Source organism: Cohnella sp. GCM10012308 (assembly GCF_042649185.1).
Taxonomy (GTDB): Bacteria; Bacillota; Bacilli; order Paenibacillales; family Paenibacillaceae; genus Cohnella.
Map to the genome: position 1 here is coordinate 57,672 of NZ_JBHRYU010000033.1, position 47,762 is coordinate 105,433.

General features: G+C 61.6%; 40 protein-coding genes (1 of these 40 only partly in view). 9 read left to right on the forward strand and 31 right to left on the reverse strand.

The features are described from left to right. The 9 genes from ACFOTD_RS27365 to ACFOTD_RS27405 form a co-directional block, all read right to left on the reverse strand. Window positions 1-206 carry the beginning of a carbohydrate ABC transporter permease gene (locus ACFOTD_RS27365; RefSeq protein WP_378123128.1) on the reverse strand. The gene continues 751 nt to the left of window position 1, outside the view, so 206 of the gene's 957 nt are visible here — the first part of the coding sequence; it begins with the start codon at window positions 204-206; the stop codon falls past the left edge of the window. After that, on the reverse strand, window positions 200-1,093 hold the full coding sequence (locus ACFOTD_RS27370) for an ABC transporter permease (RefSeq protein WP_378123129.1): 894 nt from the start codon (window positions 1,091-1,093) through the stop codon (window positions 200-202). The genes ACFOTD_RS27365 and ACFOTD_RS27370 overlap by 7 nt, the downstream gene beginning before the upstream one ends. 159 nt (window positions 1,094-1,252) lie before the next feature. Further along, a complete protein-coding gene (gene bglB, locus ACFOTD_RS27375; RefSeq protein WP_378123130.1) occupies window positions 1,253-2,344 on the reverse strand; it encodes a beta-galactosidase BglB in 1,092 nt (363 codons plus the stop codon). A gap of 51 nt (window positions 2,345-2,395) precedes the next feature. Then, window positions 2,396-3,565 (reverse strand): trans-sulfuration enzyme family protein, encoded by a 1,170-nt coding sequence (locus ACFOTD_RS27380; RefSeq protein ID WP_378123131.1) that lies wholly within the window; start codon window positions 3,563-3,565, stop codon window positions 2,396-2,398. Between the two features lie 1,427 nt (window positions 3,566-4,992). After that, window positions 4,993-6,885 carry a heparinase II/III domain-containing protein gene (locus ACFOTD_RS27385; protein WP_378123132.1) on the reverse strand — a complete coding sequence of 631 codons (1,893 nt, stop codon included), beginning with the start codon at window positions 6,883-6,885 and terminating at the stop codon, window positions 4,993-4,995. A gap of 277 nt (window positions 6,886-7,162) precedes the next feature. Further along, entirely contained in the window at window positions 7,163-8,941 is a 1,779-nt protein-coding gene (locus ACFOTD_RS27390; protein ID WP_378123133.1) for a cache domain-containing sensor histidine kinase, read from the reverse strand. Window positions 8,942-8,962: 21 nt separating this feature from the next. After that, window positions 8,963-10,045: a glycoside hydrolase family 88/105 protein gene (locus ACFOTD_RS27395; protein ID WP_378123134.1), complete on the reverse strand. Its 1,083-nt coding sequence runs from the start codon at window positions 10,043-10,045 to the stop codon at window positions 8,963-8,965. Window positions 10,046-10,081: 36 nt separating this feature from the next. Then, window positions 10,082-11,722, reverse strand: a complete 1,641-nt coding sequence (locus ACFOTD_RS27400) for a response regulator transcription factor (RefSeq protein ID WP_378123135.1) — start codon at window positions 11,720-11,722, stop codon at window positions 10,082-10,084. A gap of 63 nt (window positions 11,723-11,785) precedes the next feature. After that, on the reverse strand, window positions 11,786-12,652 hold the full coding sequence (locus ACFOTD_RS27405; RefSeq protein WP_378123136.1) for a helix-turn-helix transcriptional regulator: 867 nt from the start codon (window positions 12,650-12,652) through the stop codon (window positions 11,786-11,788). 204 nt (window positions 12,653-12,856) lie between these two features. On the opposite strand from ACFOTD_RS27405, the gene ACFOTD_RS27410 reads away from it, so the two are divergent. Beyond that, window positions 12,857-13,687, forward strand: coding sequence for a phytanoyl-CoA dioxygenase family protein (locus ACFOTD_RS27410; RefSeq protein WP_378123137.1), 831 nt, complete (start codon window positions 12,857-12,859; stop codon window positions 13,685-13,687). Here ACFOTD_RS27410 and ACFOTD_RS27415 read toward each other — a convergent pair. Both ACFOTD_RS27415 and ACFOTD_RS27420 read right to left on the reverse strand, forming a co-directional pair. After that, window positions 13,656-14,585, reverse strand: coding sequence for a hypothetical protein (locus ACFOTD_RS27415; RefSeq protein ID WP_378123138.1), 930 nt, complete (start codon window positions 14,583-14,585; stop codon window positions 13,656-13,658). The genes ACFOTD_RS27410 and ACFOTD_RS27415 overlap by 32 nt on opposite strands. 172 nt (window positions 14,586-14,757) lie before the next feature. Then, on the reverse strand, window positions 14,758-16,065 hold the full coding sequence (locus ACFOTD_RS27420) for an HNH endonuclease (RefSeq protein WP_378123139.1): 1,308 nt from the start codon (window positions 16,063-16,065) through the stop codon (window positions 14,758-14,760). 280 nt (window positions 16,066-16,345) lie between these two features. On the opposite strand from ACFOTD_RS27420, the gene ACFOTD_RS27425 reads away from it, so the two are divergent. Further along, on the forward strand, window positions 16,346-16,981 hold the full coding sequence (locus tag ACFOTD_RS27425; RefSeq protein ID WP_378123140.1) for a hypothetical protein: 636 nt from the start codon (window positions 16,346-16,348) through the stop codon (window positions 16,979-16,981). A gap of 51 nt (window positions 16,982-17,032) precedes the next feature. On the opposite strand, the gene ACFOTD_RS27430 is transcribed toward ACFOTD_RS27425, so the two are convergent. From ACFOTD_RS27430 to ACFOTD_RS27455, 6 genes are all read right to left on the reverse strand, one after another. Continuing rightward, entirely contained in the window at window positions 17,033-19,498 is a 2,466-nt protein-coding gene (locus ACFOTD_RS27430; RefSeq protein WP_378123141.1) for an ATP-dependent DNA helicase, read from the reverse strand. Between the two features lie 160 nt (window positions 19,499-19,658). Continuing rightward, window positions 19,659-19,943: an alpha/beta-type small acid-soluble spore protein gene (locus ACFOTD_RS27435; protein WP_378123142.1), complete on the reverse strand. Its 285-nt coding sequence runs from the start codon at window positions 19,941-19,943 to the stop codon at window positions 19,659-19,661. 122 nt (window positions 19,944-20,065) lie between these two features. Then, window positions 20,066-20,980 (reverse strand): ABC transporter substrate-binding protein, encoded by a 915-nt coding sequence (locus tag ACFOTD_RS27440; RefSeq protein WP_378123143.1) that lies wholly within the window; start codon window positions 20,978-20,980, stop codon window positions 20,066-20,068. Window positions 20,981-21,393: 413 nt separating this feature from the next. Then, complete coding sequence (locus tag ACFOTD_RS27445) at window positions 21,394-22,575, reverse strand: NAD(P)/FAD-dependent oxidoreductase (RefSeq protein ID WP_378123144.1); 1,182 nt, start codon at window positions 22,573-22,575, stop codon at window positions 21,394-21,396. A 36-nt stretch (window positions 22,576-22,611) separates the two neighbouring features. Beyond that, window positions 22,612-23,043: a DUF1641 domain-containing protein gene (locus ACFOTD_RS27450; RefSeq protein WP_277568086.1), complete on the reverse strand. Its 432-nt coding sequence runs from the start codon at window positions 23,041-23,043 to the stop codon at window positions 22,612-22,614. A 234-nt stretch (window positions 23,044-23,277) separates the two neighbouring features. Beyond that, window positions 23,278-24,624, reverse strand: coding sequence for a CynX/NimT family MFS transporter (locus tag ACFOTD_RS27455; RefSeq protein ID WP_378123145.1), 1,347 nt, complete (start codon window positions 24,622-24,624; stop codon window positions 23,278-23,280). Window positions 24,625-24,872: 248 nt separating this feature from the next. On the opposite strand from ACFOTD_RS27455, the gene ACFOTD_RS27460 reads away from it, so the two are divergent. Together ACFOTD_RS27460 and ACFOTD_RS27465 are read left to right on the forward strand one after the other, a co-directional pair. Continuing rightward, window positions 24,873-25,028 (forward strand): hypothetical protein, encoded by a 156-nt coding sequence (locus ACFOTD_RS27460; RefSeq protein ID WP_378123146.1) that lies wholly within the window; start codon window positions 24,873-24,875, stop codon window positions 25,026-25,028. A 54-nt stretch (window positions 25,029-25,082) separates the two neighbouring features. Next, window positions 25,083-25,214 carry a DUF4023 family protein gene (locus ACFOTD_RS27465; protein WP_378123147.1) on the forward strand — a complete coding sequence of 44 codons (132 nt, stop codon included), beginning with the start codon at window positions 25,083-25,085 and terminating at the stop codon, window positions 25,212-25,214. Window positions 25,215-25,273: 59 nt separating this feature from the next. On the opposite strand, the gene ACFOTD_RS27470 is transcribed toward ACFOTD_RS27465, so the two are convergent. The 4 genes from ACFOTD_RS27470 to ACFOTD_RS27485 form a co-directional block, all read right to left on the reverse strand. After that, window positions 25,274-26,191, reverse strand: a complete 918-nt coding sequence (locus ACFOTD_RS27470; protein WP_378123148.1) for a polysaccharide deacetylase family protein — start codon at window positions 26,189-26,191, stop codon at window positions 25,274-25,276. Further along, window positions 26,191-27,498 carry an MFS transporter gene (locus ACFOTD_RS27475; protein ID WP_378123149.1) on the reverse strand — a complete coding sequence of 436 codons (1,308 nt, stop codon included), beginning with the start codon at window positions 27,496-27,498 and terminating at the stop codon, window positions 26,191-26,193. Before ACFOTD_RS27475 ends, ACFOTD_RS27470 begins: the two co-directional genes overlap by 1 nt. A 181-nt stretch (window positions 27,499-27,679) precedes the next feature. Continuing rightward, entirely contained in the window at window positions 27,680-28,147 is a 468-nt protein-coding gene (locus tag ACFOTD_RS27480) for a MarR family winged helix-turn-helix transcriptional regulator (protein WP_378123150.1), read from the reverse strand. Between the two features lie 822 nt (window positions 28,148-28,969). Then, complete coding sequence (locus tag ACFOTD_RS27485) at window positions 28,970-29,503, reverse strand: ester cyclase (protein WP_378123152.1); 534 nt, start codon at window positions 29,501-29,503, stop codon at window positions 28,970-28,972. Window positions 29,504-29,687: 184 nt separating this feature from the next. Between ACFOTD_RS27485 and ACFOTD_RS27490 the strand changes: the two genes are divergently transcribed. Next, on the forward strand, window positions 29,688-30,113 hold the full coding sequence (locus ACFOTD_RS27490) for a DUF1284 domain-containing protein (protein WP_378123153.1): 426 nt from the start codon (window positions 29,688-29,690) through the stop codon (window positions 30,111-30,113). Window positions 30,114-30,118: 5 nt separating this feature from the next. Here the strand turns inward: ACFOTD_RS27490 and ACFOTD_RS27495 are convergent, their stop codons facing one another. Genes ACFOTD_RS27495 through ACFOTD_RS27505 form a run of 3 tightly spaced genes read right to left on the reverse strand, consistent with a single transcriptional unit; the run spans window position 30,119 to window position 32,078 of the window. Then, window positions 30,119-30,817, reverse strand: coding sequence for a hypothetical protein (locus tag ACFOTD_RS27495; RefSeq protein ID WP_378123154.1), 699 nt, complete (start codon window positions 30,815-30,817; stop codon window positions 30,119-30,121). Next, window positions 30,814-31,710 (reverse strand): ABC transporter ATP-binding protein, encoded by an 897-nt coding sequence (locus tag ACFOTD_RS27500; protein ID WP_378123155.1) that lies wholly within the window; start codon window positions 31,708-31,710, stop codon window positions 30,814-30,816. Before ACFOTD_RS27500 ends, ACFOTD_RS27495 begins: the two co-directional genes overlap by 4 nt. Continuing rightward, window positions 31,707-32,078, reverse strand: coding sequence for a GntR family transcriptional regulator (locus tag ACFOTD_RS27505; RefSeq protein WP_378123156.1), 372 nt, complete (start codon window positions 32,076-32,078; stop codon window positions 31,707-31,709). Before ACFOTD_RS27505 ends, ACFOTD_RS27500 begins: the two co-directional genes overlap by 4 nt. 229 nt (window positions 32,079-32,307) lie before the next feature. On the opposite strand from ACFOTD_RS27505, the gene ACFOTD_RS27510 reads away from it, so the two are divergent. Further along, complete coding sequence (locus tag ACFOTD_RS27510) at window positions 32,308-32,724, forward strand: VOC family protein (RefSeq protein WP_378123157.1); 417 nt, start codon at window positions 32,308-32,310, stop codon at window positions 32,722-32,724. Between the two features lie 94 nt (window positions 32,725-32,818). Here the strand turns inward: ACFOTD_RS27510 and ACFOTD_RS27515 are convergent, their stop codons facing one another. After that, entirely contained in the window at window positions 32,819-34,312 is a 1,494-nt protein-coding gene (locus tag ACFOTD_RS27515) for an HD-GYP domain-containing protein (protein WP_378123158.1), read from the reverse strand. Between the two features lie 304 nt (window positions 34,313-34,616). On the opposite strand from ACFOTD_RS27515, the gene pepT reads away from it, so the two are divergent. Both pepT and ACFOTD_RS34585 read left to right on the forward strand, forming a co-directional pair. Continuing rightward, window positions 34,617-35,855, forward strand: a complete 1,239-nt coding sequence (gene pepT / locus ACFOTD_RS27520) for a peptidase T (RefSeq protein ID WP_378123159.1) — start codon at window positions 34,617-34,619, stop codon at window positions 35,853-35,855. Then, entirely contained in the window at window positions 35,848-37,068 is a 1,221-nt protein-coding gene (locus tag ACFOTD_RS34585) for a lipoate--protein ligase family protein (protein ID WP_483862639.1), read from the forward strand. Before pepT ends, ACFOTD_RS34585 begins: the two co-directional genes overlap by 8 nt. Before the next feature lie 874 nt (window positions 37,069-37,942). Here the strand turns inward: ACFOTD_RS34585 and ACFOTD_RS27530 are convergent. Beyond that, complete coding sequence (locus tag ACFOTD_RS27530; RefSeq protein WP_378123160.1) at window positions 37,943-38,845, reverse strand: NAD(P)/FAD-dependent oxidoreductase; 903 nt, start codon at window positions 38,843-38,845, stop codon at window positions 37,943-37,945. 250 nt (window positions 38,846-39,095) lie between these two features. Then, entirely contained in the window at window positions 39,096-40,136 is a 1,041-nt protein-coding gene (locus tag ACFOTD_RS27535; RefSeq protein ID WP_378123161.1) for an HD domain-containing phosphohydrolase, read from the reverse strand. Window positions 40,137-40,372: 236 nt separating this feature from the next. On the opposite strand from ACFOTD_RS27535, the gene ACFOTD_RS27540 reads away from it, so the two are divergent. Continuing rightward, window positions 40,373-41,062: a class I SAM-dependent methyltransferase gene (locus ACFOTD_RS27540; protein ID WP_378123162.1), complete on the forward strand. Its 690-nt coding sequence runs from the start codon at window positions 40,373-40,375 to the stop codon at window positions 41,060-41,062. A gap of 12 nt (window positions 41,063-41,074) precedes the next feature. On the opposite strand, the gene ACFOTD_RS27545 is transcribed toward ACFOTD_RS27540, so the two are convergent. From ACFOTD_RS27545 to ACFOTD_RS27560, 4 genes are all read right to left on the reverse strand, one after another. Continuing rightward, window positions 41,075-41,494, reverse strand: coding sequence for a GNAT family N-acetyltransferase (locus ACFOTD_RS27545; RefSeq protein WP_378123163.1), 420 nt, complete (start codon window positions 41,492-41,494; stop codon window positions 41,075-41,077). Then, the gene (locus tag ACFOTD_RS27550) at window positions 41,491-41,976 is read right to left on the reverse strand and encodes a 2-thiouracil desulfurase family protein (RefSeq protein WP_378123164.1); all 486 of its coding nucleotides are present in this window, start codon (window positions 41,974-41,976) and stop codon (window positions 41,491-41,493) included. The genes ACFOTD_RS27545 and ACFOTD_RS27550 overlap by 4 nt, the downstream gene beginning before the upstream one ends. Window positions 41,977-41,980: 4 nt before the next feature. Next, window positions 41,981-42,304, reverse strand: coding sequence for an MGMT family protein (locus tag ACFOTD_RS27555; protein WP_378123165.1), 324 nt, complete (start codon window positions 42,302-42,304; stop codon window positions 41,981-41,983). Window positions 42,305-42,481: 177 nt separating this feature from the next. Further along, complete coding sequence (locus tag ACFOTD_RS27560; RefSeq protein ID WP_378123166.1) at window positions 42,482-47,311, reverse strand: bifunctional 2',3'-cyclic-nucleotide 2'-phosphodiesterase/3'-nucleotidase; 4,830 nt, start codon at window positions 47,309-47,311, stop codon at window positions 42,482-42,484. Window positions 47,312-47,762: the final 451 nt, after the last annotated feature.

Below are 47,762 nucleotides of genomic sequence, written 5' to 3' on the forward strand. Positions count from 1 at the left end.
GCGGTGCTGCTGCTGAAGGCGTTTGCAAGCGTATTCAGAAAGGGAAACAGGCAGATGAACGTGAACAAGATGAGCGCGCTGTATACGAAGATGTCGAAAACGAGCTCGCCCGGCGTGCGCTTCGCCTTCCTCGGACGCGTGGACGGCGTTGACCGCGCTAGCTCGCCCGCCGGCTGCGCCTCGCTGCTTGCCGAGCCGCTTACCATAGTCCCTCGCCTCCCGCCCTTTTCGCAAAATGATTGGCCGCGACGACGAGACACAGATTGATGACCGACTGCACCATGCCGACCGCGGTCGTCAGTCCGAATTCGCCCTGCTTGATGCCGACACGATACACGTACGTGCTAATGACCTCGGATACGTTGCTGACGACCGAATTGGCCAGCGCGAGCGGCTGCTCGATGCCGATCGACACCATGTTGCCGACGGCAAGGATGAACAGAATGACGATCGTCGGCATGATGCTCGGCAGCGTGACGCTGGCGATCTTGCGGATGCGTCCCGCGCCGTCGATGGACGCCGCTTCGTACAGCGCCGGATCGATCGCCGTGATCGCCGCCAGGTAGATGATCGTCCCCCAACCCGCGCTCTGCCAGACGGCCGACAGCGTGTAGGTGATGATCCACCACGTCTGATCCGCCATGAAGTAGATCTCTTTCATGCCCAGCCAGCGCAAGATCTGGTTGATGACGCCGTATTTCGGCGACAGCACCGCGTATACGATGCCGCCGAGCACGATCCAGGACATGAAGTGGGGCAGGTAGAGCATCGACTGCGATATTTTCTTGAACGAGCGGGACCGCACCTCGTTCAGCATGAGCGCGAGCAGGATCGGCGCCGGGAAGCAGACGAGCAGCCCGAGCAGATTCAGCAGCAGCGTATTGCGCGTGATCCGGAAAAACTCGGGAATCGAGAACATCTCCCGAAAATTGGCGAGTCCGGACCAATCGCTGCCCCACAGGCCCCGGAACAGGTTGTAGTCCTTGAAGGCGATAACCAGCCCGCCCATCGGGACGTAGGCGAAAACGATGAAAAAGACGGCGGCCGGCACGAGGAGCAAATATAGATCATAGTTTTTTTTCCATTCCTTCACGGTCCGCTCCCTCCCTGCGAAATGCCGAAGCGTTCGGCGGCTTGAGATGTTGGCTGTCGATGAGGCTGAACCTATTGATGATGATGATCTTGTCGATGATGCTGATTTTAGTGTAGAGGGGATTGTAAGCGTTTTAAATGCGGAAAATTGGACGTTTTATTAGATTTCTTGCACCGGTTGGGCCGTATGCTTGAGACTCTCGGCCAGCATCAGCAGCGCCATCGATTGGCCGTACGGCATCGGACAACGGGGAATTTGCCTGTAAAAGTCCAGCGTGCGCCCCATCCGCGTGCCGTACGATACGTCCTGTACGGCGCCGTCGGCATCGATCCGTCCGACGACGGCTTGAAGCGCGCGCAGGCCCGGCTCTCTGTAACGCGTATCCAGATACCCTTTGCGCACCGCCTTGAGCAGCCCGTAGGCGAAGCCCGCCGTGGCCGACGTCTCCTCGTACGAGGACGGATCGTCGAGCAGCGTGCGCCACATGCCGGACGGCTCCTGCAGCTCGGCCAGCTTGGCCGCCTGCCGCTCGAGCGACGACAGGAGGAAGCGCCGCACGCCCGGCGATACGTCCACGATGTCCAGGTAATCGACCAGGCCGGCCGTGTACCAGGCGTTGCCGCGCCCCCACCGCGCCCGGGCGAAGTTATGATTCTCTTTAAACGTCCATCCGTGGAAAAACAGGCCGGTCTCCGTATCCGTCAAATATTTCAGATGCACGAGAAACTGCCGCACGCTCTCCTCCACGTAGTCCTCGCGGTTCAGCAGGACGCCCATGCGCCCGAGGAACAGCACCGTCATGTACAGCGTGTCGTCCCACAGCTCGCCCTCGTTCGGGCTGTCCACCGCCGTATGGGCGATGCCGGACTCCGGCGTGCGGGGCATCCGGACGGCCGCATAGTCGGCCCATTCCTCGCAGACTTTTAAATAATCCGGCTTGCCGGTCTCCTCGTACAAGTAGCTCAGCGTCAGCAGCGGGCACATCGTATTGACGTTTTTGCCGGGCAGCCCGCGTTCGAGATGGCGGTCGAACCAGGACGTCAGATAATCGAGCAGGCCGGGATCGCCGGTTTCCTTGTAATACAGGTAGAGGGAAAACAAACCCACGCCCTGCGACCAGTCCCACACGTCCATCGAGATGATGCTGTCGGCCGTATCCTCCCGAATCGCCACCTTCAGTCCTCGCATGCCCGCGATGACCCGCTCGATCAGCGCTTGCGCCTCTTGCCTGTCCAGCTGCCGTGCAATCATGGCTTCCACTCCCGTTTTGTATGTTTGTAGGTCTGTATGTTGAATGAAGCCTTAGGCCAGCCCGCGGCGCATGCCTGCCAGCGCTTGATCGATATCGGCCGTCAAGGCGTCCGCATCCTCCAGCCCGATCGAGAGGCGGACGAGCCGCTGCGGCATTCCCGTCCGCAGCGAGGTCTCCTCGTCGATGCCGAGTCCCGGCGTGTTGACGAGGCTCTCGAAGCCGCCCCAGCTCGGCCCCTCCTCGAACAGCGCCAGCCCTTTGGCGAAGCCGACGATCTGCTCCCGCGTGCCCCGCGGCACGAAGCTAAGCAGTCCGGTGCAGCCGCTCATCTGGCTGCGGGCCAGCTCATGCTGTGGATGGCTCGGCAGGCCCGGATAGAGCACGCGCTCCACGAGCGGATGCGCCTCGAGATACGCGGCGATTCGCATCGCGCTCTCCTGATGCTGCTTCATCCGCAGCGGCAGCGTGCGCAGCCCGCGGATGAGGAGCCACGCCTGGTGCGGATCCATCGCCGCGCCGAACAAGCCGCGCTCCTCGTGCGTCACGCGCTCCATACGCGCCAGGCTGCCGACCATGACGCCCGCGAGAATGTCGCTGTGCCCGCCCATATACTTGGTCGCGGAGTGCACGACGATATCGATCCCGCAGGCGATCGGATTCTGATAGAGCGGCGTCGCCCACGTGTTGTCCGCGATCGTCGTCGCGCCGTGCGCCTTCGCCAGCGCCGCGATCGCGCGCAGGTCCTGAAGCGTGAACACGTTCGACAGCGGCGTCTCCAGATAGATCGCCCGCGTATTCGGGCGGAGCGCAGCCTCGATCTCCCCGACGTCCGTTCCCGATACGAACGTCGCCTCCACGCCGAACCGCCGCATATAGACGTCCAGGAAGCCCTTGACCGGCGGATACACGTTCAGCGGGCAGACGATGTGGCAGTCCTTCTCCATGATGCTCATGAGCGCGGCGGAGATCGCCGCCATGCCGGAAGAGAAGCAGCGAGCCGCCTCCGCTCCCTCCAGCGCCGCGATCTTGCGCTCCGCGATCTCGGTCGTCGGATTGGCGACGCGGGTGTAGGTGTAGCCATGGTTCGTCGTCTTGCGGGTAAACAGCGTATTCTGAAAAATCGGCGGCACGATCGCACCGAGATGGCGGTCATAGTCGTCGCCGAGATGCAGGCAAATGTCCTGCTTGTCTCCCCATTTGCCTCCAGTACCTTCGTCCATTTTCTTCGCCTCCTGTCGAGGTCTTTGAGTAATCATATTTTAAATGGCCGCGTCCGACGTACCGCACACCTTGCCGTCAACCTTGCCGCAGAGCATGCTGCTTGCCGTTTTAACGTTATCCCCTTCGCACAGGAAGGCTGCCGGCTAGCTCGAGTTGGGGTGTAACCGCGCAAATCTCGCTTGCAGCAGGCTTTTCTCCCCTGCCCCGGGCTGCAGCCGCGCAAACCTCGCTTACAGCCTCACACTCGCGCTGCAACCGCGCAAATCTCGCTTGCAGCGGGCTTTTCTCCCCCGCCCCGGGCTGCAGCCGCGCAAACCTCGCTTACAGCCTCACGCCTCCGTTGTAACTGCACAAATCTCGCTTGCAGCGGGCTTTTTTCCCCGTTTCAGGCTGCAGCCGCGCAAACCTCGCTTACAGCCTCACGCTTCCGTTGTAACCGCACAAATCTCGCTTGCAGCGGGCTTTTCTCCCCCGCCCCACGCTGCAGCCACGCAAACCTCGCTTACAGCCTCACGCTCCCGTTGCAACCGCACAAATCTCGCTTGCAGCGGGCTTTTTTCTCCCGCTCCGGGCTGCAGCCGTGCAAACATCGCTTACAATCTTGCGCTCAGTAATGAGTAGTGTAGAAGTAAAATGCTATATTGCAGCTACAGCGGCACTACGACGGGTGATGCGGACTGTAGCAGCAGATTTTGCGGTTACAGCGGCGCAGCGACGGTTGATGTGAACTGTAGCGGCAGAATTTGCGGTTACAGCGATGCTACGACGGCTAATGCGGACTACAGCAGCAGATTTTGCGGTTACAGCGGCGCAGCGACGGCTGATGCAGACTGTAGCAGCAGATTTTGCGGTTACAGCGGCGCAGCGACGATTGATGTGAACTGTAGCAGCAGATTTTGCGGCTACAGCGATGCTGCGACGGCTGATGCGGGCTGTAGCGGCAGATTTTGCGGCTACAGCGGCGTTGCGCTGGTTGATGCGAGCTGTAGCAGCAGATTTTGCGGTTACAGCGACGCTGCGATGGCTGATGTGAACTGTAGCAGCAGATTTTGCGGTTACAGCTGCGCCACGATGGCTGATACGAACTGCAGAAGCAAATTTTGCGGCTACAGTGGCGCTACGGCGGTTGATCCGGACTGTAGCAGCAGATTTTGCGGCTACAGTGGCGCTACGGCGGTTGATGCGGACTGTAGAAGCAGATTTTGCGGCTACAGTGGCGCTACGGCGGTTGGTCCGGACTGTAGCAGCAATTCTTGCTCCTTCAGCTTTGCAACGACAGCAACATGCCGCTTGTTGCTTTAACTTCTGCTGCCATGGCACTTCTAGCCCGTTCGCCGCCTCGGTTCCTGACTGAAGGGGATACTGTTCGAACGCCGCGGAACCCGCCTTATCCATGGGTCCCAGCAGTCGTGTCGTCAGCTAGTCTTCAGTCCTCCGTCTGCCAGCTATAGGTCGCCTGAAACTTCGCTTCCCGGCCCGCCCGTCGGACGAGCACGCCCCAGCGCAGCTTGTCGAGCCGGTGCTCGTAGCCCTTGAATAAATAGACGGAGGTGCCGGCCGCGCCCGCCATCCGCAGCGTGACCCGCTTGTCGGCGAGCGTCCAGACCGCTTCCCAGTCGCCGTCGATGTCGCAGCGCGCCGTCTCCAGCATGAGCGCGTAGCCGTCCTCGACGCCCGGCGGCTCGCAGGACGCAAATGCAAGCGAAGAGCTGAACTCGCCCGCGCAGTGGAAAAGCCAGTCGAATTCATGCACGCCTTCATGCCCGGCAGCGGGCCTGACCTCGAATTCGTCATGCAGTCGGTCCGCCTCCAGCCGCAGCGTACGCGCAAATCCGATGCCCGGATACACCTCGTCCGCGGACACCGCGCACAGGTTGCGCTGGGCGTCGAACCGGTCCATGCGGCCGTTCGGGCGGTTCGGTTGGTTGCGCCGGTCGACCATCAGCGAGTTGTGCGCGATCGTTTTGCGCTGCCACTCCCTGAAGAGTACCGATCCGTACCCGCTGTTGGACACGTCCCGCGACACGATCTCGTCTTTCACAAACAGCTCGAAGTTCATGATATCCGCGTGCGCATGCCCCTCGATGACATAGCCGTACTTGAGAAAAACCGACGCCTCCCCGGCGTGCAGCTGAGCAAAGTAAATATCCTTGTCGTAGCGGGACAGTCCGTCCGGCAGACCGCTCCCGGCAGGCAGGCCGTCGAAGCGCTCGTTTTCCCAGTCCCGACCGAACAGCAGCCGCGCGAGGCCGCCGATATTGGCGCCGGGATGCGCCTTGTTCGGCTCGTCGTAGCTGCGCGACAGCGCGTAGCGGAACGGCACTTCATCCTGTACGGCACGGATCCATTCGTACTGGTGGGCGTAGTTGCCGAATCGCAGCAGCGGCCAGCCGTCGTTCGGATTCGGAAACTCGCCGCTCGCGAAGGCATACTTGACCGGATACCGGTACATCCGCAGCAGCGCGTCCTCGAGGATGGGGAAGTCGTAGCCGTACAATTTGCAAAACGCCAGGTAATAGGTCATCCCTTCGGCACAGTAGAAGTGGTAGTGGAAGGAAGCCTCGTACCAGAAGCCCTCGGGCAGCAGGCCCTCCTCCAGCTTGTGCTTGATGCCGTACTCGCCTTCGGCGGCCCGTTCGCACCAGATCGTTTCGCCGAAAAACAAGCCGATCATGCCCGCCGCCGCTTTCATCCAGCAGATGACGTTGGGCGTCACCCCCACCTTCTCGATGAGGAAGGCCGCCTCGGGAATGAAAAAGGTGTGCTTGTAAAGCTCCATCTCCTCGTCCGTGAACGCTTCCTTGACCAGTTCCATGCCGTTAAGCAGCCAGATGACGGCCACGCCGTCCGTCAGGTCGCAGCCGGTGAACTTGCCCTCCTGCCCCGGGGGCGTGCGCACCTCGAAGCTGCCATAGTTGTCGCACAGGAAGCCGAGCACCTTGCGGATAAACGCAAGGTAGGCCGGGTCGCCGTACAGGTTGTAAAGCACGGCCGCGTGAAAGACTTGCGTGCAAGCCGAGGTTCGGTATATATAGCACCAGGCGTCGTCCGCTTCCTGGGCGACCCGGAGCTCGCCGCAGCCGCTGCAGCGGTGCTCGCCGGGCTTGCCGGGATCGAATATAAGCGCCGCGAAGCATTTGTCGCAAAAATAATGGTGTCCCCAGCCCGCGACTCGCGAGACGTCGTCGGCATAATTTGCGACCCACCAGTCCGTATCCGGCTTGAAGCCGTCTACGATTCCCCTGGCCCAATCGAAGTTCGCGATCTTGTCCCTTACCGCCTGCCAGTCCTCCACCATCTTCTTCGTGCGGTTCGTCATCGGTTGCACTCCTTCGGCTAGCCTTGCGCCCTGCAAGGCCGATATCGACGGCGCGGCCCCGGGCCGCTCCGCGGCGGTCGGCGGGGCGGGCTCGGAGCCGCGTCTGCGCAAGCTTATTTTCGCAATTGGAGGAAGCGCTTACTATGGGGTGATTTTGCGATTATATTAGCTATTTTGACTTTGTGGCGAGGGAGCGGGGGCAATTGATTCATTTGGTGAAAGGAGGGGGGCGGGAGCGGGGGCGGTTAGTGCCCAAATGGGCTTATCTGCTGGCCATCTACTCATCCCGCCGCACGGCCGGCAGCCTGACGGTCACGGTCGTCCCTTCGCCGGGGCGGCTCGCGATGGAGAGTCCGTAGGATTCGCCATGCAGGATGCGGACGCGCTTGTGCACGCTGATGACGCCGACGTTGGTATGCTTGCCGGAGCCTTCGCCCGCTTCGCCGTACAGCTCGGGCCGGAGCAGCCGCTCCACCTTTTCCCGCTCCATGCCCACGCCGTTGTCGGACACTTCAAGCACGAGATCCCCATGCTCCGCCCGGCAGGCGATGCGAATCAGCGCCTTGCCCGGCTTTTCCTCGATGCCGTGCACGATCGCGTTCTCGGCGAGCGGCTGAAGGATGAACTTCGGGACGCGGCACTCGGCCAGCGCCGGGTCGTCGTCGATCCGCACCTCGATCCGGTCCCCGTAGATGATCTGGTGAATGGCGAGGTACCTGCCGACGAATTCGAGCTCCTCGCCGAGCGTGATATCGTCGCCCTTTTTGCCGAGACTCTCGCGCAGCAGCCTCCCGAGCAGGTAAATCAGCTCGCCGATCTCCTCCTCGCCCTTGAGCTTGGCCATGCTGTAGATCGTCTCGAGCGTGTTGTACAGGAAGTGAGGGTTCATCTGCGCCTGCAGCGCTTTGTAATCGAGCTGCAGCGAGCGGTATTCGGCCTGCTGCACGAGCATCTTCTCGCGGTAGACCGAATGGAACAGATCGTCGATCTTCTCGGCCATCGAGTTGAACCTGGCGGCCAGCATGCCCACCTCGTCGCGGCTGCGGGGAACGATGATCTCGTGCTTGGAGTCGAGCGTGAACTTGGACATGCTCTGGAGCAGCAGCCGGATGTTCGCGGTAATGCTCTTGGAGATCCGGGCGGCCATGAGAAAGGCGAGCAGCAGCGCGGCAAGCAGCGTGCCGATCGTCCAGTACTTGAGACTTTCGGTTCCCCGCGTAAGGCGGCCCACGTCGATGATCTGCACGATTTTCCACTTATCGTAATCCGTGGACAGCACGCTCGATATATAATGCTTGCCGCCGTATTCGAAGTCGCTTTTCGCCTTGCCGGACAAGTACAGGTTCTGGTCCAGATAATATTCGGCGGCCCCGCTGAGCGCGCCCGAGACAAACAGCTGGTTGAATTCATTGAGGATGAGGACGTCCCCGTCCATCAGGTTCTGCACTTCCGCCAGAATCTCGCCGACGTAGTCGCTCTCCAGGCCGATCGCGATGACCCCAACGTAGCTCGACGTCTCGATGTCGTAGAGCGCCTTCGCCATGTAGAGCGTATCGCCTCCGTCCGTGAACCAGAGCGCCCTCCCGCGCATCTCCTGGATCTGCGCCAGATCGATCCGCTCCATCGGATCCTCGACAGGTTGAGCCGCCTTCCGCGTGGTGACGTACGACCGGCCCGCTGCGTCCAGGATGGAGACGGATTTGTAGTAGTCCTCGATAAACAGGAGATCGCTCAGAAAATCGCTGACGTATCTTTTTCGCGCGTACACCTCCGCTTCGCTGTCCGGCTCCCGGCTGAGCGTCTGGCTGAGCGAGGAGTTGCGGAACTGCTGGAAAGCCGCCTGCTCAACGTCCGTCGTCAGCTTGTCGACGTTGATTCCGATCTGGCCGATCAGGTACTGCGAGAACTCGCCCGAATTGCGCTTGATGACGCCGAGCGATACGAAATAGTTGATGCCGCTGATGAGCGATACCGTGATCATGACGATAACCGTAAACGCGAGCAGGAACTTCGTCCTGAGCTTCGCGTCCGCATATAGGCGTCTTAGGCTGCGCAAAGCGATCACCGTCCCCGGTCGTTATTGCGGATCGTCGACATGGTGAAGTCCCTCCACCAGCATGAGCAGCGCCATCGACTGGCCGTAGGGCATCGGACAACGGGGCACGGTCCGGTAAAAGGACTTGGTCATCCCGAGCCGCGTGCCGTAAGACACACCCTGCACCCGCCCATCTTCGTCGATCCGCCGGATGACGGCCCGCATCGCGGACATGCCGGCGGCGCGGTATTCTTCGCTGATATAGCCTTTGCGCACCGCCTTTAGAATGCCGTAGGCAAAGCCGGCCGTCGCGGACGTCTCTTCGTAGCTGTCCGGATCGTCGAGCAGCGTGCGCCACATGCCGCCGCCGGTCTGCCATTCCGCGAGCCGGCGGACCTGCTGTTCCATCGACGCGATCAGATACATCTCGATGCCGAGCGGGAGCTCGACGATATCGAGATAATCGACCAGGCCCGCCATGTACCAGGCGTTACCCCTTCCCCAGAGCGCGCCTGCGTAATGGTCCCGGCGGTCGAACGACCAGCCGTGATAGAACAACCCCGTCTCCCTGTCTGTCAAATATTTCAGATGCACGAGAAACTGGCGCACGCTCTCCTGCACGTAGTGCTCCCGCTTCATCGCCATCCCCATCCGTCCGAGGAACAGCACGGTCATGTACAAGGTTTCGCTTCGCAGCTCCTCGGCGTTCAGCCCGTCCAGCGTCGAGTGCGCGATGCCGAACTCCCGCGTGCGCGGCATCTCTTCGGCCGCATAGCTGGCCCATTCCTCGCAGACGGCCAGATATTCGGGATTGCGCGTCTCCTCGTACAGGTAGCTAAGCGTCAGCAGCGGACACATCGTATTGACGTTTTTGGGCGGCAGCCCTTCCCGGATGCGGTCGTCGAACCACTTGGTCAGGTAGGCGAGCATCCTGTCGTCGCCGGTGTTTTTGTAATACAAATAGAGCGAGAACAAGCCCACCCCCTGCGACCAATCCCATTCCTCCATCGAAATGATGCTGACCGGCGTATCCTCCTCGATCGCGATCTCCAGCCGCTGCATGCCCCCGACGACCTTTACGATCAGGTCCTCGATCTCCGCTCTCTCCGGTTGCACGGACGCCATCGCATTTCCTCCCCCGACTTTGCGGCATTTAACGAATTATTCGCTTCGGTTCTTGTACTCCTTGGGCGACACGCCTTCGACCTTCTTGAACACTTGGTAAAAGTAGGCGTACTCCTTATACCCGACCATTTCTCCGACCTCGTTCACCTTCAGCCTGGGATCGCGCAGGAGGCGCTTGGCCGCCTCGATCCTCGCCTTCACGACCAGATCGACGAAGTTGATGCCGGTCTCCGCCCGCAGCAGGCGGCTGAGATAACCCGAGCTGAGCCCGAAGTGGTCGGCGAGCGAGGTCAAGCTAATCGTCTCGGCAAAATGCGCGTTGATGTAGTCGATCGATTTTTTGACGACGAGGCTGTAGTCCTTGTCCCCGCCGTCCAGCTTGTCCTTGACCGTCCGGATCAGGGCTGCCACGTATTCGGAGGCCTCCTTCATGTCCGCCAGCCGGTACACGTCCTCCAGCATCTCGTCGATGCTCTTGCCGAATCCGAGCTCGTCCCCCGTCGTCCGGTAGTAATAACGAGCGGCGGCCAGACAGATTTCGGACAGCAAGCCCTTCGCGACCCGGATATTGCCCTCGCTGTACAGCTGGACGCGCTCTAAAAACCGTTCCAGGTGGCCGCCCATCTCCTCGGCCGTCGACTGCTCCAGCATCCGGTTAAACGTCTCCAGGTCCCGGACGATCGCGAACCGTCCGCTCTCCATCCCCGACTCGTCGGGCGCCGGCAGCAGGACGGGCTCCTCGGTGCGAAAGAAGCTCGTCTCCATCAGCGCCGAGGCTTCGGCGAACGCCTCGCCGAGCTCCTCCAGCCGCTTGTACGCCTGGCTGACCGCCATGCAGCACGACAACCCGCGGCGCTCCCTGGCCAGCTCGATCAGGTCGTGGCAAAAGCTCTGCAGCTTCATCCGCAGCTCCCGCGGCGTGAGCGGCTTAGGGAACAAGCAGGCCAGCGCGAGATCGTCGCGCACCCCGCCGTCGATCGTCTCGAAGTCGCGCCTGTCGGCGGCCGCTCGGGCCAGCGCGGCTATCTCGTCCCGCAAGCGCGGATCGATGCGCTGACTGCCGTCGCCTCGCGCGGCGTCGGATGAGCGCTTCGATCGGACGATGACGACGGCGCAGCGGCTCCAGATCACGCCGAGCTCCGCCGCCGTCTTCGCGAGCTCGTCCCGGTCCGGTCCGGCGCCGCCGATGAGCTCGGAGATCAGCTTGCTGCGCAGCGTCGGCAGCGAGCTTCGGTGCCGCTCCGACAGCCGGCTGTACGCCTCTTCCCGCTCGGCGCGCCGGGACAGCTCTTCCCTTTCCCCGACAATCTCGTCCACCGCTTGGGCGATGACGCGCTCCAGCTCGTCGTTGCGGATCGGCTTCACGACGATCTCCTTGACGCCGAGACTGAGCGCCCGCTTGGCGAACTCGAAGTCCTGATAGCCGGTAATGAGGATTGTCTTGGAGAGCGGCAGCTCCGCATGCATATGCGCGGCAAGCTCCAGTCCGCTGACGCCCGGAATCTTGATGTCCGTAATCAACAGATCCGGACGGCACTCGTCTATGACCTGCCTGCCTTCGACGCCGTCCATCGCCTGCCCGACGACGGTGCAGCCCAGGCGCTCCCAGTCCACGGTACACACGATCGATTGCAGGATCAGCGGCTTGTCGTCGATGACCACCACCGTCATTTTCATCGCCTATCCCTCCTTGCGGCTATTCTCTTGCGCTGCAACCGCTTGCAAAAATGACGGTCATCGCTATTCCAACGGCGTAGCCGCCGGCGAGCGCTTGCGGTATCCGCTCGGCGACGTCCCGCTGTAAGCCTTGAACAGCTTGCTGAATGAATACAAATCGGCATAGCCCAGCGTTTCGGCGATCTGCGTGACCGGCATGTCGGACTCCGCCAACAGCAGCCGGGCCCGCTCCATTCGCAGTCCGGCCGCATAGGACTTCAGCGTCCGGCCGGTATGGCGCTTGAACAGTTGGCTCAAATATCGCTGCGAGACGCCCGCCTCCGCAGCTACCGCCTCCAGGTCGGCCTCCGCCCAGGCGCCTTGCCGGAGCGAATCGCTGGTTCTCCGCACCAGCTCCCGGTGACGCACGGACGCCCTGCCGGCGGGCCGCGTCTCCCGCTCGCTCCGGTACAGCTCCAGCAGAAGCAGCTTGATCGTGTAGTCGAACTCGACCTCCGCCCAGAGCGGCGGCATATCCTGCAGCTCCAGCAGCCTGCCCATCAGCGCCTCGAAGCGCGCGCCGTCGTGTACCTCCACCCGCCTGCGCGGGGGCGAAAAGCTGCCGGCCTTCTCGTCGTCGCCAGTTGTGCGGAAGTGGCAGTAAATGACCGTCAGCCGGTCGTCCGGATGCTGCTCCACGTCGATCCGGTCGCCGGGGCGCAGCGTGAAGCAGCATCCGGGGGCAATCGGATACCGGCTGCCGTTGACGGTCATGCTGCCGGTTCCCGCGAGCACATGCCAAAAATCGTAATCCGGCATCTCCTGCACATGCCAGCTCCACCCCGGCTCGCAGCGTGCTTTTCCCATGATGCGGCCCGGTCCGAACGCGACGCCCGACAGCGGACTGACGTCACGTACGACAGTCTTTTCCTCGTTTGTCCCCGATTCCATACCGCCGCTCCCTTCCGGCGCCGCCGCAGGGCGCACGAGGTTCGTCCTTTGCCTAACATTATACATAAGCCCGGAGAATCGGGAAGGCTTTCCGCGGATTAATTTCATGCGTTGCGTTTTCATACAAATCGGCTCCTCTCGCTCCATTCCGGCGTTTCCGGCGAGCCGCTATACTGGCTGCAAAGACCAAAAGGAGTGATCACGATGAGCCTCAAGCCGCTCGATCCGCAGGAAATCAACGAAAAGCTATACAAGCACCGCGGGATTCATGCCGCGCTGCCGGGAATCGATAGCCTTCGCGACGAAGATTATGCGCATTACCGCACGCAAGGCTTCATCGCCGTATCCGACATTCTGAGCGCCGCCGAGGTATCGGAATCGTCGGATGCGATCGTGCGCATTATTTTTGATCCGGACACGCAGGCAAAGGTCCAATTCACGAAGCCGCAGCGCGAGCTGAAGGATGACGCGGAGCGGGAGCTCGCCGTCCGGAAGGTGTACGAGTTCGTCGGGCACGACGAACAGCTGCGCGCCATGGCTTATCACCCCAACATCCTGAACGTCGTAGAGAAGCTGCTCGGCGGCAAAGCGAAGCTCGTGCAGGACATGGCGCTGCTCAAGCCGCCCACGGGCGGCGGAGAAAAGCCGTGGCACCAAGACATGGCTTACGGTCCGCTGGCATTTCACCAGGCGGTCGTCGGCGTCTGGATCGCGCTGGATGCGGCCGGCTTGGACAATGGTTGCATGCACGTCATCCCCCGCTCGCAGATGTCCGGCGCCGTGCCGCACTACGCCGTGCGCGACTGGCAGCTGTGCGACGAGGCGGTGCCCGTCGAGCGCGACATCGCCGTGCCCCTCGCGCCGGGCGGCGCTCTCTTTTTCCACGGCCTGCTCTTCCACGGCACGCCCAACAACACGTCCGACAAGCGCAGGCGCGCCCTCCAGTTCCACTACGCCCTGGAGACGTCCGACAAGATGTCGCCGCAGGAGTACAAGCGCGTGTTCACCAACGAGCTGACGGGGGCGGAGTGTTGATCGTGAAGGATCGTTGAAACAAAAAATAACAGCCGTGCGCCGGACGCGCCTCTTGGGGCTCGGAAACCGTCGCGCGGCTGTTTATATTGCAAGGAGCTGTCTTGCTATAGCGATAGGAGGCGCAGTTCGGCAATGTGGCGCTGTACAGCGCTACTGGGAGCTGGTTGGTGGCTCGAACCGGCAATGTGGCGCTGTACAGCGCTACTGGGAGCTGGCTGGTGGCTCGAACCGGCAATGTAGCGTTGTACAGCGTTACTTTGGGCTGACGGGTGGCGCGGTTCGGCAATATAGCGTTGTACAGCGTTACTCTGGGCTGACGGGTGGCGCGGTCCGGCAATGTAGCGCTGTACAGCGCTTCTTTGGGCTGACGGGTGGCGCGGTTCGGCAATGTAGCGTTGTACAGCGTTACTTTGGGCTGACGGGTGGCTCGAACCGGCAATGTAGCGTTGTACAGCGTTACTTTTGGCTGACGGGTGGCGCGGTTCGGCAATGTAGCGTTGTACAGCGCTTCTTTGGGCTGGCGGGTGGCGCGGTCCGGCAATGTAGCGTTGTACAGCGTTACTTGGAGCTGACGGGTGGCGCGGTTCGGCAATGTAGCGTTGTACAGCGTTACTTTGGGCTGACGGGTGGCGCGGTTTGGCAATGTAGCGTTGTACAGCGTTACTTTGGGCTGACGGGTGGCGCGGTTTGGCAATGTAGCGTTGTACAGCGTTACTTTGGGCTGACGGGAGGCGCGATCCGGCAATGTAGCGTTGTACAGCGTTACTTTGGGCTGACGGGTGGCGCGGTCCGGCAATGTAGCGTTGTACAGCGCTACTTGGGGCTGACTGGTGGCGCGGTCCGGCAATGTAGTGCTGTACAGCGCTTCTTTGGGCTGGCGGGTGGCGCGGTCCGGCAATGTAGCGCTGTACAGCGCTACTTGGGGCTGACGGGAGGCGCGGTCCGGCAATGTGGCGCTGTACAGAGCTTGGGGCTGGCGAGAGACGGCCTCGCTATCGCAAAAGAACCGCCAGGGCTGCTGCCCCGGCGGCTGTCGTCATTGATACGATTCGGTGGTCTCTTCGTATTCGCTATTCCAGAGGCTTGACCGGGATGCCGGCTGCGACGAACTCGTCCAAGTCGCGGTTGGCCTTGGTCTGGTTGCACAGATTGCAGGCGCAGACGCAGTTGTCCGGGGTCGTATGCCCGCCCTTGGAGCGCGGCAGCAGATGGTCGATCGTATCGCCGTAATCGCCGCAGAAGTAGCAGATGTACTTGTCCCGGTTCAGGATCATGAGCCGGAAATCCCGGTTGCTGAGCAGCCTGCGGATCGTATGGCGGTTGACGACGACGGCCGCGTGCTCCCGCACCAGCGTGACCGCCATCTCCAGGTCGATCTCCTGGTACCAGCCGCGTCCCTTGTCGGTCCGGCCGCGCATGCGGACGAACCCCTCGCGCGTCGCCTGAAGCTGCGACGCGTCGTGCGGGTCGATGCCGCGCGCCGCGCCGCCCGGCGCGCTCGCCCGGGCGCGGGCCGAGCCGCGCGGCTGGACCCGCGGCGCAGCCTCGCCGGCCGTCGCCGCCTGACGCGGCTTGTCCTGCTGCGGCCTCCCGGCGGCCGCCTTCGGCTGCGGCGAGATCGCCCTCGTGGGCGCTGCCTGCGCTGCCGGCAGCACGGCGTCCTCCGCCGGCTGCTGCTGCGCGGCAGCCGCTCCGCCGCGGCCCTTGCGCCGGCCGCGGCGCTTGCGCTTCGGCGCGCCGGCAACGGCTGGCGCCGCCGGCTCCTCCGCAGGCGCGTCGGGCGCGGCCTGCTCCGGCACAGCTGGCGCGAGCGCGCCCGACGCGCTGGCCGCACCGCGCTTGCGCCGGCCGCGGCGCTTGCGCTTGGGCGCGCCTGCAGCCGCTGGCGCAGCCGGCTCTTCCGCAGACGCCGCGGGCGCGGCCTGCTCCGGCTGCTGCGGCGCATCGCCGCCTGCGGCGGGCGCTCCCCCGCGCCGCCGACGGCGCTTGCGCGCGGGACGCGGCGCCTCCTCGGGCGCGACGGCGAGCGCTGCCGCCTCGTCGAGCGCCGCCTCGGGCGCGGCCGCAGGCAGCCCGCGGCGGCGCCGGCCGCGCTTGCCGCCCGGCGCCGCGCCTTCGGCGAAGCCGCCTACGGCAGCGCCCGCCTCGGCCGCTGCAGCCTGGGCGTCCGCCTCCCCAGGCGAGCGATCTGCGCCGGACGCCTCCGCAGGCAGGGACGCCCTGCATTGCTTGCAGATGCCCCTGCGGGCGTTCGCTCCGGCCCGCCGTCCGGACCTGCGGCGGAACTCCGATATCGGTTTAAGCTCGAAGCAGCTCACGCATTGCTTCAATTCCGCGGACGCCGCCTGGCTCTCAGGTGTCGATGTCGGCTTGCTCAACGCTGTCAGCTCCGTATCTCGTTAGAAGTGTTACGTCCATTATACTTGATTTGCCAACGTTTGGCTCGGCCGCCCCGCGCAGCGCGCGAGGCCCCGCTCAACTCGCGCTCCCGCAAGCCTCCCAGTACCGGCTCTTCTCGTACCAGCGCGTCACGCATCGGCATTACATTTCGCATGACTGCGGTAACTTACCAATTACTGCATTCGCATGCCACAATATGCCATAGTCGAACCCGCTTCGCGGCGTTCGAGACGGAACGAATGAAGGAGAGATCGAATCATGAAGTTCAACAAAAACGCGCTGCGCCTGACTGCGGCAGCGGCGCTTGCCGTCGCATTAATCGCGCCCGGAGCGGCCCAAGCGGCGGACGCCGTCGTCAAGACCGACAGTGAAAAGGGATTCGCCGCCCTGCAGGTCGGCAACCGCGTGTTCGTGCACGACAGCGAGAAGCAGCTGTTCCAAACGAACGGCAAATTCCACGACGGCAAGCTGATCGACCTGTTCACGCTTCCTTACGGCCCGGCGACAATCCCGCTGATCCTCGTCTACAACGACAAGGCCGGCTTGACGGTGTTCAGCGACCTGTGGCCCGAGTTCGCCAAAGGCAAGGAAACGAATACGACCGAGGAGTACATGAGCGGCCATATTTCGTTCAAGCCGATGAAGAAGGCGGCCAACCGGACGAACCACAACTATGCCGAGCAGGTCGGAGATACGGTGCACGTGTATACGGCCAATGACTTCGGCGATCTGAAAAAAGGCTATCATGAATCCTATGCTGTTAAAGGCACGCTGCGCGGCCTGATCCTGTACGATTGCTGTCCGTACGCGGTTCTCGAGAGCCCTGACGGCGGGCTGGACGTCTATCATGCCGGCAAGGAGGGCCCGATGAAGGCGGGACATATCAATCTCTAAAACGACGGATCCGCAGACCCGGGCCTTTGCGCTCCGCTGCGGATTTTTTCCTCACCCTCCCGGCCCGCCGCCGTCGGCTCCCCACTCCTCCGGCAGCAGCCGCCGGTAAGGCGCGCGCCGGTACCGGTCGTCGATCAACACCAGCACGCCATGGTCGTTCTCGGTGCGGATCAGCCTTCCACCGGCCTGCAGCACCTTGTTCATGCCGGGATAGACGTAGGCATAGTCGAATCCCGGCAGTCCGGCGTCATCGAAATGCCCCCGCATCAAATCCCGCTCGAAGCTCGGCTGCGGCATGCCCACCCCGACGACCGCGACGCCCTGCAGCCGGTCCCCTGCCAAGTCTATGCCTTCGGAAAAGACGCCGCCCAGTACGGCGAAGCCGATCAATGCCGCCACGTCATCTGCCTCGAAGGCGGCGAGATAAGCGCCGCGTTCTTCCTCGGTCATATCCGGCCGCTGCGCCATCGTGCGCCAGACGCCCCCGCCCTGCTCGAGAAATGTCTCGTAAACGGCATTCAGATAGGCATAGGACGGGAAGAAAAACAAATACCGGCCGGGTCTGCCCGAGAGCAGCGCCAGCAATCTGGAGGCGATCCTACCGCGGCTCGACTCCCGGTCCGCGTACCGGGTGGACAGCGGGACGATCTCCGTCTCCCACTGCTCGGTCCGGAACGGCGAAGGCACCGAGACCGAATAGTCCGTCTCCTCCGCGCCGATGAGGTCCATGTAATAACCGAGCGGAAAAAGGGTCGCCGAAAAGCAGATCTGCGAGCGGTATCCTTTGCGCATCTGCCGCAGCAGCCGCGAAGGGTCCATGCAAAACAGCTTGATCCGCACGTCGCCGCGCTGCCGCTCGGCGAATACGATATGTCTTTTCTCGTCGTACAGCTTGACGATTCGCATCCAGTGGACCGCCGCGAAATAGACCTCGAGCAGCAGCGCGTACGGATCCGCTTCGGCAGCCGGCGCTTCCTCCGCATCTGCAGGCGGGCCGTCTGCCGCAGCGGACGGGACCCCAATTGAAGTAGCGTCAGCGAGCGCGAGCGTCTCCCAGGCGCGCAGGGCTTCGTCCGCTCCTGCAGCGCTGCGCTCCCTCCCGGCCAGTGCAGTCTCGGCCGCTTCGGCAAATGCCTCCACCGCCCCGTTCAACGCTTCCGGCAAGCCCTCGGACAGCACGAGAAAAGCGCCTTGTCCTTCGTCCCGCTTGCGAATGGCCAGCAAGGCGGCGTCGACGGACTTGGCCGCGGCGCGCACGGCGTTGTCCTTGCCCTTGAAGGCGCGGACGAGCTGCAGAAAGTCTCGCTTCGTCAGCTCGGCGGAGTACATCTCTCTGGCCCGGTCGGGCAGATTGTGCGCTTCGTCGACCAGCAGCGCGCAGGAAGCCTTCCACTCGGCGGCCACTCGCTTAAGGGAGATGCGCGGATCGAAGATATAGTTATAATCGCAAATGACGGCGTCGGCGACGTAGGCGACCTCCAGCGACATCTCGAACGGACAAACCCGGTGCTTGGCCGCGTATCGCAGCAATTCTTCCTTGCCTATCAGCGTCTCGTTGGACAGCAGGTCCAGAATCGCGCCGTTGATCCGGTCGAAAAAACCTTCCGCGTACATGCACAGGCCGCCTGCGCAGCCTTCTCCCCCGGCTTGTTCGGCGGCAGCCGAGCACAGCTTGTCCTTGGCGGTGATCGTGACCGCATGCATGTGCAGCCCGCCGTCCTGCAGACGCCCGAAGGCGTCCTCGGCGGACGCGCGCGTCGTCGTCCGGGCCGTCAGGTAGAAAAGCCGCGACAGCCGGCCTGCGCCGATCGACTTCACGGCGGGATACAGCGTCGACATCGTCTTGCCTATGCCGGTAGGCGCTCTGGCGAACAGCTGGTGACCTGCCTCGATGCTGCGGTAAACGGCGCCGGCGAGCTTCCGCTGGCCCGCGCGATACGCGGGATAAGGGAAAACCAAGCCCGCTATACTCTCGTCCCGGGCGGCGCGATGCCGCAGCTGGAGCTCCGCGAACGGCGCATAGCTCGCCACGTAGCCCCGGATACGGCGTTCAAGCTCGGCAAAGTCGGCCGTACGCTCGAAGGATCGGCGCGCGGCGCCTTCCCCTCCCGTTTCCACGTACGTCATTCTCACCCGCATGCGGTCCACGCCCTCGATATTCGCGTACATATACGCGTAGCAATAAGCCTGCGCCCAGTGGACTTCAGGCGTCTCGGCCTCCGATAGGGGCAGGCTGCCGCCGGTGGACTTGATCTCTTCGATCGTGATGCCGCCGTCCTCGCCTGTCAGCAAGCCGTCGCATCTGCCTTCGATCGCGAACAGCAGCTCTCCCCACGGAATCTCCGCGCGCAGCTGCACTTCGCTGCGGTCCCGCTCCCCATAAGCCTCCTGGATCTGCTGGTGCGCCTTGACGCCATCCGCCATCGATGCCGTCTGACGGAATCCGCTTGCCAGATCGCCGCTTCGCAGCGCGTATTCGACCAGCGGCCTCACCGCGATCGTGACCGTACCCCGCATACCGCCGTCCCCCAAGCCGTCTCGCGTTTTCTGCCGGAACACTTGTTCTCTCATTGTATCACGTAAGGGGCGGCATGGGAAAATCCAGGCAATCGATCGGCAAAAACAAACCCGCTTGGACGCAGAAGCGCCAGCGGGTTTGTCTTGGGGACGGCGAGCATTAAGGCTGTTTTTCCGACAGCTTTTCCTGCGCCAGCCGAATCATCTCGCGTACCATGGAGCCGCCGATCTTACCGCCGATATGACCCGCGTCTTCGGTCGTCAGATGACCGTTGTCCCCCGGCGTCAGCGGTATGCCAAGCGACTTGGCGACCTCGTACTTTACATCGTCCGGATGCGCGGGATCCACCGCGTAGCCTTCCTTGCGCATGACCTCCGCCTTGAACGCATTGACGCCTTGCTCGGCGCCGGGGACGGCGAGCCGTCTCGACCTTCTTCTGGACATGCCTCGCACCACCTTTTCATCGGATGATGCTAGCTTGCGCGTTCCCCGCGCCGTTATTCCAAAAAGAAAAGGAGCGGGCAACAGATGCTGCCAGCTCCTCTTTAATCGCTTATCTAAATCGCTTATTTGCTCAACAGGTCGACGACGTCATGCAGCTGCCATTTCAGTGCCGCCGCGCTGAAGTCGTTCCAGTGCCCGCTGTCTACGAGGTACACCTGGTTTTTCTGAACGGCCGGGATGTTTTTCCAGGCCGAGTTCTTAAGCGAATCGTACGTATCCTTGTCGGCTTGGCCGTCGACCATGATGAACAGGCGGTCGGCATCGGCTACGTTAGCCGGCACGGCCTCTTGCGTAACTTCGGTCGTAGCTGTCAGCGTCTTGACGTGCTCGGTCGGCAGGAAGCCGAGATCGTCGTACAGCGGCGTGAACACCTTCGTCGGATGTTCGTAGATTTTCTTGCTCCAGAATTGGAGAATGCCGACTTTTTCGCCTTCGGCGATTTTACCCTTGAGCTTTTCCTTAGCATCGGCGACTTCGGCTTTATAGCCGTCCAAGAACGCTTGCTTCTGGTCTTCGATGTCCAGCAGCGCGGCCAGATCGTCCAGCTGCTCGTAAGGCGTGCGGCCAAACGTCGTCGCATAGGTCGGGGCGATTTTTTGCAGCGCGTCGACGACTTCGGGCTTGAAGTAGTTACTCACGATGATCAGATCGGGCGTCGCGGCGACGACCTTCTCGTTGTCGGCTTCTTGATCGCCAACGCTAGGAATGCCTGCCACGGCTTCGGGATCGTCTTTGTACTTGTCCAGGTAGTAGTTGATCGTGCCGACCGGCTTAACGCCGAGCTGCAGCAGATCGCCGAAGTTGTTGATCGCGACGACGCGCTGCGCCTTCACGGGCACCTCGATCTCGCGGCCCATGCCGTCGGTCACTTTTTTCGTCGCTTCAGCGTTATTGTCTTTGCTGCCGCAAGCGGTGACGACGCTGACGAGCAGCAGGATGATTGTGAGGAGCAAGCCGGATTTGCGGAACTTAGACATGTAAGTATTCTCTCCTTGGAGGTAGGTTTGTTTGTGTCCGTCGCTGGGATCGTCACATGATGTCATCGATAACGATTCTCAGTCTCACTCGGACTATATTACCGGATATCCGGAGAAATGGCAATGGCAAGATGTGCGGCGGGACAATGCCCAAGATTATAGTATGTCGGCAAAGACAGCGATGAGGCAGCGAAGTGCGACGAAATGGGGGCGATGATGCGATGACCGGCTAAAAGGGCCAAGAAGAGGTGCTGCTTTTCAGACTAACGATCCTTATGCCGGCGCTTTCCGGCCAAAATCGCACAATAACGATGCGCCGCATCCTTATTGTGCCGCCAAGCATTCCAAGCCTAAACGCAAACAACTCCGCCCCGGCCGAAGCCGAAGCGGAGCTGCTTGCAAACGCATCAATCCTATTCGAGCACCGCGAACAGACCCTTGATGTGCGTCAGGTAGCGGATGTTGCTCATTTCCTTCATCAGCGTCGCAGGGAAGCCCTTGAAGCGGGTGCCGCTTGCGCCGACGGTGCCGACAGCGTCCTTGCGCCCGAGGCTGCCCAGCGTACCGGAGAATACCGGCTGGAACGTGCCTTGCACGCCGCCCTTGATTACGGCAGCCAGGTTGTGGCCGATGAGCTCGCCCATTTGCCAAGCCAGCTGCGCCGTCGGCGGATAAGGACGCGCGCCTTCGCCCGGAATGACGACCGCGCAGTCGCCTGCGAGGTAGACTTCAGGGTGCGAAGTCGATTGCAGCGTGTCGGTAACCGATGCGCGGCCGCGGTTCACTTCGATGCCGCAGTTCGCGACGATCTCGTGGCCTTGGACGCCGCCGGTCCAGATGATGGTGTTGGACTTCAGCGTGCGGCCGTCCTTCAGGGAGACGGTGTCCTTGGAGGCTTCGGTGATCGCTACACTGATGATGAACTCGACGCCGCGCTTCTCGAGGCTCGCTTGCGCGCGGGCGATGAGCTCCGGCGGGAAGATCGGCAGAATCGCCGGGCCGGCTTCGACGACGTAGAGCTTGATGTCGGCCGGGTCGATGCCCTTGGCGCGCGCGACTTCAGGCAGCTTGTCTGCGAATTCGCCGACGAGCTCGATGCCCGTCAGGCCGCCGCCGCCGACGACGATCGTCGCGTCAGCCGGATCCTTGGACGCCTTGTAGGCATCCAGACGCGCATGTACGTGCTCGCGGATCTTGTTAGCGTCGCTGACGGACTTCAGCACGAAGCTGTTTTCTTGCAGTCCGGGGATGCCGAAGTAAGCCGTCTCGGAGCCGAGGGCGATGACGAGGTTGTCGTATGTGTACGAGCCGCCGCCGGCCGTCGTTACCTTTTTGTCGTTCGGCTTGATCTCCTTGACAGTATCGATGATCACATTGATGCCTTGGTTCTTCAGCAGCTTGGCAAGCGGCAGCGCAACAGCAGGTTCGCTGATCGTGCCTGCAGCCAGGCGGTGCAGCTCGGTAATGATCTGGTGGGTCGGATAACGGTTGATGACCGTAATCGCCGCTTCGTGGACGCTCAGGTGCTGACGAGCCGTCAGCGCGCTCAGCAATCCGCCGTAACCGCCGCCCAGGATCAAGATTTGTTTAGCCATGGTCCATCCTCCGTTCGTGAGTCAGTGGTTTGGGGATTAGCGTTGCTGCTGGCGCTCCGCCAGTACGTTCAGGAATGCTTGGGTGTAGCGCAGCGTCTTTTGCACTTGCGGATCCTTCAGCATTTTGAGCAGACCGAACAGGCCTACAGCCTGCGTGTCGGCTTCGGCACGGTCGCCGGCTTCGATCGCTGCGGATGCGAGGCCCTTGGCCTTGTCGACGACAGGCGTGAAAAACTCGACGATTCCCGCCTTCGTGTCGTTGATGAAAACTTGGTCCTTCGCGAGGCCGGAAGCGAAATCGTACGCCGCGGTCAGCGTCGTCACCATCTCGGTCAGCTTGGGCAGGTTGTCCACCAGCGTGGTGAGCGATTGTTGAACTTCCGGCTTCATCAGTTGATCCAGCACATCCTGGGCCTTCTGCGCGTCGACAGCTTGCTCGGCGCCTTGCGATTGCGGTGTGGTAGTCATGAGACAAAGTCCTCCTTTACAGTAAGGTCATGCGGTCTCTTGCGATTCTCCGTCTCGTCGGACGAAGGGGCACGGGGAGGCGGGCGACATTTGTACCATTTTTCACATAAAAAGGCGTGCCGCTATTCCTTTAGCTTCTTCGTATTCGATCCGGAAGGTCGAAATGAACCCTTGTTCACCATTTTACACCCGTTTGCGCCCCAGATGTAAAAAAATTAAAAAGGTTAATTGTGTCTATTTTGTGTCGGCGCCTGTCGAATCATTGGGGGCCGACACGGAAGCTGACGATACATAGGCGGCCCGGCTCGAGCCCAGCCCGAACAGCGCAGCCAGCGCCACGACGACGACCATGACCACGAGCGGCGTCTGCCATCCCCCGGAGCGGTCGTGGATAAAACCGATAAAAGCGGGGCCTACCGCCGCCACGAGGTAGCCGACGAATTGAGCCATGCCCGACAGCTCCGTCGCCTCGCTCGCGGTGCGGGTGCGCAGCGAGAAAAACACGAGGCAAAGGCTGAAGCTTGCGCCAGCGCCGACCCCGATCAGAAGTACCCACGCAACCGTCAGAGGTCCCGTGCCGGCATCCAAAAGCAAGCCCCCGTATCCGACGAGGAGCATCGTCATGACGATCGCCATAATACCCCGCTGGCTCGGACGCCGCGCAGCAAGCACCGGCGCCAGGAAGTTGGCGGGCAGGCCGATGATCTGCATGAGCGACAGCATCCAGCCTGCGGTGCCCGGACTCATGCCGCGATCCTGCAGAAGCTCCGGCAGCCAGGTGACGTTGACATAAAAAATAATCGATTGGAAGCCCATGAACAAAGAGACCTGCCAAGCCAATGGCGAGCGCCACGGGCGCGCTGACGCGACGACCGGGCGGCTGACGCCCCGCTCGCGCCGGCCGCGGCTGACCTGCGGCAGCCAAGCGATCATCGCCAGCGTGGAGGCGAGCCCCCATACGCCGAGCGCGCCGCGCCAGCCGAAGCCCGGCGCGTCCGCAATCGGAATGCTGACGCCGGACGCGATGCCGGCGACGAGCGTAAGGGCGACCGAGTAGATACCGGTCATGAGTCCGGCGCGGTTCGCGAAGTCCCGCTTGATGAGCGCGGGCACGAGCACGTTGCCAAGGCCGATGCCGATGCCGATCAATACGGTGCCCGCGAACAGCAGCGCCGAATAAGGAGCGGCCCGCACGATTACGCCCACCGTGATCAAGGCCATGCCGACGAGGAGCGTGTTCTCCGCGCCGTAGCGGCGCGACAGCTTGGGCGCCGCCGGCGAGATCACGGCGAAGGCAAGCAGGCCGAGTGTTGTCAGCATGCCCGCGCCTGCGCCCGACAGCGCCAGGTCGTCCTTGATCCGGCCGACTACCGGTCCGACCGCGGTAAGAGCGCCGCGCAGATTGGCCGCGATCAGCACGATGCCGACGGCCAGCCAGAGCAGCCTGCCGCGCTTAGCCTTCTCCGCGCGCTCGCGCTCCTGCGCTTGCTCGAGGGCAAGCTCCCGCTCCGATTCGGATGGCACGCCCGGGCGATCTAAATCAAGCATTGCATTATTTTCGCGATTCGAAGTGTTCTTCATCCTCATCCATCCTCCGGGCATCACCTACAGCATACGCCAAACCCGCCGCGCGAATGCCGAGCCGGCGCTGTAACTTATCTCCGGCAATGCCCGAATTGTAGCACACGGTGTCAAGTTCGTCATACCTCGACGATCCGTTATAGTGGCTTCGACGCCTTAGCAGCCTCCCCGCGCTATTCGCATAATCCCCTTTGACGCAAGGGAAGACTACAAAAGCAATTTAACGATCTCGAAGAGGAGATGACGACATGTCCGGACGCAACAACAGACCGAAGAACGGCGGACCTGCGGGTCATCCCGGCAGACTGGACCAATTCGGCGAAAAGCTCGGCTCGCGGAACGAAGAAGAGTTTCGCACGGCGGCGGATACGGCCTGCAGCTCTGGTTCGAAGGGTAAGAAATAAAGGATGATCGTGCACTCATTTTATCAAAAATCATAAGCAAGGGGGTTCGCGGACATGAGCGATACGCATGAATTCGTGGAGCAGGTCCATGATCGCCAGCGCAAGGATAAGCGCAATAAAGCGCATCAGGGTCAAGGCACGCAAGGCCAGAAGGTGTCTTCCCGCCAGCACAGCACCAATAAATAAGGCGGCGCGCCTCCGAACGAAACCCGTTCGAGGGCGCGCTTTTTTTGCATCCGCGCTCCTCAGCTCCGTCCAAGCAGAAGCCTGGCCAACCTGAGCCCCGAGCCGAGCCGGGGCCGCCGCAGCTTTTCCCGCACATACCGGTAATCCGTCAGCTGCACGCCCGCGTCTTTCACCGCTGCCGAGAAATCGGGATCCAGCATGAGCTTGTATTCCCACACCCGTTTATCCCAATGGGGAATGCGGGCGCCAAGGTCGGCGTCCGGAACCGCCGGGTGGATAAAGGTCTCGACCACGCCTTCCGGCAGCGTATACAGCTTGGCGATCAGCATCTCCTTAAACGATTCGTACGTCTCTCCCGGTTGAACCTCGTAGGGATGGCTCAACAGGTAATCCGGCACCGCCACGCCGAGCGTGTCGCATAACGCGACCGCCTTGGCCAGGGTCGCCTCTACGCCGGGCGCGTTCGCCGTTATCGCTTCGGCAGGGTCGATATGCCGAAACAGCCGAAACGGCAGCCCCCTGCGCGAGCATTGCCAAAAGACTTGCGGCAAATAGCTGCGACCGGTGGCGATGCCGTATAGGCTGCCCATATGATTGTCCGCGTGCGTCACGGCGATGCCGGCCCGCGCGACGGCTTCGAACTGCGCCTTCATCTCCGCGATGACGTCGGCCTTGGCGGCTCCGCGTTCGAACGCCTCGACGGTCTTGTACATATAGCCGTCCGAATCGTGCAGGGAAGCGCTGCCCGTCAGGCTCGCAAAACGCACGGCGTCGTATTCGCTCGTGAAGGTCAGATGCAGGCCGATGTTGGCCTCGGGGTGGCGCCTGCACCATTCCGCGGCCTGGTCAAAGCCCAGGGCGGGCGTCATGATCGTGGCGGACGAGACCCGGCGTTCCTCAAGCAGATGCATGATGGCTTCGTTCGCCGGCGCGCTCTGGCCAAAGTCGTCGCAATTTAAAATCAGCAGCTTTGCCATCAGGCGTCGATCCCTCCTGGCATGTGCGGCGTCACGGGGACGGGCTGCGGCTTCAGAAATAGCGAGATGACGAACGAGACGGCCAGCAGGGAGAGCGGTACGATACAGATCAGATAGCGGAACGTTTCTTCCGGATGCGGCCCCGGCTCGTCGCCGCTCACGTAGCCGAACAGCCGCCCGACGATGAAAAAGGCGAGCGCAGAGATCAGGCCGCTGGAGCGCGTGAGAAAGCCGCCGACTGCCGTGTACATCCCTTCTCTGCGGCGGCCGGTACGCAAAGCGTCTCTGTCGATAATCTCGCTGGTGAGCAGCGCCGGGGAGACGAGAAAGCCCGCCAGTCCGAAGCCGAAGCAGATGCCCGCCGCGATGCCGGTGCCCAGATTGTCGGCGAACCACAGAGGGATCACGGACAGTCCATATACGATGAAGGAGAAGCGCCAGCTGCGGTAGCCGCCCAATCTTTTCACAATATAAAACCATACCGCGACGAGCGGAATGACCGATACGAAGACGGAAGCCATCAGCAGCATGACGTCGCTCTCTTCGACGCCGAGCGCGTACTTCGCGTAGAAGGGAATCATCGAGCTGACGAGACCGTTCACCGTCTGGGCGAAAGAGCAAGCCACGAAAAAAAGCCAGAGCTCTTTGTTCTTCAAGGTTTCGCGAAACGCCTGGACGAGCGGCAGCGGCTCTTCCTTGGCGAACGTCTCGTTCTCGCGGACATTCAGGACGAAGATCGTCATGAAGATGCCGAATAGGGCCGCGTATACGACGGACATCGTGCCGAAGCCGAGCGCCTTGTAGAGAATCGGCGTCAGCGCCGTACCGATCAGGATGGCAAGAATCTGGTAGGCCTGCTGAACGGCCGACGCCTTGGCTCGCAGGCTGTCGCCGGTGAACAGCTCGGGAAAAAGCGCGCCGTAGTTCACCCATAAGATCGTCGCGATCGCTTCGAAGAGGATGAGCGCGACGAGGAACCAGGCAAATAAAGCGCTGTCATGTAAGCCCGTAGGAACGGCGAACACCATGACGAAGGCCAGCATGAACAGCGGGATGGACACGAATATCCAGGGCCTGCGGCGGCCGTGCCGCGAGCGCGTGCGGTCGGAAAAATAGCCCGCCATCGGCTGGTTGACGGCGTCCCAGATGAGATAGATCGTCCGCGCGAGCGTGGCGAGTCCGACAGCCAGCCCCAGCTTTTCAACATAATAATACGTGTAAAACGAACTGAAGGCCTGGCTGGGCACCATCATCGCGAACATCCCGAGCGCATAGGCCGTCGGGGAGTTCAGAAACTTCCTGCTCATCGGCATTCTCCCGTCGCATGTAGATTCGCGGCCTGCTCCGCGGAAAGACGCCGAGCGGCGGCGTCCGGCGCGGCGCGCCGTTCATCTACACCATTCTACAAACGGGCGGCAATTCCCTCCATTACTCCAAATCGCTGGAATATGAGAGCGGATGGTCAAAACGGGAATCTGTCTGAAGGGTTTACCATACCGGCCGGAACTTCACGGTCCCCTCGCCGAAGGAATGAACGATGTCGCGCATGCTTTGCGTCAACCGCTCGGCTTCGCGCTCCCCGAGCCGCTCGCGCCATCTTTTCTCTATGCTGCCGAACTGCGCCTCGGTCGCCCGGATGCAGGCCCATCCTCGCTCGGTGAGCACGACCATCTTGCCGCGACCGTCGCTCGGATGCGGACGACGCTCGACATAACCGCGTCCTTCGAGATAATCGATCATCTGCGTGGCCGCCTGCTTGGTGATCTCCAGATGCTCGGCCAGCTCGATGCCCGTCGCTCCGCCGAACGAGAGCTTCTGGAACGCGTAGCCGTGCGACGGACGCACGTCGTCGAAGCCCTGAGCAGCCAGCTCTCGATGCAGCTCGTCAACCGCCGCGCGGAAGGCCGTCGCAAATAAAAAAGTTAATTCGTAACCCCAGGCGCCCGCCTCGGACATGGCGTTTCCCTCCCGATCCCTTGTCCTGCTTGTCGCTGTCCATTGTATCACATGCGGTGGGAGGGGGAGGGCTTGGGGGCGGAGGGCTTGGGGGCGGAGGGCTTGGGGGCGGAGGGCTTGGGGGCGGAGGACTTGGGGCGGAGGGCTTGGGGGCGGAGGACTTGCGGCGGAGGGCTTGCGGCGGGGAGAGCTTGAGGCCGAAACGGGACCGACTTGGGTGCAGGCGGCACAATGCGGCGCGATTTGGCGCGGCGCGGGACGAGACGTTACGAACTGCGGACACACGATCCGTTATTCGACGAAAATGCCCCATTTGAAGGCTAATTCGGACCACAGATCCGTTATCGCCGTGATTGGGCGCCAGATCGGCCCATTCTGCGGCCCATAACGGATCACCTGTCCGCTAACATCGACGAATCCCGAACTTAGAGCAAATAGCGTACGCTGTGTCCGGAGGAGAGGCCTGAACAGGGAAACTTACCTGCCTGGCTACCAACAAATCGTCTGATCAGCGGATAAGCATATCAATCCATCCTCATTACCTCGCACCTCCCGTTTCCCGCCGCCCGCCTTACGCATCCTGTCTTGCGCATCCTGTCTTACGGCCTCCGCCATACGCATCGTGTCTTACGCATCCTGTCTTACGGCCTCCGTCATACGCATCCTGTCTTACGTGTCCTGTCTTACGTGTCCTGTCTTACGCATCCTGTCTTACGCCTCCCGCCGCCCTCCGAACCTCCGCTCCCTATCGAAGCCGCCACAGACTAACAAGCGCCCCGCTTCTTTTCCAAGTAACCCGCTTTCCGCTTCCTTGGCTGCCCGTTACTCGACCGCCGGCGCGCCGTTCACGCGGCAGGCAGGCTGCTCGCTAAGCTCCGCGCCGATCTGGCGCAGCAGCGCAGCGGTGTCGAATAGCGCCCAATGCTCCGCGATCCGGCCATTCGCGACGCGGTATTCCCGGTACAGCTTGGCATCGATCGGCAGGCCCGTGGCCGCTTTACCTCTAAACGTGCCCAGATGGGTCCCTTTCATCCGAAGGCGGACAACGACGCGATCCGCCTCCGCCGTGACGCTTTCGACCGTCGACCGCTGATCGGGAAACGCCGTCCGCAGCCTTTCCGCCATCGCAAGCAAGCCGTCCGCATTATCCGGTTCATAGGCATGATCGAGGTAATCGTCCGTCAGATACTGCGCGACACAGGCAGAATCGCCTTCATTCCAGAATCGTTCGATGAAATCTCGCGCAATTGCTGCGGGAGTCGGGATTCCTTCAGAGTTCGTTCTTTCACCTTGTTCGCCTAACTGAGCAAGCTCATTTTCACGGAATGAACTTAAAGCTTTCGGCTGCTGGTTCATGCACTTTGCCTCCCTTAGATATAGTCAATTTAATTGACCATATGCAAAGAATAGCATGAGGCGGCAAATTAGTAAAGCAAATTGACTATCCCATTCTGCCAGCCCTCCCCGCCGACAAGCATGCAGAATTGTTAACCGCCTGTTATAATCAAGGTTAACAAAGAAGCCAAAGGAATGACGACGCATGACAATCAAGCTGCGCGGACATCATCTGCTCTGTCTGCTGGGTTACCGGGGAAAAGGGTACTCGGAGGGGTTTTGCGCGAACATGACGCGCGTATACGAGCGGCTTCGGGCGGAGCCCGAAACGGAGATCGAACTGATTCTTGGACCCGACGACATATGTGCGGCGTTTCCAGAGGACCAAGAGCCGCATTGCGAGAATGCGAGCGTGTACCGCAAGGATGAGGAGATCGCGCGGCAGGTCGGCATCGCGATCGGAGAGCGGCGCACGTGGACGGAGATCTTAGCCGGCGTCGCCGCTCGCGTGCGGCCGGACGACATCGGCTCCCTCTGCAGCGATTGCAGATGGGAGCCGTATGGGTTGTGCCGCGAAGGCGTGGCGCATATTCATATGTCGCCCAATCTGCGGGAGCTGCCTCCCGCCTGACGGCGTCAGACGGACGTGCGGCGCAGCAGCGCATAGGAGATCGCCATGAACAGGAGCGTCAGCGGCGCGGTGCCGCCGGCGATCTCGAGCATCGTGCGGTCCGCCAGCCAGTGCCCGAGATCGATCCACCAGCCTTGCTGCGTCATGACGTAGCTCCAGACCGTGCCGATCGCGAGGACGGCGATGGAGAGGATGAACATGCCGGTCTTGCCGAAGCGCTTGGCGACGCAGGCGATCAGGAAGCCGAGGTAGAACAAGAAGACGATCAGCAGGAAGTAGATCAGAAACTGAACTGGCGCGGATCCTTCGCTGAGGTAGGGCAGGTGGAAGAAGTAGAGTCCGACTCCCCAGCCTTCGGTCCACTCGTTCTCGATGTACGACAACAAGGTCAAGCCGGCGGCGCAGACGACGCCCACCAGGCCGATGACGCCTCCCGTGCCCCAGAAGTAATCGGATCTGCGAACGCTGAAGCCGAGCAAAAAGGGCAGGGTGCTGGATACCGACATGATGCCGGCCGCGAGCATGTAGATATACAAGGACGCGACGCCGCCCGTCGTGATGTCTTCCTTAGAAAAGAAGGCGATGGCCAGATTAACGACAAAGCTCGATCCGGAGATGATCCAAGGCAGCAGGAACCAGCTGAATTTGTCCTTCAGAATCGTGGACGTGACCGCCTTCATTCTTCCGCGTTGGGCGATATTCATAATGAGACCGCCTCCTTCTCCCCTTTTTTGCCGCCCGTCAGATGGACGATCAGCTGCTGAAGCGACACCGGCGCGAACTCCAGACCGCGCTCCGCGGCCTCTCTGCGCTCCTGCGGACTCGCCTCTCCCATGACCGTCGCCGAAGCGATCGAACCCATCGCGTCCCGCGACAGCACCTTTTTCCCCGACAAGAACGACTCGATCCTGGCGGCGGCGCCGACGACGCTGTAGGCCATCCCCGACAACCGTTCTACGTCCTGGTCCAGCAGCAGCTGGCCCTGGTCGATTAGCAGCACGTGCTCCAGCAGGCGGCTAACTTCGTCGATCAGGTGCGTCGACAGGATGACGGTGCGCGGATGTACGGCATAGTCCTCCAGCAGCCGGTCATAGAACAAGGTGCGCGCCACGGCGTCCAATCCGAGATACGGCTCGTCGAAAATCGTAAGCGGCGCTCGGCTGGCCAGCCCGACGACGACGCCGGCGGCGGACAGCATGCCCCGGGACAGCTTCTGCATCTTGCGCTTCATTGGCAGCCCGAACGCCTCGGCCAGTTCGGCCGCGTACGCCGCGTCCCAATTCGGATGCAGCGAGGCGGACACCTCCAGCACGTCCTTCACGGTGAACATCGGAGGGTACTTCTGGCTCTCCTTGATGAAGCAGACGCGCCTCAGCACCGACTCGTTCTCGAACGGCGCTTCGCCGAACACCTCGATATCCCCGCCTGACGCGAATTGCTGCGCCGTCAGCATGTGCATGATCGTCGTCTTGCCGGCGCCGTTGCGGCCGAGAAGCCCGTAGATCTTGTTCTCCTCCAGCTCGAAGCTTACGCCGCGGACCGCCGCGGTGCCGCCGTAGGACTTGGTCAGGTTCGTTACCTTTACGATCGCGCTCATGACTTGTTCCCTCCCTTGCGGACCATGTCCGCCAGCTGATCCTGCGTAATGCCAAGCTTCTCCGCTTCCCGCATCATCGCCACGACATACTGCTCGAAGAACTGCTCCTTGCGCTTCTCGACCAGGCTCGCCTTCGCCCCCGTCGCCACGAACATGCCGATCCCTCTCTTCTTATAAAGAATGCCTTGCTCCGTCAACAGATTGACGCCCTTGGCCGCCGTCGCCGGATTGATCTGGTAAAATGCCGCGAACTGATTGGTCGACGGCACCTGGGATTCCTCAGGCAGCGCGCCCTCGATAATGTCGTTCTCGATGCGTTCGGCGATTTGCACGAATATCGGACGGCTGTCGTCGATCAGGAAGCTCATCGTTAACCTCACCACCACACTGGTTAATTACTTATGTAACTAACCATACAACACTCCCAATGATGCGTCAAGCAGGCGAGTGCCTATTTTTAGAAAAAAAACGTTCGGATCGGAGCAATCGATGAGAAATGCCGGCGGCGGGAGCATGCTACAATGAGGATTGACGAGAGGCTTGGGGTACGCGGACAAGCTTCGAGAGAACCGGCTGCGAGCCATGGAGGAGACAACCATGACCAAGGAATTGTGGATCAACCTGCCCAGCAAGGATCTGGCGCGCGCCAGGCAGTTCTATCGCGATATCGGCTTCACATTAAATCCTAATTTTCCGGGCGGCGATTCTGCCGTCAGCCTGCTGGTCGGCAATCCGGCGGTCGTCGTGATGATCTTCCCCGAAGAGACGTTTGCGGGCTTTGCTTCGAGCGGCGCTTCGGATGCCCGCGCGGCGGCGGAGGTGCTGCTGTCGATCGGGGCGGACAGCCGCGAAGAAGTGGACGAGCTGGCCTCGAAGGCGGCAGCAGCCGGCGGCGAGCTGTACGGCAAGCCCGGGGAGAGCCAGGGATGGATGTACGGATGCGGCTTCGCCGACCCGGACGGGCACCGGTGGAACGTGCTCTACATGGATACGGAGAAAATGCCGGGGAGATAACTTGCAACGCACCCCGGCAAGCTTTAAGACGTCGAAGAACGCCCGAGGCGAGCGCCCCGGGCGTTCTTCGACGTTTTTTTGCGGCAGTCCCTGCTCATCTCCCCCGCATGCGAGAGACGAATAACTCGACGTATACGGGATCCCACTGCTCGCCCCCGCCCTCTTCAAGAATGGCGAAGGCTTTTGCGAACGGCATCCCCTTGCGGTAAGGCCGATCCGACGTCATCGCGTCGAACGCGTCCGCCACCGCGATGATGCGCCCGGCCGCGGGGATTCCTTCGCCGCTCAGACCGTCCGGATAGCCGCCGCCGTCGTAGCGCTCGTGGTGCGAACGCACGCCCGGCAAGAGCGGCGCCATCGCTTCGCGGGGCTCGACCTGCAGCAGAATGTTTTCGCCTAACAAGGGGTGCTGCCGGATCTGCTCGAACTCCTCGTCCGTCAACTTCCCCTCCTTAAGCAGCACGCTGTCGCGGACGCCGATCTTGCCGATGTCGTGCAGCAGGGCCGACTTGTTCAATATGTCGAGCTCGTCGGCGGAGAGACCTGCGGCGCGTCCGATGACTGCGCTGTACTCGGCTACCCGCTGCGAATGTCCTGCCGTGTACGTATCCCGGGCGTCAAGCGCCGCCGCCAGCGTCGCGTAGTAGCTCTGCAGCAGTTGCGCATTCATCCGCTCCCGCGACCGCAATCCTTCGACCATGCCGTTAAAACCCGCCGTCAGTCTGGCGAACTCGTCCGAGTAGAGATCGGACGCGGAAGTCTGCAGCCTGCCCGCCTGCACCTCCGACATCGCCTCGTACAGCTCCCGGATCGGCTGCTGGACGTCCCTTCCGAGCAGCCAGGCGCCCAGCGAGGAAAAACCGACGCCCGTCACGAGGATAAGTCCCGCCCACCGCCAGTAGTCGTAACCAAGCTCCTGCGACCAGCCGTTCAGGCGGATCTGCGTCGCCAGGCTGAACAGAATTACCGGGAATGTCCCGATCAGAAAAGCGCTTAGCTGAAACTTGCGTTGGATCGAGACGAGGACGCGCCCGTTCAGGGATATATCGGCGCCATGCATGCGGCGTCCAACCGCTCTCAAGTGCGCGAGCAGCGGACGGATGGATTGGGCCGTGAGAAAAAACTCGATTAAAGCGTGCATGCAGGCCACGAGCACTGCGCCCGCCGCGGCCAATCCGATGTAATAGTACGGGAGATCCGCCCAGCCAAGCCGGATCGCCAGCAGCGCCAGCGCGCTCGCGGGCAGCGACAAGCCCAGCAAATGCGGGCCAAGCGTGCGTGCGACCGCAAGCGAGGGCAGCCTGTGTGCCCTCAGGTAAGCCGCTTCGATCTGCGACAGCGCCGGCCGCTCCGACCGGAACAGCTCGCGGATCGGCGCAATGTGCCTGCGGAAAGCGAAATATTCGGCGACGAACATCGTCAGGAGGGATACCAGCAGGATCGCCTGCAAATGCAGAAGCTCGCTCCGCGGCAGGCTCAGGCTGCCCGATAATATAGCGCCGCCCACGCCGAGCACGGCTACGACCGAGCCGATGATATAGTTTCGGACGAGACGGATCACTAAAGATCTGTACGGCGATTGCTCCATGCCGATAATGCCTCCTCTATCTGTCTCTCTCACTATGAAGGAGGGCCCTGCGCGCGTAAAGGCCTAACTTAAGCCTCTCTGCGGGGAGTGCGGAGGTTGCGGGAGTGCGGAGAGTGTAGGATTGCGGGAGGATCGGGGATTGCGGAGAGTGTGGGATTGCGGGAGGTGCGGGGATTACGGAGGTTGTCCGGCCTCGTCGGCGCACGGGTGCCCGCTTTGTTTTCCCATGTACGCTATTTGGGTTATGATGTGAACATACGCAGCATAGCGCCAGTACGAGCGCCATCTTGAGGAGGTGCCTGCCATGAAGCAGGAATTAATCGATCGGTTCGTGAAATACGCGCAAGTCGACACCCAGTCGGACGACAACAGTCCGTCGTGCCCTTCTACGCCGGGGCAATGGACCTTGCTCCGCATGCTGGAGGAGGAATTGAAGAGCATCGGCATGGATGAGGTGTCGGTTGACGACAACGGCTATCTGATGGCGACCCTGCCTTCCAATACGGATGCGGACGTCCCTACGATCGGCTTTTTGGCGCATGTCGATACGGCTACCGACTTCACGGGGACGAACGTCAAGCCCCAGCTCGTCTACAACTATGCCGGCGGCGACATCGTGCTGAACTCGGCGCTCAAGATCGCTTTGTCGCCGGCTATGTTCCCCGACCTCGCCCGTTATGTCGGACACACGCTCGTCACGACGGACGGCACGACGCTCCTGGGAGCGGACGACAAGGCGGGCATCGCCGAGATCGTAACCGCGATGGCCTATCTGATCCGTCATCCGGAGATCAAACATGGCCGCATTCGCATCGCATTTACCCCTGACGAGGAGATCGGGCGGGGTCCTCACAAGTTCGACGTCGCCGCGTTCGGCGCGAAGTATGCCTACACGATGGACGGCGGACCGCTCGGCGAGCTCGAATACGAGAGCTTCAACGCCGCAGGTGCGGTCGTCACCGTCAAAGGCACCAACGTTCATCCCGGCACCGCAAAAGGCAAGATGGTGAACTCTGCCAAGATCGCGATGGCCTTTCATGCCCGGCTGCCGGAGGCGGAGGCGCCCGAGTTCACGGAAGGCTACGAGGGATTCTATCACCTGCAGTCGATCGAAGGCGACGTGGAGCGGACGACGCTGCGCTACCTGGTGCGCGACCATGACCGGAGCCTGTTCGAGCGGCGCAAGCACGTGCTGGAGAATATCGCGGAGGAGTTCCGCCAGACGTACGGCGAGCACAGCATCGAGCTGACGATGAAAGATTCGTACTATAACATGCGGGAGAAGATCGAGCCCGTCTTTCATATCGTCGAAATTGCCCGCGAAGCTATGGAAAGCCTCGGCATCGAGCCGATCATCAAGCCGATCCGCGGCGGGACGGACGGCTCGCAGTTGTCCTATATGGGGCTGCCGACGCCGAACATCTTCACCGGCGGGGAGAATTACCACGGCAAGTACGAGTTCGCTTCCGTCGACAACATGGTGCAGGCCGTCAAGGTAATCGTCGACATCGTTCAGCGTTATGAGCAGCGAGCCCGTGAATAACGGGTTCGGGGAGCACGAAGAGCACGAAGAGCGAGCGAGCAGCTGGATCGATGGGCGCGCGGAGCGGGCGGAGAACGAGTTCGGCGCGCGCGTGGAGCGGGCGGATAGCGGGGGCGGTGGGCACGCGGAGCACGCGGATACCGCGGATTCGCCGGCCGACGGCTCGTCCTACGACCGCGCATGGATGGCCGGTCTACTGATCCTCGACCGCACGAACCAGCTAGAGGCGGTTGATCCGCTGTACGCGTTCGCGCTGGACGAGCTGCTATGCCGTGCGGCCGGCGCCGGCGGACCCGCGGTCTGCCATCTGTGGCGGCATCCGCGCGCCTTCGTCATGGGCCTACGGGACAGCCGTCTCCCGCAAGCGCGGGACGCGGCCGATCGGCTGGCCGGACAAGGCTACGGCGTCGCCGTTCGCAATTCGGGCGGCGCGGCCGTGCCGCTCGATCCGGGCGTCGTCAACCTGTCGCTGATCCTCCCGAAGGATCGGGCGGAGGATATGGCGTTCCATGGCGATTTCGAGCGAATGTACGACCTGATCCGTCTGGCCGTCCGGCAGCTCGGGGGCGAGGCAGCCAAAGGCGAGATCGTCGGCTCCTACTGCCCCGGCGACTTCGACCTGTCGATCGCAGGCCGCAAGTTCTGCGGCATCGCCCAGCGCAGGCAGGTGAAGTCGTACACCGTGCAAGCTTTCGTCATTGCCGAAGGCGAAGGCGATGAGCGCGCGAGGGTCGTGCGCGAGTTTTACGGTCTGGCGGCCGCAGGCGCGGATCCGTCCGCATACCCGGACGTCGGCACGGATCGGATGGCGAGCCTCGCCGAGCTGACGGGGGCGGGAGCCGAGGGCGGTGACGGCGATCGTGGCAGTGGCGGCGATGAATACGGTGACGGTGATGGATATGGTGACGGTGATGGATACGGTGACGGTGATGGATATGGTGACGGTGATGGATATGGTGACGGTGATGGATACGGTGACGGTGATGGATACGGTGACGGTGATGGATACGGTGACGGTGATGGATATGGTGACGGTGATGGCGCCGGCCTCGGTAACGGGCTGTCCGCGCGGTTCGCCGCCGCGGTAAAGGACGTTATCTGCGCGCATCAGACGCCGGCCGGTCTCGCCGGCGCCGAGGCTGCGCTTCGCCTGCCGACGCCCGAAGAGATCGAGGCGATGGCGGATTCCCTCCGGACGCGTTACGGGATTTAGAACGAGCAGTGCGAAACGTTTGAACCGCAAAAATTGCGGTTGCAGTCCGGCTATCGAGCGCCGCGGATCTTCCAACCGCAATTTTTGCGCTTGCACAAGCAATAATCAGAGCGGGGCGTGCCGCAGGCGCAAATTTTGCGCTTGCAGCACGCCTTTGCTTTCAGCTCCATGCCCTAACCGCAAAAAATGCGCTTACGACATCGGCATCGCAACCGGCATCAGCATTGCCTCTAACACCTACAGCTCACGCCGCTCCACGCAACCGCGCTTTCCTCGCTTGCAGCCCGGCAAACCAGCTTTTCGCCTCCTGCAGCAGCGCTTTCCTCACCTACAGCTCACGCCGCTCCACGCAACCGCGCTTTCCTCGCTTGCAGCCCGGCTAACCAGCTTTTCGCCTCCTGCAGCAGCGCTTTCCTCACCTACAGCTCACGCCGCTCCACGCAACCGCGCTTTCCTCGCTTGCAGCCCGGCTAACCAGCTTTTTGCCCCATTCAGCAGCGCTTTCCTCGCTTACAGCTCACGCCGCTCCACGCAACCGCGCTTTCCTCGCTTGCAGCCCGGCTAACCAGCTTTTCGCCTCCTGCAGCAGCGCTTTCCTCGCTTATAGTTCACGCCGCTCCACACAACCGCGCTTTCCTCGCTTGCAGCCCGGCTAACCAGCTTTTTGCCCCATTCAGCAGCGCTTTCCTCGCTTACAGCTCACGCCGCTCCACGCAACCGCGCTTTTCTCGCTTGCAGCCCGGCTAACCAGCTTTTTGCCCCATGCAGCAGCGCTTTCCTCGCTTACAGCTCACGCCGCTCCACGCAACCGCGCTTTCCTCGCTTGCAGCCCGGCCCGAATCCACCATAAAGCTCGCTAAGGACCGCCCTCACTTCAAGCGAACGCCTCGTCCGTCATATCCTCGTTGATGCCGATTGCGGCGCGGGTGCCGTCGGCTGCGGCTACGATGAGCTGCGCCGGCATGATGCATGTCGCATCGCCCGCCGCATAAATGCCGGGCACGCTTGTCCGGCCCGCGCCGTCCGTCTCGATGCCGCCGTATGGCGTCATCTCGCAGCCGAGCCGTTCCCCGAAGGGAGCCGCCTGCCGCAGCCTTTCGGCGATGAAGCCGCCCGCGCATGACGCCTCCTCGCCGTCCGCGAACCGCACCGCCGACAGCTGGCCTTCTTCGCCGACGAATCGTTCGATCTCGCGATGGTCGATCCGGATGCCGCGCTCCCGCAGCGCGCGTTCCTCTTCCGGCTCGAGCGAATCGTAGCCGTTGGTGCAGACGAGCAGGTCCTTGCTCCAATTAAAGACCGTCTTGGCGAGATGGAACGTGTGATCGTTGCCCGCGATGAGCACAAGCGGACGATCGCGGAGCTCCCAGCCGTCGCAGTAAGCGCAGCAGAACAGACTCCTGCCATAAAAATCGTACAACCCCGGGATTTCCGGCAGCAGCTCCTTCAGTCCCGCGGCCAGCAGCAGTCTGGCTGCGCGCCAGCTTTCCCCCGCCGCATCCGTCAACCGGAAGCTGCCGTCCGGTTCGCGAGTGACTTCCTTCACCCGGCTCTCCCGCACGCGCACGCTCGGATAAGCTGCCAGCTCGTCATGCGCAATTTTCCGCATGGCTGCCGGCGAGGTACCGTCCCGCGTCAAAAAACCGTGCGAGGCCAGCGCCACCCGGTTGCGCGGTTTTCCTTCGTCGAAGAGCGCGACCGACCGTCTCGCCCTGCCCAGTACGAGCGCGGCGCTAAGCCCCGCGGGCCCGCCGCCTATGATTGCGCAATCGAACAAGTTCAACATCCTCCTCCGCTCACCGTGTGGCTGCTCGCCACGATCCCCGGCAAAACCTGATCAAGATAATATACCCAAAATGCCAAAAAAGCCCCGCCGCACAGGCAGAGCTTAACAAGCTAATAGTCTCGCATACAGGCTTACTCATTGCTTACTCTCAATCTCATAGCTTGCTCATAGTCTATAGCTTGCTCATAGTCTTATAGCTTACTCATAGCCTAATCGGTCATGCTCATTCTCCCGCCCGCACTCAACAGGAGATAGGCACCTGCAAAACGTCGAGAAAGGCGTCCACGACCACCGGATCGAAATGTACGCCGCGCTGCGCGCAAATCTCGGCGATCGCCTCCTCGTGCGTCCAGGCCTTTTTATACGGCCGCTCGTGCGTGAGCGCATCGTAAAAGTCGGCGATCGCCACAATCCGACCCGACAACGGAATGTCCGCTCCGCTAAGGCCTCGAGGATAGCCGGCCCCGTTCCATTTCTCGTGATGCGTCAGCGCGATCTCTCCCGCTACCTGGAGCACCGGGAACAAGCTCGTCTCCAAAATCCAAGCGCCGATAAGCGTATGCCGCTTCATCTGCTCGAACTCATCCGTAGTAAAGCGGCCCGGCTTCAGCAAAATCTCGTCCGCGATGCCGATCTTGCCGATATCGTGCAGCGGCGTCGCCTGCTCGATCAGCTCGACCTCCTGCTGCGGCAGTCCGAGCGCGACCGCGACATCGCGTGCCATGCGTCCCACGCGCTGCGTATGCTGGCCGGTCTCGTCGTCGCGATACTCCGCCGTGCGCGCGAGCAGATGCAGGATCTCGAGCTTGGCCTGCTCCAGCTCGGCCGTGCGCTCCTGGACCCGCCGCTCGAGCGTATGATTCTGCTCCTGAAGCTGCAGGTAAAAATATCGTGACTTCAGCAAGTTGCCGATGCGGAGCACGACCTCTGAAGCGTCGAGCGGTTTTGTAATAAAATCGGTGGCCCCCAAATGAAGCGCCTCTTTGCGCGCGCTCGGCGAGTCGTCGGCCGTGAGCACCACGACAGGCAGGAAGCTGCTGTCCCCGATCAGCGGACTCAACTGCCGAAGAACGTCGAATCCGTCGACGACGGGCATATGAAGATCGAGCAGCACAATATCCGGCGCGAGCTCGCCGAAGAGCCGTACCGTCTCGGCCGGATCAGTCGTACTGTGCAGGTTACTGAAGCCTGCCCTTTTCAGCACGTGCTCCAGCAGCATGATATTTGTAGGTTGGTCGTCAACGATGAGGAACCTGGCATTCTGCGTCCATGCGCGATCCATTGGCGATCACTCCTCGAACAGATGTACCGTCATAGCCTTGTAGATTCATTTTCGATTATAGGCGATCGCCGTCCCAAATGGCAGACAGGATTCGCCATTTTTCGCAACACCGACTAAACTGAGCTTTTATTTGTACCCAATAGTCACCAACTATAAACAACATATATTTTATATATTTCCTATCAGGAAGCGATGGCACTATGATAAAGACAGTTAACAATCGAGGAGGTCATGCGATGAACCCGAACGTGAAAAAGCATTTTGACGCCGTCGCGAGTCAGTACGACGAACAGCGGAGGGGCCTGATTCCGTGCTTTGACGACTTTTACGGGATGGCGTTGTCGTTGGCCGAGAGCGGGGAGAATTCGCCGCGCGTGCTGGACTTGGGCGCCGGCACCGGCTTGTTGGCCGCGATGGTGCGAAGCAAGCTGCCAAGCGCGCAAATCTCCTTGATCGATATGAGCGCGAGCATGCTGGACGTCGCCCGGGATCGATTCGCCGGAGACTCGAATGCCGAATTTATCGTAGCCGATTACTCCGAATATGACTTCTCGCCCCAACGCTACGAGATCATCGTGTCGTCGCTCTCGATCCACCATTTGACGCATGATTCCAAGCGGGACTTGTTCAAAAAGCTGTACCGCGCGCTCGCCCCTGGCGGCGTGTTCGTCAACGCGGACCAGGTCGCGGGCCATACGCCGGCCTCGGATGCGTACTACCGCCGGAGATGGCTGGCGGAGACTGCCGCCAGCGGCCTGCCTCAATCCGCCATCGATGCATCCGTGGAGCGGCGGAGCGTCGATATCAACGCCAAACTGGACGATCAGCTCGCCTGGATGACGGAGGCGGGGTTCCAGGACACCGACTGCATGTATAAATATCTCGACTTCGCCGTCTTCTTCGGTGCCAAGCCCGCGGCATCCTAATTTTCTCCGGGGTTACACATCACGGGAGTAGACGTAAAATCCGCTTCGGCGCTGCCATCCGGTCGCTGCCCAAAAGCCGGCGCCAGCGTCATTGTCTGCGAGCACGAAGAGGTGGCATTTCCCGATGCCGGCCTCCCGCAGCTTGTCCAGGCTCAGGGAGGCCAGCCGACGGGCGATCCCCCGGCCCCGATAGGCAGGATCTACAGCTGCATGGTACACGTAGCCGCGTCGTCCGTCGTGGCCGCACAGAATCGTGCCGGCCAGCTCTCCCTCCGCTTCGCAGACGAAGCTCATGCCTTCATTGCGGAGCAAGTAGGCCGCGATCGCTTCCCTCTCGTCCGCCTCGCTCAGCGCCAGACCTTCGATTCGCTCCCATAGCGCCATCATCCGGTCATAATCGGCGATCTCCATCGTTCTGTATTCGGTCCTCACCGTTCCGCTTCCGTCCTCTCCCGTTCCAGCCGCGCCAGCTCGCGCTCGGCCGATTCCAGCTGATCCTCTCCGAAAACCATGAAGCCGTGCTCGCGAAGCAGCGCTGCCGTCCTGCCTTCTCCAGGGCGCTTGGCACCGCTGAAGGTACCGTCATAGACGGACTGGCTGCCGCAGGAGGGGCTGCTCTGCTTGAGGATCGCCAGCGCCACGCCATGCGCAAGCGCCGCCTGCAGCGCGAGCTCCGCGCCGCGGTCGAACGCCTCCGTCAGGTCTTCTCCCTGCTCGGTTACGACCCTGTCGCCCCGAATCTGTGCCGGCGGACGCGGCGTCGGCAGCCCGCCCGCGACCTCGGGACACACCGGCACGAACCGGCCTTCCGCCTGCCATTGCAAAAACCGGGGATCCTCGCATAATTTGCCGCCGCCGTCGTAACGTACCTGCTGACCGAGCAAGCAGGCGCTGACCAGTATTTTCGCCGGCATCCGCTTAACCATTCTCCTGAATCGCCTCGTCCCACCTGCATTGCGCGAGGTCAACCCTGTAATCTCCATCGAAAAGCACGCCCTCTTCCTCTAGCAGCGCGCGCTGCGTATACCGGGCTTCGTCGCCCGGCAGCGCGATCTCGCCTTTGGCGTTCACGACCCTGTGCCACGGAAGACCATGCGCTTCGCTCAGCGAATGCAGCACCCAGACGACGCGTCTCGCGCCCCGGGGACTGCCCGCCGCGGCCGCCACTTGCCCGTACGTCATCACCTTGCCGGCAGGTATCGCTTTAATGACTTCAACTACTCGCGCCGTATACGGCTGCATGACGTCTCACCTCTAGTTACAGCTTATAATAGTTCCCCCAAAGACGCCAAGCCCCCGGGGCCGAAGCGCCCGGGAGCTTGATGTTTCCGCAGTAATTCTGCAGTTTTCAGTATTTAGTTTTCAGTATTTAGTTTTCAGTATTTAGTTTTCAGTATTCAGTCCTTCGCGAGATCGGCGTTAGAAACCGCCGCCCGTTTCCGCCGTCGCCAGCAGGCCGTGCACGACCTTCGCCGCTTCGGCGCGCGTCGTGGAGCCCTTCGGCGCGAAGATGCCGTCGCCGCGGCCCTGCATCAGACCTTCGTCCAGCATCCGGCCGACCGCTTGCTGCGCCCAGCCGCTGATGTTGCCGCCGTCCTTGAAGCCTGCGGTGCCTGCCGTGCCGCCCGACTTCAGTGCCGGGATGCGCGCGAGCATGACCGCCATCTCTTCGCGGGTGATCGGCGCGTTCGGCACGAAGCTGCCGTCGCCCTTGCCCGTGATCAGGCCGTTGGAGGAAGCGATGTTCACGAATTCAGCATACCAGCTGCCGCTCTGCACGTCGGAGAAGGAAGAACCGGCGCCCTTCGCGCCCAGCCCGAACTCCTGCACCAGCAGCTTGGCGAACTCGGCGCGCGTGATTTGCCGCTGCGGCGCGAAGTTCGCAGCGTCCGTGCCGTCGATCAATTGCTTGGCCGCCAGTTCCGCGATGACGTCCTTCGCCCAGTAGGATGCAGGTACGTCTGCGAAATTACGGTTGTATTCCAGCGCCGCATACGTGCCCGGCATCGTCACCTCTGCCGTCAGCGTGCCGCCTTGCAGCTTGGCTTTCACATAGACCGGCTTGCCGCCGTCGATGCGGTACAGGTTCGTCAGATTGGCGTTCGAGCTGCCGTCTACCTTGACCGCGACCGAGACCGGCTGAGCGAAGCCGCTCAGCGTGCCAGCCGTCGCGCCGTCCTTCGTTACAGCCGAAAGGCCGAGCTTGGTAACGGCGCCCGCAGGCTTGACGCTCAGGTTGGCGTTTTGCGCGCCGGCGAGCAGCGAAGTCGATGCTTCGGACGTCAAACGGCTGTAATTCAGCGACAAGGTCGCATCCTTCGCCGCATCGCCCGTGACGAGCTTCGACGCGTCCTCCAGCACCTTGGCAGAAAGGGACAGCGTCACGCCGTCCAGCTCAAGCTTAACCTGCGTTCCGGATCCAGCCAGCTCCGCGATATTGAGCGGGAGCGAGATGCTGACGTCGGTCGCGCCGGCCGGGATCGTCACCGGCAAGCTCACGACGCCGTTGTCCGCCTTTGGTACGTCTTTCGCTTCTACGCTTACCTTCACCGGCGCTCCCGGCGTCGGGGTTGGCGTCGGCGTAGGCGTCGTAGTGCCTGGATTGACCGGAGGCGTCACGGGGACATTGGAATTGTTGATGCGCCCCTCGATCTTGGCCGTGATCTGCCCGCCCTTGAACGTATCTACAATATACTTGTAGAAAATATCCAGGTCAGTCGGTCCAACGACGGATTCCTTCGCTTGGGTGAGCACTTTGTAGTTGTCTCCGCCCGCAGCCATGAAGTTATTGACGACTGCCGTGTATTCCTTATTGTCCTCGATCGGCGTGCCGTCCGTCTTGGTCAGGCTCGTGACGCGCTGCGCGACCGGGAGCGCCATGTTGGCCGAATACTTCAGACCCGAGATCTGCAGCGTCTTGGTGTCCGCCGTACTGTCCGCCTTGACGCCCCATTGCTGCTGGAGCAGCGTGCGGATCTGGGCGCCCGTCAGCGTCAGCTTCACGAGCGTGTTGCCGAACGGCTGCACCTTCGCCAGATCGCCGAATTTCACCTCGCCGTTCGGCAGGTCCGCGCGGATGCCGCCCGGATTCATGAACGCGAAGTCCGAGCCCGGGAAGGCGCTGCGCATGGCGTCCGCGATCAGGTTGCCCAGCGGCGCTTCATTGTTGTAAGCGTCGGTCCGTACGACAGAGCCGTCGGTCGTGCCGACCGGATTTTTAAGCTCAGGGTGCTTGTCGAGATATTTGTTCACCAGCTCTTCGGTGTCCGCGTCCGGCGTTACGCCGTCCTGGAAGGTCGTCGTGACCGTAGCCGACTTGCTCGTCACGTCGCCCGTCACCGGGTCGATCGTCAGCTTGACGTCCTCGAATGCGGTGCCGTAGGAGTAAGCTTGCACGACCAGCTTGCCGTTCACCATACCGTTGGCCAGTGCATGATTGTCGCCGGCCAGGATGACGTCGACTTCGTCGTCGACGCTGTTCGCCAGGTCCGCGGCTTCGCCCGTCGTCAGCCCGGTCGTCGCATTCGTTGTTGCAGGATCATGCGCGAGCACGACGATTGTTTTGACGCCTTGCTTCTTCAGCTCTTCGACCGCCTTGTTCACGACCGGCGCCTGGTCGACCAGCTTGACGCCCTTCAGGCCTTCCGGGGACACCTTGGTCACCGTAGCCATCGTGACGACGCCGATGAAGCCGATTTTTACGCCGTCGACTTCCTTCACGACATAAGGAGCGATGATCGGCTCGCCCGTCTTCTCGTCCACGACGTTGGCGTTCACGTAGTCGAAGTTCACGCCTTTGTGCACGATCTCGCCGCCGACAGGATCGACGCCGCCTTCGAGCTGTGCCTTCAGCGCCGCTACGCCTTGGTCGAACTCATGGTTGCCCAGCGTGCCGACGTCGAAGCCCATCATGTTCATCCATTCCAGCGTAGGCTCATCCCGCTCCAGCGAGGATACAGGGGCGGTAGCGCCGACGGAGTCTCCGTTGTGAACGAGGAAGCTGTTCGTATACTTAGCGCGCGCCGCCTTGAGATAAGCTGCCAGCGTCGCTGCCGTACCCGCCGCCTTGCCGCTTACGATCGAAGTCGTATCGAGCTGGCCGTGCAGGTCGTTGATGCCGAGCAGATGCACCTCGACGGGGACGTTCAGCTTGTAGACCTCGAATTGGCTTGCGTTTTGCGTGCCCGTGTCCGTAATCTTGCCGTTCGTCGCTTCTACGTACTTAGCCGCAGAAGGCGAGCTTGTAAAGGTCAGATTGACGTTGCTCTTGATCGGCACGAACGACCAGTTGCCGTCTGCGCTCGGGCTGACCGTTTTCTTTTCCGAGATATAATCCATCAGCACCTGACGGTTCTCGTCCTGGGAATCGACGGCCAGCGGCGAACCCTTGAGGCCCGGGAAGTTGCCGCCGCCGCTCGCGCGGTAATTGTTCGTAACCACGACGAACTCCTGGTCAGGATCGATCGGCTTGCCCGCGTACTTCAGGTTCGCGATCCGGCTTGCAGAAGCGTCGTTGACGGTACCGTCCGGCTTGTACTTCGCCGGCTTGGTGACGTCGATCTGATAAGTGACGCCGTCGATGACATCATAGTTGTAAACGGCAAAGGACGAATTCAGGAGCTGCTGCTCCGCCGTGCTCGCCGGATCGATCTGGTTAAAGGCGCCAGCGGACATCTCCAGCCATTCCTTGACCGTCGATCCCTTGATCACGACCGCCTTCAGCGTGTTGTCGTACAAATACAGATCGCTGGCGCTGCGGATCGTGAGCGGACCCTTGTAGATGTCCGTATACTCGGACGGCCCGTTGCGTCCCGCCTTGAACGGCGCGCCGGCGCTCAGGATCGGCAGACCTTCGTAGACCGTGCCTGCAACCGACTTCTGTACGTACCACTTCTGCGCGTCCGTCACGATCTGGATCGACGGATCGTCCTGCACCATGGCAAAGTAGCTGTTGATCGGCGCGTCTGTCTGCCCCAACTCCTGCCCGGTATAGGCGATCGTCGCTTCGTGCGCGTTTTTGACCGCGGCGACAACGCCTGCGTCAGGCTCCACGTTCGCGATGTTGACCTTGTTCTCCGTCCGGAAGATCGAGCGCGTGGACGACTGCGAACTCGTCTTGTCGACCGCCCATTTGCCCTCGCCGTCCTTGACGAGCTTCAGGTCGATCAGGCCGAGGCTCGCGCCGCCGAAACCCGATTGAACCGCGAACACGCCGTTGATCGTGCCGCCGCCGAGTCCGTAGACATTATTAACGACGCTGGCGGACGAATTGTACGGCAGGTTGGTCGCCGGGTCCTTGAAGAGGGCGTCGAGCGAGGCGTCGCTCGTCGTCGGGAAGATTTTGTGCGTGTGGGAAAACGTAATCGCATCGATGCCCGGCACCTTGCTCAGCGCATTGACGTCGTTTTCCGAGAGATCGCCTTCCACTGCGTTTGCATCGAAACCTGTGTGCGCCAGCGCTACGATAATGTCAGCGCCGTCAGCCCTCATCAGCGGCACAAAATGGCGGGCGGTCTCCGCGATATCGCGCGTTACCACTTTGCCGGACAGATTGGCCTTGTCCCACTCCATAATCTGCGGCGTGACGAGACCGATGACGCCGATCTTGACGGTCTGATCTACGCCGTTTTCGTCCTTGAACGTACGGGTAAGAATCTCGTAAGGCTCGTACTTATTGGTCGTCTCCGTTTCTTGGGCAATGCCGTCGTGGTTGTCGTCCACGTAAATGTTGGCATTGACGTAAGGGAGCTGCTCGCCCGAGCCGTCCTTGCCCCCGGCAATCGCCTTGTCCAGGTAATCGAGACCGTAATTGAATTCATGATTGCCGAAAGTCGCTGCGTCGTAACCGAGCAGATTCATCGCTTGATACATCGGATGGACGCTGCCCGCCTCGGACAGCTTGTCCACTTTGGCCATATAGGTGCCGAGCGGCGTACCCTGGATTAAGTCGCCGTTGTCGAACAACAGCGAGTTAGGCTGCTCCGCGCGCGCCTGCTTGATCAGCGTTGCGGTCCGGTCCAGACCGACCGCCACCGTCTCCGCGTTTTTAAAATAATCGTAGCCTCGTACATTGGTGTGCAAATCCGTCGTCTCCATAATCCGCACATGCAGCGGCGCAACGGACGGCTCTGCAGCCGCCGCCTTGCCGGCTTCCAACAGGCCGAATCCTCCGAACACCTGAGAGACCAATACCGCCGCGGCCGTCACGGTCGACGATCTCTTGCTCCAACCAGTCTTCCTTTTCAACATGCTCGCTCTCCCTTCGGTTCGCATTCTTTTTAAGTATAATAAAAGATATCACTAGATGATCACTTAATTTGTAAAAGATATGTAAAGGATCAATAACAAGGATTTTATAATTGTGCCGGGTGACTCGCGTGCGGCTGGATTGGTCGACCTATCGTCGCTAGCGTCGCTCCTTCTACCTAATGCCTGCAAATTTACATCTATTTCCCCCGCTCTAGCCCCCTTTGGGCAAAATACATGCAAATGCGCATCTTTTCCCCTCCATGAGCCGAATTTTCGGCTTGTGCTTGGAAATTAACTGCACATTTGGTTACTACTTAGGTGAGCTAGAACTGAAACTGCCCGTGAATGGCGAGTGAGAGGGATTTGAGGACGGAAAGGTTTTGTTTGAGGAGCGTGGAGACGACGGATCGAATGCGTGCAAACTGCGTTGCTCCCAGCATGGTACGAAAAG

Excerpts from the sequence above, each read along its gene's own strand:
- bglB (WP_378123130.1), bottom strand. The coding sequence starts at position 2,344 with ATGATTGCACGGCAGCTGGACAGGCAAGAGGCGCAAGCGCTGATCGAG.
- ACFOTD_RS27380 (WP_378123131.1), bottom strand. The coding sequence starts at position 3,565 with ATGGACGAAGGTACTGGAGGCAAATGGGGAGACAAGCAGGACATTTGC.
- ACFOTD_RS27385 (WP_378123132.1), bottom strand. The coding sequence starts at position 6,885 with ATGACGAACCGCACGAAGAAGATGGTGGAGGACTGGCAGGCGGTAAGG.
- ACFOTD_RS27395 (WP_378123134.1), bottom strand. The coding sequence starts at position 10,045 with ATGGCGTCCGTGCAACCGGAGAGAGCGGAGATCGAGGACCTGATCGTA.
- ACFOTD_RS27400 (WP_378123135.1), bottom strand. The coding sequence starts at position 11,722 with ATGAAAATGACGGTGGTGGTCATCGACGACAAGCCGCTGATCCTGCAA.
- ACFOTD_RS27405 (WP_378123136.1), bottom strand. The coding sequence starts at position 12,652 with ATGGAATCGGGGACAAACGAGGAAAAGACTGTCGTACGTGACGTCAGT.
- ACFOTD_RS27410 (WP_378123137.1), top strand. The coding sequence starts at position 12,857 with ATGAGCCTCAAGCCGCTCGATCCGCAGGAAATCAACGAAAAGCTATAC.
- ACFOTD_RS27425 (WP_378123140.1), top strand. The coding sequence starts at position 16,346 with ATGAAGTTCAACAAAAACGCGCTGCGCCTGACTGCGGCAGCGGCGCTT.
- ACFOTD_RS27430 (WP_378123141.1), bottom strand. The coding sequence starts at position 19,498 with ATGCGGGGTACGGTCACGATCGCGGTGAGGCCGCTGGTCGAATACGCG.
- ACFOTD_RS27435 (WP_378123142.1), bottom strand. The coding sequence starts at position 19,943 with ATGTCCAGAAGAAGGTCGAGACGGCTCGCCGTCCCCGGCGCCGAGCAA.
- ACFOTD_RS27440 (WP_378123143.1), bottom strand. The coding sequence starts at position 20,980 with ATGTCTAAGTTCCGCAAATCCGGCTTGCTCCTCACAATCATCCTGCTG.
- ACFOTD_RS27445 (WP_378123144.1), bottom strand. The coding sequence starts at position 22,575 with ATGGCTAAACAAATCTTGATCCTGGGCGGCGGTTACGGCGGATTGCTG.
- ACFOTD_RS27450 (WP_277568086.1), bottom strand. The coding sequence starts at position 23,043 with ATGACTACCACACCGCAATCGCAAGGCGCCGAGCAAGCTGTCGACGCG.
- ACFOTD_RS27455 (WP_378123145.1), bottom strand. The coding sequence starts at position 24,624 with ATGAAGAACACTTCGAATCGCGAAAATAATGCAATGCTTGATTTAGAT.
- ACFOTD_RS27460 (WP_378123146.1), top strand. The coding sequence starts at position 24,873 with ATGTCCGGACGCAACAACAGACCGAAGAACGGCGGACCTGCGGGTCAT.
- ACFOTD_RS27465 (WP_378123147.1), top strand. The coding sequence starts at position 25,083 with ATGAGCGATACGCATGAATTCGTGGAGCAGGTCCATGATCGCCAGCGC.
- ACFOTD_RS27470 (WP_378123148.1), bottom strand. The coding sequence starts at position 26,191 with ATGGCAAAGCTGCTGATTTTAAATTGCGACGACTTTGGCCAGAGCGCG.
- ACFOTD_RS27475 (WP_378123149.1), bottom strand. The coding sequence starts at position 27,498 with ATGAGCAGGAAGTTTCTGAACTCCCCGACGGCCTATGCGCTCGGGATG.
- ACFOTD_RS27480 (WP_378123150.1), bottom strand. The coding sequence starts at position 28,147 with ATGTCCGAGGCGGGCGCCTGGGGTTACGAATTAACTTTTTTATTTGCG.
- ACFOTD_RS27485 (WP_378123152.1), bottom strand. The coding sequence starts at position 29,503 with ATGAACCAGCAGCCGAAAGCTTTAAGTTCATTCCGTGAAAATGAGCTT.
- ACFOTD_RS27490 (WP_378123153.1), top strand. The coding sequence starts at position 29,688 with ATGACAATCAAGCTGCGCGGACATCATCTGCTCTGTCTGCTGGGTTAC.
- ACFOTD_RS27495 (WP_378123154.1), bottom strand. The coding sequence starts at position 30,817 with ATGAATATCGCCCAACGCGGAAGAATGAAGGCGGTCACGTCCACGATT.
- ACFOTD_RS27500 (WP_378123155.1), bottom strand. The coding sequence starts at position 31,710 with ATGAGCGCGATCGTAAAGGTAACGAACCTGACCAAGTCCTACGGCGGC.
- ACFOTD_RS27505 (WP_378123156.1), bottom strand. The coding sequence starts at position 32,078 with ATGAGCTTCCTGATCGACGACAGCCGTCCGATATTCGTGCAAATCGCC.
- ACFOTD_RS27510 (WP_378123157.1), top strand. The coding sequence starts at position 32,308 with ATGACCAAGGAATTGTGGATCAACCTGCCCAGCAAGGATCTGGCGCGC.
- ACFOTD_RS27515 (WP_378123158.1), bottom strand. The coding sequence starts at position 34,312 with ATGGAGCAATCGCCGTACAGATCTTTAGTGATCCGTCTCGTCCGAAAC.
- pepT (WP_378123159.1), top strand. The coding sequence starts at position 34,617 with ATGAAGCAGGAATTAATCGATCGGTTCGTGAAATACGCGCAAGTCGAC.
- ACFOTD_RS27535 (WP_378123161.1), bottom strand. The coding sequence starts at position 40,136 with ATGGATCGCGCATGGACGCAGAATGCCAGGTTCCTCATCGTTGACGAC.
- ACFOTD_RS27540 (WP_378123162.1), top strand. The coding sequence starts at position 40,373 with ATGAACCCGAACGTGAAAAAGCATTTTGACGCCGTCGCGAGTCAGTAC.
- ACFOTD_RS27550 (WP_378123164.1), bottom strand. The coding sequence starts at position 41,976 with ATGCCGGCGAAAATACTGGTCAGCGCCTGCTTGCTCGGTCAGCAGGTA.
- ACFOTD_RS27555 (WP_378123165.1), bottom strand. The coding sequence starts at position 42,304 with ATGCAGCCGTATACGGCGCGAGTAGTTGAAGTCATTAAAGCGATACCT.
- ACFOTD_RS27560 (WP_378123166.1), bottom strand. The coding sequence starts at position 47,311 with ATGTTGAAAAGGAAGACTGGTTGGAGCAAGAGATCGTCGACCGTGACG.